The sequence below is a fragment of the uncultured Psychroserpens sp. genome (assembly GCF_947494225.1).
Lineage (GTDB): Bacteria > Bacteroidota > Bacteroidia > Flavobacteriales > Flavobacteriaceae > Psychroserpens.
Window position 1 is genome coordinate 230,685 of sequence record NZ_CANLUG010000006.1, and the last position, 57,671, is coordinate 288,355.

The 57,671-nt window shown below is 34.0% G+C and carries 60 protein-coding genes and 1 other RNA gene (1 of these 61 only partly in view); 31 read left to right on the top strand and 30 right to left on the bottom strand.

Annotation, left to right across the window (positions count from 1 at the left end; genetic code table 11):
• The 6 genes in view from accC to Q0893_RS14560 are tightly spaced (at most 34 nt apart) and all read right to left on the bottom strand, a layout consistent with a single transcriptional unit that may run on beyond the window.
• A protein-coding gene (accC, locus tag Q0893_RS14535; protein WP_299276957.1) for an acetyl-CoA carboxylase biotin carboxylase subunit crosses the window boundary here: on the bottom strand, positions 1–762 show its 5' portion. The gene continues 681 nt to the left of window position 1, outside the view; only the first 762 of its 1,443 coding nucleotides appear in the window; it begins with the start codon at positions 760–762; the stop codon falls past the left edge of the window.
• Between the two features lie 15 nt (positions 763–777).
• Positions 778–1,266 carry an acetyl-CoA carboxylase biotin carboxyl carrier protein subunit gene (locus Q0893_RS14540; RefSeq protein ID WP_299276960.1) on the bottom strand — a complete coding sequence of 163 codons (489 nt, stop codon included), beginning with the start codon at positions 1,264–1,266 and terminating at the stop codon, positions 778–780.
• Between the two features lie 34 nt (positions 1,267–1,300).
• Positions 1,301–2,002, bottom strand: a complete 702-nt coding sequence (locus tag Q0893_RS14545) for a PrsW family intramembrane metalloprotease (RefSeq protein ID WP_367180671.1) — start codon at positions 2,000–2,002, stop codon at positions 1,301–1,303.
• Positions 2,003–2,021: 19 nt separating this feature from the next.
• Positions 2,022–2,576 (bottom strand): NUDIX domain-containing protein, encoded by a 555-nt coding sequence (locus Q0893_RS14550; RefSeq protein WP_298902825.1) that lies wholly within the window; start codon positions 2,574–2,576, stop codon positions 2,022–2,024.
• Positions 2,577–2,587: 11 nt separating this feature from the next.
• Positions 2,588–3,745, bottom strand: coding sequence for an aminotransferase class V-fold PLP-dependent enzyme (locus tag Q0893_RS14555; RefSeq protein WP_299276964.1), 1,158 nt, complete (start codon positions 3,743–3,745; stop codon positions 2,588–2,590).
• Between the two features lie 7 nt (positions 3,746–3,752).
• Complete coding sequence (locus Q0893_RS14560; RefSeq protein WP_298902823.1) at positions 3,753–4,841, bottom strand: M42 family metallopeptidase; 1,089 nt, start codon at positions 4,839–4,841, stop codon at positions 3,753–3,755.
• A 135-nt stretch (positions 4,842–4,976) separates the two neighbouring features.
• Between Q0893_RS14560 and Q0893_RS14565 the strand changes: the two genes are divergently transcribed.
• The 5 genes from Q0893_RS14565 to Q0893_RS14585 all read left to right on the top strand — a co-directional run bounded on the left by Q0893_RS14565 (position 4,977) and on the right by Q0893_RS14585 (position 12,035).
• The gene (locus Q0893_RS14565; RefSeq protein ID WP_299276967.1) at positions 4,977–5,864 is read left to right on the top strand and encodes an ATP-binding cassette domain-containing protein; all 888 of its coding nucleotides are present in this window, start codon (positions 4,977–4,979) and stop codon (positions 5,862–5,864) included.
• Positions 5,865–5,898: 34 nt separating this feature from the next.
• Positions 5,899–9,555: a M1 family aminopeptidase gene (locus tag Q0893_RS14570; RefSeq protein WP_299276970.1), complete on the top strand. Its 3,657-nt coding sequence runs from the start codon at positions 5,899–5,901 to the stop codon at positions 9,553–9,555.
• Positions 9,556–9,711: 156 nt separating this feature from the next.
• Positions 9,712–10,401 carry a DUF4294 domain-containing protein gene (locus tag Q0893_RS14575; RefSeq protein ID WP_299276973.1) on the top strand — a complete coding sequence of 230 codons (690 nt, stop codon included), beginning with the start codon at positions 9,712–9,714 and terminating at the stop codon, positions 10,399–10,401.
• Positions 10,401–11,027 (top strand): hemolysin III family protein, encoded by a 627-nt coding sequence (locus tag Q0893_RS14580; RefSeq protein ID WP_298902817.1) that lies wholly within the window; start codon positions 10,401–10,403, stop codon positions 11,025–11,027. The genes Q0893_RS14575 and Q0893_RS14580 overlap by 1 nt, the downstream gene beginning before the upstream one ends.
• 60 nt (positions 11,028–11,087) lie before the next feature.
• Positions 11,088–12,035 (top strand): hypothetical protein, encoded by a 948-nt coding sequence (locus Q0893_RS14585; RefSeq protein ID WP_299276978.1) that lies wholly within the window; start codon positions 11,088–11,090, stop codon positions 12,033–12,035.
• On the opposite strand, the gene Q0893_RS14590 is transcribed toward Q0893_RS14585, so the two are convergent.
• The 4 genes from Q0893_RS14590 to Q0893_RS14605 all read right to left on the bottom strand — a co-directional run bounded on the left by Q0893_RS14590 (position 12,032) and on the right by Q0893_RS14605 (position 14,355).
• Positions 12,032–12,403, bottom strand: coding sequence for a VOC family protein (locus Q0893_RS14590; protein WP_298902814.1), 372 nt, complete (start codon positions 12,401–12,403; stop codon positions 12,032–12,034). The two genes, Q0893_RS14585 and Q0893_RS14590, sit on opposite strands and share 4 nt — an antisense overlap.
• A 107-nt stretch (positions 12,404–12,510) precedes the next feature.
• A complete protein-coding gene (locus Q0893_RS14595; RefSeq protein ID WP_299276982.1) occupies positions 12,511–12,939 on the bottom strand; it encodes a DUF4268 domain-containing protein in 429 nt (142 codons plus the stop codon).
• A gap of 4 nt (positions 12,940–12,943) precedes the next feature.
• Positions 12,944–13,618 (bottom strand): ZIP family metal transporter, encoded by a 675-nt coding sequence (locus Q0893_RS14600; RefSeq protein ID WP_298902810.1) that lies wholly within the window; start codon positions 13,616–13,618, stop codon positions 12,944–12,946.
• A gap of 5 nt (positions 13,619–13,623) precedes the next feature.
• Positions 13,624–14,355, bottom strand: a complete 732-nt coding sequence (locus Q0893_RS14605) for a bifunctional 2-polyprenyl-6-hydroxyphenol methylase/3-demethylubiquinol 3-O-methyltransferase UbiG (RefSeq protein ID WP_299276986.1) — start codon at positions 14,353–14,355, stop codon at positions 13,624–13,626.
• A gap of 91 nt (positions 14,356–14,446) precedes the next feature.
• Here Q0893_RS14605 and Q0893_RS14610 point away from each other — a divergent pair, with 91 nt between their 5' ends.
• Together Q0893_RS14610 and Q0893_RS14615 are read left to right on the top strand one after the other, a co-directional pair.
• Positions 14,447–15,607 carry a class I SAM-dependent RNA methyltransferase gene (locus Q0893_RS14610; protein WP_299276989.1) on the top strand — a complete coding sequence of 387 codons (1,161 nt, stop codon included), beginning with the start codon at positions 14,447–14,449 and terminating at the stop codon, positions 15,605–15,607.
• Between the two features lie 9 nt (positions 15,608–15,616).
• Positions 15,617–16,042: a hypothetical protein gene (locus Q0893_RS14615; protein WP_299276992.1), complete on the top strand. Its 426-nt coding sequence runs from the start codon at positions 15,617–15,619 to the stop codon at positions 16,040–16,042.
• A gap of 4 nt (positions 16,043–16,046) precedes the next feature.
• On the opposite strand, the gene Q0893_RS14620 is transcribed toward Q0893_RS14615, so the two are convergent.
• From Q0893_RS14620 to rlmD, 3 genes are read right to left on the bottom strand one after another with little or no spacing between them, the layout of a single operon-like run.
• Positions 16,047–16,796 carry a DUF6048 family protein gene (locus Q0893_RS14620; RefSeq protein ID WP_298902802.1) on the bottom strand — a complete coding sequence of 250 codons (750 nt, stop codon included), beginning with the start codon at positions 16,794–16,796 and terminating at the stop codon, positions 16,047–16,049.
• A complete protein-coding gene (locus tag Q0893_RS14625) occupies positions 16,762–17,319 on the bottom strand; it encodes a DUF6452 family protein (RefSeq protein ID WP_298902801.1) in 558 nt (185 codons plus the stop codon). The genes Q0893_RS14620 and Q0893_RS14625 overlap by 35 nt, the downstream gene beginning before the upstream one ends.
• A gap of 18 nt (positions 17,320–17,337) precedes the next feature.
• Positions 17,338–18,792: a 23S rRNA (uracil(1939)-C(5))-methyltransferase RlmD gene (gene rlmD, locus Q0893_RS14630; RefSeq protein WP_299276996.1), complete on the bottom strand. Its 1,455-nt coding sequence runs from the start codon at positions 18,790–18,792 to the stop codon at positions 17,338–17,340.
• A 125-nt stretch (positions 18,793–18,917) separates the two neighbouring features.
• Here rlmD and Q0893_RS14635 point away from each other — a divergent pair, with 125 nt between their 5' ends.
• From Q0893_RS14635 to rocD, 4 genes are all read left to right on the top strand, one after another.
• Positions 18,918–19,424, top strand: coding sequence for a hypothetical protein (locus Q0893_RS14635; RefSeq protein ID WP_298902798.1), 507 nt, complete (start codon positions 18,918–18,920; stop codon positions 19,422–19,424).
• Positions 19,425–19,973 carry an RNA polymerase sigma factor gene (locus Q0893_RS14640; protein WP_298902797.1) on the top strand — a complete coding sequence of 183 codons (549 nt, stop codon included), beginning with the start codon at positions 19,425–19,427 and terminating at the stop codon, positions 19,971–19,973. It abuts the gene before it with no gap.
• 47 nt (positions 19,974–20,020) lie between these two features.
• Positions 20,021–20,401, top strand: coding sequence for a DUF6768 family protein (locus Q0893_RS14645; RefSeq protein WP_298902796.1), 381 nt, complete (start codon positions 20,021–20,023; stop codon positions 20,399–20,401).
• A gap of 163 nt (positions 20,402–20,564) precedes the next feature.
• Positions 20,565–21,809, top strand: coding sequence for an ornithine--oxo-acid transaminase (gene rocD, locus Q0893_RS14650; protein ID WP_299277097.1), 1,245 nt, complete (start codon positions 20,565–20,567; stop codon positions 21,807–21,809).
• A 71-nt stretch (positions 21,810–21,880) separates the two neighbouring features.
• On the opposite strand, the gene Q0893_RS14655 is transcribed toward rocD, so the two are convergent.
• A complete protein-coding gene (locus Q0893_RS14655; protein WP_298902794.1) occupies positions 21,881–22,213 on the bottom strand; it encodes a CCC motif membrane protein in 333 nt (110 codons plus the stop codon).
• Between the two features lie 6 nt (positions 22,214–22,219).
• On the bottom strand, positions 22,220–22,528 hold the full coding sequence (locus Q0893_RS14660) for a DUF2752 domain-containing protein (RefSeq protein ID WP_367180672.1): 309 nt from the start codon (positions 22,526–22,528) through the stop codon (positions 22,220–22,222).
• A 144-nt stretch (positions 22,529–22,672) separates the two neighbouring features.
• Here Q0893_RS14660 and Q0893_RS14665 point away from each other — a divergent pair, with 144 nt between their 5' ends.
• Positions 22,673–22,876: a hypothetical protein gene (locus Q0893_RS14665; RefSeq protein ID WP_298902793.1), complete on the top strand. Its 204-nt coding sequence runs from the start codon at positions 22,673–22,675 to the stop codon at positions 22,874–22,876.
• Positions 22,876–23,424 carry a Smr/MutS family protein gene (locus tag Q0893_RS14670; protein ID WP_299277004.1) on the top strand — a complete coding sequence of 183 codons (549 nt, stop codon included), beginning with the start codon at positions 22,876–22,878 and terminating at the stop codon, positions 23,422–23,424. Before Q0893_RS14665 ends, Q0893_RS14670 begins: the two co-directional genes overlap by 1 nt.
• 14 nt (positions 23,425–23,438) lie before the next feature.
• Here the strand turns inward: Q0893_RS14670 and Q0893_RS14675 are convergent, their stop codons facing one another.
• Entirely contained in the window at positions 23,439–24,368 is a 930-nt protein-coding gene (locus tag Q0893_RS14675) for a hypothetical protein (protein WP_299277007.1), read from the bottom strand.
• A gap of 134 nt (positions 24,369–24,502) precedes the next feature.
• On the opposite strand from Q0893_RS14675, the gene Q0893_RS14680 reads away from it, so the two are divergent.
• The gene (locus tag Q0893_RS14680) at positions 24,503–25,645 is read left to right on the top strand and encodes a cysteine desulfurase family protein (RefSeq protein ID WP_299277010.1); all 1,143 of its coding nucleotides are present in this window, start codon (positions 24,503–24,505) and stop codon (positions 25,643–25,645) included.
• A 7-nt stretch (positions 25,646–25,652) separates the two neighbouring features.
• On the opposite strand, the gene Q0893_RS14685 is transcribed toward Q0893_RS14680, so the two are convergent.
• From Q0893_RS14685 to Q0893_RS14700, 4 genes are all read right to left on the bottom strand, one after another.
• Complete coding sequence (locus Q0893_RS14685; RefSeq protein ID WP_298902787.1) at positions 25,653–27,494, bottom strand: hypothetical protein; 1,842 nt, start codon at positions 27,492–27,494, stop codon at positions 25,653–25,655.
• A gap of 82 nt (positions 27,495–27,576) precedes the next feature.
• Positions 27,577–28,500: a hypothetical protein gene (locus Q0893_RS14690; protein ID WP_299277013.1), complete on the bottom strand. Its 924-nt coding sequence runs from the start codon at positions 28,498–28,500 to the stop codon at positions 27,577–27,579.
• Positions 28,501–30,978, bottom strand: coding sequence for a carboxypeptidase-like regulatory domain-containing protein (locus tag Q0893_RS14695; RefSeq protein ID WP_298902783.1), 2,478 nt, complete (start codon positions 30,976–30,978; stop codon positions 28,501–28,503).
• A gap of 11 nt (positions 30,979–30,989) precedes the next feature.
• On the bottom strand, positions 30,990–32,681 hold the full coding sequence (locus Q0893_RS14700) for a M23 family metallopeptidase (protein ID WP_298902782.1): 1,692 nt from the start codon (positions 32,679–32,681) through the stop codon (positions 30,990–30,992).
• A gap of 284 nt (positions 32,682–32,965) precedes the next feature.
• Between Q0893_RS14700 and Q0893_RS14705 the strand changes: the two genes are divergently transcribed.
• The 4 genes from Q0893_RS14705 (at position 32,966) to rny (ending at position 35,379) form a co-directional block, all read left to right on the top strand.
• Positions 32,966–33,256: a hypothetical protein gene (locus Q0893_RS14705; RefSeq protein WP_298902781.1), complete on the top strand. Its 291-nt coding sequence runs from the start codon at positions 32,966–32,968 to the stop codon at positions 33,254–33,256.
• A gap of 15 nt (positions 33,257–33,271) precedes the next feature.
• Positions 33,272–33,565 carry a cell division protein ZapA gene (locus Q0893_RS14710; RefSeq protein ID WP_298902780.1) on the top strand — a complete coding sequence of 98 codons (294 nt, stop codon included), beginning with the start codon at positions 33,272–33,274 and terminating at the stop codon, positions 33,563–33,565.
• 56 nt (positions 33,566–33,621) lie between these two features.
• A non-coding RNA gene (gene ssrS, locus Q0893_RS14715) (6S RNA) lies at positions 33,622–33,747 on the top strand.
• 54 nt (positions 33,748–33,801) lie between these two features.
• The gene (rny, locus tag Q0893_RS14720; protein ID WP_298902779.1) at positions 33,802–35,379 is read left to right on the top strand and encodes a ribonuclease Y; all 1,578 of its coding nucleotides are present in this window, start codon (positions 33,802–33,804) and stop codon (positions 35,377–35,379) included.
• A 31-nt stretch (positions 35,380–35,410) separates the two neighbouring features.
• Here rny and Q0893_RS14725 read toward each other — a convergent pair whose 3' ends face one another.
• Together Q0893_RS14725 and xerA are read right to left on the bottom strand one after the other, a co-directional pair.
• Positions 35,411–36,586, bottom strand: coding sequence for a PAS domain-containing sensor histidine kinase (locus Q0893_RS14725; protein ID WP_299277020.1), 1,176 nt, complete (start codon positions 36,584–36,586; stop codon positions 35,411–35,413).
• Positions 36,587–36,646: 60 nt separating this feature from the next.
• A complete protein-coding gene (gene xerA, locus Q0893_RS14730) occupies positions 36,647–37,555 on the bottom strand; it encodes a site-specific tyrosine recombinase/integron integrase (protein ID WP_299277023.1) in 909 nt (302 codons plus the stop codon).
• Positions 37,556–37,808: 253 nt separating this feature from the next.
• Here xerA and Q0893_RS14735 point away from each other — a divergent pair, with 253 nt between their 5' ends.
• From Q0893_RS14735 to Q0893_RS14755, 5 genes are all read left to right on the top strand, one after another.
• Complete coding sequence (locus tag Q0893_RS14735) at positions 37,809–38,282, top strand: transporter (RefSeq protein WP_298902775.1); 474 nt, start codon at positions 37,809–37,811, stop codon at positions 38,280–38,282.
• A 184-nt stretch (positions 38,283–38,466) separates the two neighbouring features.
• A complete protein-coding gene (locus tag Q0893_RS14740) occupies positions 38,467–39,054 on the top strand; it encodes an OmpW family outer membrane protein (protein ID WP_298902774.1) in 588 nt (195 codons plus the stop codon).
• 145 nt (positions 39,055–39,199) lie between these two features.
• On the top strand, positions 39,200–39,832 hold the full coding sequence (locus Q0893_RS14745; RefSeq protein ID WP_298902773.1) for a porin family protein: 633 nt from the start codon (positions 39,200–39,202) through the stop codon (positions 39,830–39,832).
• A 76-nt stretch (positions 39,833–39,908) separates the two neighbouring features.
• The gene (aroQ, locus tag Q0893_RS14750; protein ID WP_299277030.1) at positions 39,909–40,328 is read left to right on the top strand and encodes a type II 3-dehydroquinate dehydratase; all 420 of its coding nucleotides are present in this window, start codon (positions 39,909–39,911) and stop codon (positions 40,326–40,328) included.
• Positions 40,329–40,357: 29 nt separating this feature from the next.
• Entirely contained in the window at positions 40,358–40,840 is a 483-nt protein-coding gene (locus Q0893_RS14755; RefSeq protein WP_299277033.1) for a hypothetical protein, read from the top strand.
• Between the two features lie 53 nt (positions 40,841–40,893).
• Here Q0893_RS14755 and lpdA read toward each other — a convergent pair whose 3' ends face one another.
• From lpdA to msrB, 3 genes are all read right to left on the bottom strand, one after another.
• A complete protein-coding gene (gene lpdA, locus Q0893_RS14760) occupies positions 40,894–42,270 on the bottom strand; it encodes a dihydrolipoyl dehydrogenase (protein WP_299277036.1) in 1,377 nt (458 codons plus the stop codon).
• 56 nt (positions 42,271–42,326) lie between these two features.
• Complete coding sequence (locus Q0893_RS14765) at positions 42,327–42,881, bottom strand: DUF1572 family protein (protein ID WP_299277039.1); 555 nt, start codon at positions 42,879–42,881, stop codon at positions 42,327–42,329.
• Between the two features lie 101 nt (positions 42,882–42,982).
• Positions 42,983–43,465 carry a peptide-methionine (R)-S-oxide reductase MsrB gene (msrB, locus tag Q0893_RS14770; RefSeq protein WP_298902765.1) on the bottom strand — a complete coding sequence of 161 codons (483 nt, stop codon included), beginning with the start codon at positions 43,463–43,465 and terminating at the stop codon, positions 42,983–42,985.
• Positions 43,466–43,627: 162 nt separating this feature from the next.
• On the opposite strand from msrB, the gene Q0893_RS14775 reads away from it, so the two are divergent.
• The 3 genes from Q0893_RS14775 (at position 43,628) to Q0893_RS14785 (ending at position 46,731) form a co-directional block, all read left to right on the top strand.
• Positions 43,628–44,458, top strand: a complete 831-nt coding sequence (locus Q0893_RS14775) for a M48 family metallopeptidase (RefSeq protein WP_298902764.1) — start codon at positions 43,628–43,630, stop codon at positions 44,456–44,458.
• A 69-nt stretch (positions 44,459–44,527) separates the two neighbouring features.
• Positions 44,528–45,910: an MFS transporter gene (locus tag Q0893_RS14780; protein WP_298902763.1), complete on the top strand. Its 1,383-nt coding sequence runs from the start codon at positions 44,528–44,530 to the stop codon at positions 45,908–45,910.
• Between the two features lie 92 nt (positions 45,911–46,002).
• A complete protein-coding gene (locus Q0893_RS14785; protein ID WP_299277044.1) occupies positions 46,003–46,731 on the top strand; it encodes a hypothetical protein in 729 nt (242 codons plus the stop codon).
• A gap of 70 nt (positions 46,732–46,801) precedes the next feature.
• On the opposite strand, the gene Q0893_RS14790 is transcribed toward Q0893_RS14785, so the two are convergent.
• Genes Q0893_RS14790 through Q0893_RS14805 form a run of 4 tightly spaced genes read right to left on the bottom strand, consistent with a single transcriptional unit; the run spans position 46,802 to position 49,785 of the window.
• A complete protein-coding gene (locus Q0893_RS14790; RefSeq protein ID WP_298902761.1) occupies positions 46,802–47,518 on the bottom strand; it encodes a head GIN domain-containing protein in 717 nt (238 codons plus the stop codon).
• A gap of 25 nt (positions 47,519–47,543) precedes the next feature.
• Positions 47,544–48,641, bottom strand: coding sequence for a hypothetical protein (locus tag Q0893_RS14795; RefSeq protein WP_299277046.1), 1,098 nt, complete (start codon positions 48,639–48,641; stop codon positions 47,544–47,546).
• A complete protein-coding gene (locus tag Q0893_RS14800; RefSeq protein ID WP_299277048.1) occupies positions 48,619–49,221 on the bottom strand; it encodes a hypothetical protein in 603 nt (200 codons plus the stop codon). Before Q0893_RS14800 ends, Q0893_RS14795 begins: the two co-directional genes overlap by 23 nt.
• A 3-nt stretch (positions 49,222–49,224) precedes the next feature.
• Positions 49,225–49,785 (bottom strand): RNA polymerase sigma factor, encoded by a 561-nt coding sequence (locus tag Q0893_RS14805; RefSeq protein ID WP_299277050.1) that lies wholly within the window; start codon positions 49,783–49,785, stop codon positions 49,225–49,227.
• Positions 49,786–50,014: 229 nt separating this feature from the next.
• On the opposite strand from Q0893_RS14805, the gene lon reads away from it, so the two are divergent.
• The 4 genes from lon to cmk all read left to right on the top strand — a co-directional run bounded on the left by lon (position 50,015) and on the right by cmk (position 55,068).
• Positions 50,015–52,468, top strand: coding sequence for an endopeptidase La (lon, locus tag Q0893_RS14810; protein ID WP_299277052.1), 2,454 nt, complete (start codon positions 50,015–50,017; stop codon positions 52,466–52,468).
• Positions 52,452–53,255: a LysM peptidoglycan-binding domain-containing protein gene (locus Q0893_RS14815; protein ID WP_299277054.1), complete on the top strand. Its 804-nt coding sequence runs from the start codon at positions 52,452–52,454 to the stop codon at positions 53,253–53,255. The genes lon and Q0893_RS14815 overlap by 17 nt, the downstream gene beginning before the upstream one ends.
• Positions 53,256–53,329: 74 nt before the next feature.
• Complete coding sequence (gene porQ / locus Q0893_RS14820) at positions 53,330–54,349, top strand: type IX secretion system protein PorQ (RefSeq protein WP_298902751.1); 1,020 nt, start codon at positions 53,330–53,332, stop codon at positions 54,347–54,349.
• Entirely contained in the window at positions 54,349–55,068 is a 720-nt protein-coding gene (gene cmk / locus Q0893_RS14825; RefSeq protein WP_299277057.1) for a (d)CMP kinase, read from the top strand. Before porQ ends, cmk begins: the two co-directional genes overlap by 1 nt.
• A gap of 20 nt (positions 55,069–55,088) precedes the next feature.
• Here the strand turns inward: cmk and Q0893_RS14830 are convergent, their stop codons facing one another.
• Entirely contained in the window at positions 55,089–55,466 is a 378-nt protein-coding gene (locus tag Q0893_RS14830) for a LysM peptidoglycan-binding domain-containing protein (RefSeq protein ID WP_298902748.1), read from the bottom strand.
• Between the two features lie 285 nt (positions 55,467–55,751).
• On the opposite strand from Q0893_RS14830, the gene rpsA reads away from it, so the two are divergent.
• On the top strand, positions 55,752–57,587 hold the full coding sequence (gene rpsA / locus Q0893_RS14835; protein ID WP_298902747.1) for a 30S ribosomal protein S1: 1,836 nt from the start codon (positions 55,752–55,754) through the stop codon (positions 57,585–57,587).
• The last annotated feature ends 84 nt before the right edge of the window (positions 57,588–57,671 follow it).

Sequence of the window (57,671 nt, forward strand, 5' to 3'; positions counted from 1 at the left end):
CATTTCAGCGCGTAGTTTTGGAGTAAGAACACTCGAAGGCGCTTCTTCAACCACTTTCTGGTGTCGACGTTGAATACTGCATTCTCGTTCAAATAAATGAATGATGTTGCCATGGGTATCTGCCATAACTTGTATTTCGATATGTCGAGGCGAGGTCACATATTTTTCGATAAATACAGAACCATCACCAAAGGCGTTAACTGCCTCGCTAATAGCACGATCCATTTGAGATTCAAACTCGCTTTCTTTTTCTACAATACGCATTCCTTTTCCGCCACCTCCAGCAGAGGCCTTAATTAAAATTGGAAAACCAATGGTTTTTGCTATGTTTTTCGCTTCTGGAATATCTGTAATGGCCTCGTCTGTTCCTGGAACCATTGGAATATCATAGGCTTTAACAGCCTCTTTAGCCGCAAGTTTACTTCCCATGACTCTTATGGCTTTAGATTTCGGGCCAATAAAAGTAATATTGTTCGCTTCGCATAGTTCTGCAAAATCTGCATTTTCACTTAAAAATCCATAACCAGGATGTATACCATCTACGTTTAGGTTTTTAGCAACTTCAATGATTTTATTTCCTAACAAATACGATTGGTTGGAAGGTGCTTCGCCTATTAAAACGGCTTCGTCGGCAAATTTAACATGTGGTGACTGTCTGTCTATTGTAGAGTATACAGCTACAGTTTTGATTCCCATTTTTTTTGCAGTTCGCATGACACGAATGGCAATTTCTCCACGATTTGCTACTAGTATTTTCTTCATGTACTTTACAGGTTATTAGGCTTCAAATTCAATAAGTAATTGGTTTTTGTCAACAGCATCACCTTTTTCTACAGAAACAGACTTTATGATGCCTGCTCTAGGAGAAGATAGAACGTTTTCCATTTTCATGGCTTCTAAAATTAAAAGGGTATCATTTTCTTTAACTTCTTGACCAATTTCAACATTAATTTCAAGAATTAAACCAGGCATTGGAGCCTTAATGTTGTTAACGATTTTAGAACTTCCAATTTCAAACCCCATTTCCTTTATTAAAACATCTAACTCATTGTTAATGTTTATGTTATAGGTGTTATTGTTAATTTTTACTTCAAATGATTTTTTATAAAAATCTTCAGTAATTATTTCAGCTTTATAAGAAGAGTCGTCATGTAAAACATGATAATTATTGTTTGATAATTTAACGCTATTAAGATGGGAACTATCTGTTTCTGAAATATCAAAATCGAATGATTTATTGACATTAACCTTAAAGGATTGGCTCATTATACTTTTTTTAATTCGGCATAAAGATAATAAATTATAGCACTTTCGTTTGATCGTTTTTAGGATTAAAATTAGAATTCTCTTGATGGATTTTCATGGCTTTGTGCGATAAGATTATACCAAGAATAAGTGATATAAAAGCACCAACCCAAATTCCAGGAACAAATTCGATGAACAGGAAAAAATCATATAATCCATGAAATGTAACAGCTAATAATAGTCCTAAGAGATTTAATCTAATTCGATGTTTTGAGAATTTAGCTTTCCCCATGAAATACCCCATGAGAATACCAAAAGTTGCATGAGCAGGAACTGCTGTAAAAGCTCTTAAAAGACCTGTGGCGTAACCGCCTTCAAGAACATAGAGTACATTTTCCGTTGCGGCGAAGCCCATAGACACCATAACGGCATACATAATACCATCAAAGGGTTCATCGAAAGCATCTCTTGGTTGCGCAAAAAACCTAACAATAATGTACTTACTAAACTCTTCAGTAAGTGCAACAACTAAAAAGGCTTTTACAAATTGTTGTGGCACACTGTACTTGTCTTCAAGAGGCAATAAAATATCAAATCCGACATAAATGAGCGTTGTAATAATAATGCTTACGACGGCACCTAATAAAAAACTTGACAATAATAATCCTTTCGGTTCCTTATCATATTTATCTTTAAAATACACATAAAGAATAATGATAAAAATTGGGCCAAGAGCTATAAGCAATAAATTAATCATAAGTTGAAAGTAATGAAAATTATGTTGAGAGCTGCTTTTTTATAGCTTCTAAAACATAGTAATAATACGGTTTATTACTAGAAATGAAATAATTGATTTCATCACTAGACTCTAATTTTTTGATAAATTCGGCAATAGATACAAACTTTAGGCGCTCGACTTCATTTTTATTCGGACTGAAATCATCTAGTGTTAAATTGGTTTTCGCAATGTAGGTATTGTGAAATTCATTGTCGACAATACCATTTGGGTATGATTGAAAACATTCAAAAACACCAATTTTTATAAGGGCTTTTTCCGAAATCGCAATACCAATTTCTTCTTTAATTTCCCTAACCGCAGCTTGCTCTATGGTTTCACCAGAATCTACGTGACCAGCAACAGAAACATCCCAAAGTAATGGGCAAATGAGTTTGGTAGCTGCACGTTGTTGCAGTAAAATCTCACCTTCAGAACTAAAAAGCCATACATGTGCTGTGTGATGGAAATGACCTTCAATATGGATTTCAGATTTTAATGCCGAAACACCAATTAACTTTCCATGTTTGTCGACAATGTCAATACGCTCTTCCAAAATGGTTCTATTTACAATACAGATTTTATACAGTTCACAAGTTTGTCAAAGTCATCTTCGGTATTAAATAAATGACATGATATGCGAATAAATTGTCCTCTAAACGATAAAAATATGTGCTGTTCTTTCAAGGCTTTTTTGAGTTTTTCGCGATCTAAATTTTCTGGAAGTTTAACACCAAATAAGTGATGTGTTCTATAGTCTGGGTGTTCAATTTTACATCCTAAATTAATGAGTTCATTTACTGCGTTGGAAGCTATAGCCTTGCAATACTCTTGAATGACTTTTGGCGACCAATCAATGATTTGTTTTAGAGCTGCAATTTGCATTTTGACATAAATAAAACTTCCACTTTCACCAGCTGTGTATCTATTTGCTAGTGGTTTATATCTTGATTCGTAATTGGTAAGACCTGCAAAATCTTCACTATTCAAGCGGTTTGCCCAATTGTTTTCTATAGGTTCTCCGTTATCAAAGTAATTCCCATAATAAGCATAGGCACAACCATAAGGGCCAAATAACCATTTGTAGCCTGCACAAATCAAGGCGTCAGGTTGAATGTCTTTAACTGAAAAAGGAAAAGCACCTATAGTCTGGCTTCCGTCAATTATGAGTAAAGCATTATGCTGTTTGGTTTTTTCTCTAATCGCCTTAAGATCGAATATAGTACCATTAGACCAATGAATATTTCCAAGAGCAACTAAAGCCGTATTCGCTGTAATGGCATCGAGAATATCTTGATTCCATTGTTTGCCATTATTGTTTTCTAGATTCGGACTTTCAATAGTGGTGATTTTGGCGTCATAAGTAGCTGCTAGTTTCCTCCACGCATAAATGTTACTCGGAAATTGCTCATCAATTACCAAAATTTCATCACCCGAATTGAGTTTAACATTATTAGCAACGGTTGCCATTCCATAAGATACTGACGGAATTGTAGCAACCCTATCTGGTTCATCTGTATCAATAAGTTCTGCGAACAAACTTTTGAGTTCAATGACAGGATCAAAAAAATCTGAAATAGGTATAGTATAAGGTTTACTCTTTTGAAGGACCGCATCTAAACCTGCTCGCTCAATAGCCTTAAAAGAAGGGGAGAGGCTAGCAATATTTAAATAGGTAACCTCTTCCGAAATACTAAATAGATGTTTTTGATGTTGTGTACTCATAGTTTATTTATTCAAAATACGAAAACGTCTCTCCGTCTTTAATTTTTAAGAGTGTTTCGTAGATCATTTTGATTACATTTTCAACGTCCTCGCGATGTACCATTTCTACAGTGGTATGCATATAACGTAAAGGCAATGATATTAAGGCAGAAGCAACACCTCCATTGCTATAAGCAAAGGCGTCTGTATCTGTTCCTGTAGCTCTTGACAATGCAGAGCGTTGGAACGGTATTTTTTTTGCTTCGGCTGTTTCAGTAATTAAGTCACGCAATTTTTGCTGTACTGCTGGAGCATAAGCAACAACGGGTCCTTTACCAATTTCTAAATGACCTTCTTTCTTTTTGTCAATCATTGGTGTTGTAGTATCGTGAGTTACGTCTGTAACTATGGCCACATTTGGCTTAATAGTTTCGGTAATCATTTGAGCACCTCGCAATCCAATTTCCTCTTGAACAGAATTGGTAATATATAAACCAAAAGGTAGGGTCTTTTTATTTTGTTTTAATAAACGTGCCACTTCGGCAATCATAAAACCACCCATTCTATTGTCTAAGGCACGACATACAAATTTGTTTTTGTTTAGGACATGAAATGTATCGGGATAAGTGATAACGCACCCAACATGAATGCCTAATTTTTCAACTTCCTTCTTATTAGAGCAGCCACAATCAATAAAAATGTTTGTAGGTTTTGGCGCTTCTTCTTTTGCTCTACTTCTTGTGTGAATCGCAGGCCAGCCAAACACACCTTTAACGATTCCTTTTTTGGTATGTATGTCAACAATTTTACTTGGTGCGATTTGATGATCACTTCCTCCGTTTCTAATCACATAAATTAGTCCGTTATCAGAGATGTAATTAACATACCAAGAGATTTCATCGGCGTGCCCTTCAATAACCACTTTATACTTGGCTTTAGGGTTAATAACACCAACGGCTGTCCCGTAGGTGTCTGTGATAAATTCATCTACATAAGGTTTTAAGTAATCCATCCAAACTTTTTGTCCGTTCCATTCATAACCAGTAGGAGCGGCATTGTTTAAATATTTTTCGAGGAAATCTAATGATTTTTTATTCAAGATACTTTTTGATGCCATAGGTGTTTTAATATTTGTATTTCCGTAAAAATAAAAGGATTTATTAAGTATTAAAACCTTACTGAATTAATTTTTGTAACAAAATGAACTATTTTTACACATATCACCTTATATATTAAATTTAAACAAAAACAGATGAAGCTAGTCATTAAGGATTTAACAAAAACATATAAAAATGGAGTCAAGGCCATTGACAATCTCAATCTTGAAATAGGAACTGGAATGTTTGGGTTACTTGGCCCAAATGGAGCAGGTAAATCGTCATTAATGAGAACGATTGCTACGTTGCAAAGTCCAGATTCTGGCTCAATCATGTTTGGAGATATTAATGTTTTAGAAGATAAAATGTCACTTCGAAAGATTCTGGGTTATTTGCCGCAATCATTTGGTGTGTATCCTAAAATGTCTGCCGAGGCTTTGTTGGATTATTTTGCATCCTTAAAAGGTGTGACTTCAAAGAAAGACAGAGCTGCACTTGTTGCCGAAGTCTTAGAAATTACAAACCTAACAGATGTTCGTAAAAAAAATGTCGCAGGATATTCTGGTGGAATGAAGCAGCGTTTTGGTATTGCTCAACTTCTGTTGAATAGCCCTAAATTAATTATTGTAGATGAACCTACTGCAGGTTTAGATCCTGCTGAAAGACATCGATTTTTAAATGTTCTCCGAGAAGTAGGAACTAATTGTACTGTGATTTTTTCAACGCATATTGTTGAAGATGTTAAAGAGTTATGTAATGAAATGGCCATTTTAAATGGCGGACGAATATTAAAACACTCAACGCCGTCAAAAGCAAGAGAAGAATTGTCTGGAAAAATTTGGACTAAAATTATCGATCGCGACAATTTAGAAGAGAACGAAGCGAAATACAATGTACTATCTTCAAATTATAATGAGGACAATACATTGAATATTAGAGTGCATGCTGAGACATTACCAGATATAGATTTTAAATCTGTTGAACCACAATTAGATGATGTGTATTTTATAGCGTTAAAGCAGGATGAACCTGTAATGAACTAATTAAATTTCACGCTAAACTTTAAAAACACACACTATGTTTTCTACTATATTTTTTCATGAATTAAGGCATTGGTTAAAAAAACCAGCTTTCTATATATACATGGCAATTTTCTTTGCGTTAGCTTTGTTTATTGCAGCCGCTAATGCAGGGATATTTGATAGTTTGACAGCAACAACAGGTTCGTCTCGAATTGTAAATTCACCTGTTGAAGTTGCTAGTTGGTTTATTTCTTTATCTATTTTTATTTTCTTTTTATTCCCGTCTATCATAGGTGTGTCTATTTATCGCGATTATAAAAGTGAGATGCACACGATTTTGTATTCTTATCCTTTTACAAAAGCGAATTACTTATTTGCTAAATTTTTTAGCGCAGTTCTAATAGTAACGTGTATTGTATTAACCATTGGTATTGGAATGTTCATTGGTTATCGTATGCCAGGAACAAATGCAGATTTAGTAACTGCTTTTGATTTTAAATCTTATTTTAACGTCTACTGGGTATTTATTTTACCAAATATATTATTGTTTGGGGCCATAGTATTTGGTGTGGTTACATTCAGCAGAAATATCGCGGCAGGATTTATAACCGTTATCTTGTTATTGTTTGTTCAAGGTGTAGCCGAGAGTTTTTTATCTGATCCTGAACATAGATATTTAGCAGCTTTAGCCGATCCTTTTGGAGGTGCTGCCATGCAATATTACACACGATATTGGACAGTTGCAGAACAAAATGAATTGCACTTGCCTATTAAAGAAGTGATTTTATACAACCGTCTAATTTGGTTAGGGGTTGCGAGTGTCGTTTTTGGACTTGTATTTAGCTTTTTTAAGTTTAGCCAAAACGCGCTATCGTTTTCTCTATTTAAAAAACAGAAAGGCGAACGCTCTATAAAAAGTAATTTTGGTGGCATTACGAGAATTAATTTGCCTAAGGTAAAATTTGATTACTCCTTTATTCATAACCTAAAAACAACTTGGAAAATATCGAATGTCGAGTTTCGACATATTTACAAGAATATACCTTTTTATGCTATCATATTGTTTGGCTTGATTCTTATTTTGATTGGACTATTTGATGTTGCGAACCCTTTTGGAACTCCTACGTATCCCAGAACTTGGAGAATGTTAAGAGGAAGCGGCGGATTTAAACTTGCCATAAACATTTGTACGTTTCTTTATGCAGGTATTTTGGTAAATCGCAGTAAAACTGCACGAATGAATGGTATTGAAGATGTGACACCTATTCCTAATTGGTCACTGTTTTTATCAAAGTTTATTGCGATTATAAAAATGCAACTTTTGTTGTTGGCAATTGTTATGATTGCAGGAATATTATTCCAATTATATAAAGGATATTATGATATAGAAATTGGATTGTATTTAAAAGAACTGTTAGGGTTAAGACTTATAAACTATGTGATTTGGGCATTATTAGCTCTTTTTATTCATACATTATTTAGAAATCTATATTTAGGTTTATTCGTATTGATTGTAATTTCGGCTGGAATACCATTTTTGAGTTTAGCAGGAATTGAAAATGATTTATTTAAATATAATGAAGGACCAGGATTTAGATATAACGACATGAATGGTTATGGCGATTCTTTAGGCCGTTACTTACTCTATAAGAGCTATTGGGTTTTAGGAGGTTTAGTATTATTTGTGATTGCTGGTTTATTTTGGGTGAGAGGACTTCCGCATTCTTTTGGAGAACGTTTTAGGCTTTCGATTTCAAGATTTAAACTACCAGTAGTGTTAACGTTGTTGGCATTTTTCGCAGGCTTTATTTTGTTAGGCTTTCGAATTTATAAAGAAACCAATATTGAAAATGAAGCATTTTCTTCAAAAGAGGTCGAAAAACTAAGAGTAGATTGGGAGAAGACTTATAAAAAATATGAGAATGCGGCACAACCAAGAATTATTTCGGTAAAAACAAACCTAGATATATTTCCGAAGAAAAGAGATTTTAGTGGTTCTGGAGAATATGTTATGGTTAATAAAACAAACCAGGCCATTGATAGCATTTTCTTAAATCATAATGACTACCCAAGTACTTTCGAGTTTGACCGAGCTAATGCTTTGGTGTCTGAGGATACCTTGTATGATTTTGATATTTATGAGCTTAAACGCCCATTAATGCCTGGTGACACAATGAAGTTGCACTTTACGGTTAAAAACAAACCAAATACTCTAATTACTAGGAATTCACCGATTATAGCGAATGGAACGTTTATCAATAATTTCCAATTATTTCCAAGTTTAGGTTATGATGGAGGTCGAGAACTTACAGATGATAAAACACGTAAGAAATATGATTTACCACCAAACAAATTGAAACCACATCCAAGTGACTCTACAGCTCTTGGTAATACCTATATTTCTAAAGATAGTGATTGGGTTGATTTCGAAGCTACGGTTAGTACTAGTGAGGATCAAATTGCCATTGCACCAGGCTATTTACAAAAGGAATGGGTAGAAGATGGACGTCGTTACTTTCATTATAAAATGGATAGTAAAATTTTAAACTTTTATGCATTTAATTCTGCCGAATATGAAGTGAAACGCGATAAATGGAAGGACGTTGATTTAGAAATTTATTACCATAAAGGTCATGAATACAATTTAGATAGAATGATGCGTGGAATGAAGGCATCATTAGAATATAATAGTGAGAATTTCAGTCCGTATCAACACAGACAATTGCGTATTATAGAGTTTCCAGCAGGTGGCTTTGCACAGTCGTTTCCTAATACGATTCCATTTTCAGGAGATGCTGGTTTTATTGCTGATGTAGATGATAGTGATGAAGGAGGTGTAGATTATACTTATGCAATTACAGTGCATGAAGTCGCGCATCAGTGGTGGGCTCATCAAGTGATTGGAGCCGATGTTTTAGGAGCTACAGTCATGTCTGAAAGTCTGTCGGAATATGTGTCCCTAAAAGTTCTTGAAAAAGAAATCGGGAAAGCACAAATGCGCAAATTTTTAAAGAAAGCACTTGACGATTATTTGACGTTCAGAACTTTTGAAAGTAAACGAGAGAAGCCGTTAATGTATAATGATGGGCAAGGCTATATACGTTATCAAAAAGGGTCATTAGTGCTTTACGCCTTGAGTGATTATATAGGTGAAGATGTACTTAATAATGCGCTTAAAACATATGTAGAAAAGGTGAAATTTCAAGAACCACCTTATACAACTTCTATTGATATGGTAGACCACATTAAAGCCGTTACTCCAGATAGCTTACAATATGTCATAAAAGATATGTTTGAGACCATCACCTTATATGACAATAGCATTGTTGAAGCAACTTCTACGGAAATGGATAATGGTAAGTATAAGGTTGATATTGAATTTAATGTGAGTAAATATCGCAATGACGAAAAAGGAAGACGTTTTTATTCTGAAGCAGATAAAGATTCAATATCATTCACACCAGAAGGAAAAGATACGCCATTGTTATCTGTGCCTTTAAAGGATTATATAGATATTGGGATTTTTGCGGAAGATGATGTTGATGGAAAAAAGAAAGAACGAATGTTGTATTTGGAGAAGCATAAGATTACGTCTATAAACAACAAAATATCAATCATAGTTGATGAAAAACCAGCTGAAGTTGGTGTGGATCCTTACAATAAATTAATTGATAGGCGCTCTGATGATAACCGTAAAAAATTAAAACCTTAAAAACTATTTAAGATAGAGCCCATAAACACTTTCGTTTATGGGTTTTCTGTTTATTTTTATATAATTATAATATTAACACGAAATAAGGGTTTTTAAACTAACAAATAATTAATTTTGAATATCTAAAGTGGAACGGTTTTGGCTGTAAGATTACATATGAGATTATTAGTATACATTGCTTTGTGTTTTCCTTTGTGCCTTTTTGCTCAGATTGAACCCGTGGAGCAGGATTCCACCTTGGTGCAATATATTTATGTTGAAGGAGATTCTATTGTAAAGGAGGCTATAGATCTAAATGAGGTATTAGTATTAAACAAAATTAATTTTTCAGACCGAAAAGAGCGCGTTCAATATTTAATATTAAAGCGAAAAACTTTAAAGGTTTACCCTTATGCGAAGTTAGCTGCAGATCGGTTAACAACTTTGAAACAGCGCTTAGAAACGCTCGATAAAAAACGAGATAAAAAACGGTACGCTAAAAAGATTCAAAAGTATATTGAAGATGAATTCTCGGCAGAATTGAAAAAGTTAACACGTACTGAAGGTCAGATACTAGTTAAATTAATTCATCGGCAGACGGGAAAAACAACGTTCCAACTCATCAAAGAATTACGAAGTGGTTGGCGTGCTTTTTGGTTTAACAGTACTGCCAAGTTGTTTGACATTTCCTTAAAACGTGAATTCAATCCAATGGAAGTGAAAGAGGATTTCTTTATCGAAGATATTTTAGAACGCGCTTTTCAGGATAGACACTTAGAGCGCCAAGAACCAGCAATCGATTTTGATTACTACGATTTATCAGATAAATGGTTGAAAAATAAAGCTACTGCAGAAACTAAAAATTAATGCGCACCCAATCGCCTTTTGAAGAACGTTTAAATGCCTGGAGTCATGGTATTGGTGCAGCTCTCGGTATTGCAGGCTTGGTTTTACTTATTGTTTTTTTAAAGCGAGAAACGCCATATGGCTTGTTTAGTGTTATTGTTTATGGGATATCCATCATCGTTTTATTTCTGGCCTCTACATTTTATCACGCTGTTAAAGGAGATAAAAGAAAGCACTATTTTAGAATTGTAGATCACATTAGCATTTATCTGCTTATCGCTGGAACCTATACACCAGTGCTTCTTATTATGTTACCCGATAGCTTAGGGTGGTTACTTTTTTGGGTGGTTTGGGGTATTGCCGCTTTTGGAGTGATTCTTAAACTATTTTTTACAGGTAAGTTTGAAACATTTTCTACGCTATTATATCTTGTGATGGGCTGGCTTATTGTTTTTGATTTCTCCACATTGGCAGATAGGTTGGATACTAACGGACTGTATTTGCTATTTGCAGGAGGTTTGTTATATACGGTTGGAATTGTTTTTTACGCTATTGAAAAAATCCCATATAATCATGTAATATGGCACTTGTTTGTACTAGGTGGAGCAATTTGTCATTTTTTTATGGTTTACTTCTATGTCATTTAATTGTATATGAAATATCATTACTTACACTTAATTCTTTGCTTCTTGCTGTTGCCTTTTACAATGAATTCACAGGAAAAAGTGTATGAAGCTCTTGGTAATGCAATTTTTGAATCTGCTGTCGCTAACGACACAATTGCATTTAAATCTCTTATTGTCCCAGAGCAGTTTTACGTTAAAATGGTAAAGAAACTCTGTGAAACAGAATGTACAGATGAGCAGCTAAAACAAGCGCTTACTAGAGTGCCAGAAATGTATAAAGGTTTAGTTGAAGGTTCTTTTATGATGACTTTTTTTAGCTTAACTAGTAAAATTCAAATCTTTGAATTGAATTCAAAAAATATCACAAACTATCAGGTCTTAGAAAGTACTGATAAGATAGAGAAAGATATGGGAATTCAAAGAGTTATCGCAACAATCGATCATTCGAAACATAAATATTTTTCCTTCGGAATGGTGGAATATAACGGACAATATTATGTCGTAGATCAATTAATTAGTATTTCTGAAACAAACCCATATGAAAAGCGAGCGTTTATTGAAACAGTTAAACTTTCAGCAAATAAGGAAGGTCACCTTGAATCAAAAGGAACGTATCGTATCGATTCTGAAACTGCTGATGCCGATCTTTTTCAATGCTTTCTGGACAATATGATAATGGTTGGTGTTACTGAAACTGAAATAAGCGAAGATGATTCTAAAGTATCTTTTGTTAAAGGAACTTGGGAATTTCCTTATCGCGTTAATAAAACAGATGACTATATTGGTTTAATCGAATTTAGTTTCGAGTTTTCAATTGAAAATGGCGTATTTCAGTATAGGTATTACAACTATGTACATAACAAAGATGATTCAGAATATCAATCGTTAGGTATACTACCTTTTACATATAATGAAGAGGTTGCTAAAGTTTTCAATAAGATAAATTTTAGTGAGATTCTCTACGATATTGAATTCAATCTCAAGATTGCGCTCATACGTTTTAAAGAAGCTGTAGACGCTTGTCACTAAACATGCTGGTCTATTAAAATGGCGTTTCCATCTGGATCCAACATCACTATACTAGCAGGTCCTGTTGTAGATTCATCGGCTTCACTTTGAAGGTCAATTGATTTAGATTTCAAATGCTTTTGAATACTTCTTACGTCATCAAATTCGTCTAAAGTATTTGCGTTTTCGTCCCAACCTGGATTGAACGTTAATATATTATTGTCAAACATTCCTTGAAATAAACCTACTAAAGCGTTTCCATTTTTCATGATAACATAATTACGTTCAATATCACCTGCAAACACAGTAAATCCTAAGGTTTCATAAAATGTTTTAGAGGCATTAATATCTTTTACAGCTAGACTAATTGAAAAGGCTCCAAGTTTCATATTATTTTGTTTTAAGTTAATCATTTAAAGATATGAATTTTATGCGGCAAGCACTTTGGTTTATTAAGAATATACCAATGAACATTACAATTTGTAATTGTAGGATGTTAACTTTTTATAATATCGCGATAGTCCTCAAAGAAGGCTTCAAATTTCCCCATGGTTTCATTAAAGAAAACCATAACCTCTTGCCAAGAATTTTTATTGTGAATAGAAACTTTTCTATCTAAAGGCAAGTATAGTCTAGAAATTTCTTTACCATTTTCTAGGTAAAATTCTTCTTCAAATATAACGTTAGGGATGAAATCATCTCTTAAAATAGATTGTAATGATTCTAGTTTTTCCCAACAAGAAATTCGATTTTCTAAATCATCTTCTAAGTCTAAAGCAACCAATGCTTTTTTTGTGTCAAAATGAAACTTAAAGGACAGTCCTTTTATTTTGGTGTCATATAAGATCCATTTCCGAGGAAATGATTTCCCAAAACTTGTCCAAAACTCTTGCCTTAGCAGGCGACTTTCTTCTTTTGAAAACATAATACTAGATAAAATAAGCAATACCTACACCAAGAATAATAGCCACTAATTTAGACAAGTTAAATTTATGGCCTTCGCTACTTTCAAATAATATTGTTGTTGAAATATGAAAGAAGATACCAATTACAATGGCGTTTATCATATTCAAATATTCGGCATTTAAACTTGTTGCGTTTGAAATATAAGTACCTAAAGGTGTCATCGCTGTAAAAACAGTCAAAAAGACTATAATTTGAAGTTTGCTATAGCTAGATTGTAGCAAGAACATTGTCAAGAGTATGGCAATAGGAATTTTATGAACGAGAACACCATAAACCATATCGTTGTGTTGGTGGATTGGAAATCCTTCTAGAAAACTATGAATACATAAACTTATAAATAGTAACCATGGAAAGTTGGTTTCATTTTTATGAATATGAACATGACCATGCTCGGCACCTTTAGAGAAAAACTCTAAAATGATTTGAAGTAATATACCAGACATAATGAATAGTCCTGTCTGCTTGGTATCAAGATGATGATAAACCTCTGGTAAAAGATCAAAAAGCGTAAGAGCTAATAAAAAAGCACCACTAAAAGACAATAGCAGCTTCGTATAAGAGTTCCTTTGTTGTTTAAATATAACAACGATTAGGATTCCTAATACAACCGCATAAATTGGAAATAAATAAGTATTCATACCTGTTATTTAAAAACCATTACTAGACGTTCTGACGTTTTGCTATGGAACTTTTTTAGTTTGTAATCACCAAAGACGTCCAGCAAATAAACACCTGCTTTTTCAAAAAGGATCTCGAAATCTTCTAACATAAATGCCTTAACGCGCTCCTGAAATTGAAAATCCTGACCTTCTGCAGTAAAAGAAACATCTTTAATGATATACCCATTTTCCAATCTTCTTTTCTGATGAAAATCAATACCTTCAACCGTTTTCGTGTCTTCTGCAACAAGATGATCAATGACATATTGACTATTCATGAAATCTATAACACCAAACCCAAATTCATTTAAATTTGCTTTAATGGCTTGTATAGTTCTTAGATTGTCTTCTTCATTTTCAAAGTAACCAAAGCTAGTGAACAGATTAAAAACCGCATCAAATTGCTTTTTATAAGGTTTGCACATGTCATGAACTTCAAAATGAAGCGTTTCATTTTCAAATTGTTTGGCATATGCAATACTGTTTTCAGATAAGTCTACACCTGTAACATCGTACCCCAAACTATTTAGGTATACTGAGTGCCTTCCTTTTCCGCAAGCCAAGTCTAAGATGCTTCCCTTTTCAGGGACATTGAGGTATTCTGTGAGATTATCCATAAACACTTGTGCTTCAGTATGGTCTCTGTCCTTATATAAAATATGATAGAATGGCGTGTCAAACCATGAAGCGTACCAATGTTGCGTGTCTTTTGTCATATCTAGGTCCTAATAAATTAGGAATCTCATTTTTAATTCTTCTTATAAGCCACAAAAATACTTTATTTTTGCAATCTATTAGTCGTACAGCATGGAGAATAATTATAAAATGGTAGCAAAAACCTTATATGGTTTTGAAGAATTATTAGAGCGAGAACTCATTCAATTGGGTGCGATGGACGTAAAGAAAGGTGTTAGAAATGTGAGCTTTGTTGGTGATAAGGGCTTTATGTATAAAGCCAACCTAGCGTTACGAACTGCGATAAAAATATTAAAACCTATAAAAACATTTCGTGTTTTAAACGAACAGGACTTGTATGATCAGGTCTATAAAATGTCGTGGAGTAATTATATAAAACCAACGGGAAGTCTTGCTGTTGATGCCACTGTTCATTCTAAGGCATTTACACATTCTAAGTATGTTGCGTTAAAAACAAAAGATGCCATTGTTGACAAATTTAGAAGCACAGACGGCCAGCGACCTAATGTTGATTTGCGTTTCCCTGACTTAAAAATTAATGTTCATATAGATCGTCAAGTATGTACGATTTCTTTAGATACTTCGGGAGAATCTCTGCATAAACGTGGTTATAAAACAGCCACTAATATTGCTCCAATAAATGAAGTGTTAGCGGCAGGACTAGTAATGTTATCTGGTTGGGATGGACAATCTGATTTTATGGATCCTATGTGTGGTAGTGGTACTATTTTGGCGGAAGCGGCTATGATTGCTTGTAATATTCCTCCAAATTTAATGCGAAAAGAATTTGCCTTTGAACGTTGGCAAGATTGGGATGTAGATTTATTCGAAAAAATAGAAGAATCCTTGCTAAGTAAAACTAGAGATTTTCATCATAAAATGATTGGTTATGATAAATCACCTAGTGCTGTAACTAAGGCTAAAGCTAACTTAAAGAATGCACATTTAGATGAGTTTGTTAGCATCCAACATGAAGATTTTTTTAAAACTCAAAAGGCTGGAGAGAATAAGTTGCATATGGTCTTTAATCCACCTTATGGGGAGCGTTTAGATATTAATATGGAAACGTTTTATAAGGAAATCGGAGATACGCTAAAACAAGGATATCCAGGAACTGATGCTTGGTTTATTACATCTAATTTAGATGCTTTAAAGCATGTAGGTTTAAGACCTTCTCGTAAAATTCACTTGTTTAATGCTAAACTAGAATCAAGGTTAGTAAAGTATGTAATGTATGAGGGAAGTAAGAAAGGTAAGTATATGAATAACTAAATTTACATAATGATGAAAAAAGTGCTCTTATTAAGTTTCATGATTTTTGCTATGGCAACTTCATTTGGACAAGAACTAAAATGTAAAGAATTTAGAACTGGAACTTTTGTGATTCCTGCAACAGAGCATGTTCCTAAATCTACATTAAAACGATCTGAAACGTCTCAGTTTGAATCTATCTCTAAAGATGATTATATGGTGTTGGATATAGAGTGGATTGATGATTGTAATTACGTTTTAAAAACCAACGTAGAAAAAACACCATCAAAACGACTTACTGATATTGATAGAGCAATTGATAAAAATGGAGGTTTACGAATTGAAATGCTTCGAACTGTTAAGGATACCATGTTTTTTAGAGCAAAAGCCACTTTTAATGGTAAAGAGTATCCAATAGATGGTTACCAGATTAAAATTAGTGACGATTTCAATTAGAGACTTATTTATCTTCTTTATCTACAATTACCTTTTTATCTTTCTTATAGATCGGAATCATGTAAGATAAGGTGTATCCAAATCCGATACCAAAACGACCACTGTCATAGGTTCTGTTAAAACCAGGTACATAGAGGTTTTCAAAACCGGTGGGCTGATCTTCGCTAACCATAGCTTTTAGCTGAACATTAAGTCCGCCATAAAAATTTGTGAATAGTTCGGCTTTTAGTCCAATAACCAATTCGGCCCAAATAGCTGTTAAACCGTCAACCTCGCTAGGTGTATCAATTGTAGCAGGCGCTTCCCAGTATTGATTGGTATTATAAATAGTAATGCTGTTGGTAGTCTGACTAAAACTACTAAATCCAACTCTAAATCCAGTATAGATCATGTTTTGCATGTCTAACCAGTTTTTGTAGGTGTTATAATCTACACCAGCTTTAAAATAGCTTCCTTTAGCAGTAACATCGAGGAACTCATTTTTAATTGTACGTTCTTCAGTACCAAGTTCCCCTGCTATATAGAGCTTTTTTGTAAGTCTATAATCACCATTTATTTCAAAACCAGAATAATCGTCATCAACGGCAGCGCGAATAAGTTTACCAATATCACCACCAAGTCTTAATCCGTATTTCTGTTTGTATACAAGCGTGTCTGAAGTTGTCGCATTGTCCTGAGCCTGCGATGTTAACGAAAAAAATAACATCACAGCAATGCTATTAATGATATAAAATAACCTGTGCTGCATTTTCATTGTCTATAGTTTCGTTTACAATTTCAATATTAGTAATCCAGATATCATCATCACCATCAACTTCTCTAGTAACACCGCCAGTGGCGCCAAAGTTAAAAATGCTCTTATAACCACAAGCACGAGAAACATAAATAAATTCTGGTGTATAGGTTACAGTAATAATATCAATATTTGAGTCATCATTAGGATCTGTATTATCGGCAAAATCGGCATCTCTTTCCAATTGAAATCTCGTTATGGTTTCAATGCCCTCTTCTGTAAATCGCAATGGAAGAGCAATAGAGTCTGTATTTGTTCTGGAAACAATTGGTGTTTCTGAAAAAGGCAAACCATCATCACCTAGACCTTTTACCTCTAATTGACGAACCTCTTTGGTGTTGTCTTGATTATTGACATCATAAAATCTAATTATGAGAAGAGGTGTTGTTGCTGTTCCTTCTGCGCAAATATCGTCGCGTTCGCAACTCCATGCTATAAAAGCAATCAATAATACAACGCCTAATAATGTTATAATTCTTTTCAATTTTTTGTGTATTAACTATTAATGCTTTTCTAGTAACATTACGGTTTCAATATGGGCTGTATGAGGGAATTGATCCACCAAACTCAATTTTTTTACTGCATATCCAGAAAGCATCAGCTGTTCAACATCTCTGGCTTGTGTTGCCGGATTGCAAGATACATAAACCAAACGTTCTGCATTTAGGTTTATGATTTTTTTAAGCGTTTTTGGTGTTATTCCAGCACGTGCCGGATCCAAAATTATGGTCCTTATTTTGTTAGTGTATTCTGGATGTTCTGTTAAAAACTTACCTACATCTGCAGCATAAAACTTTAAACCATCAATTTTATTGCGTTTTGCATTTTCTTTAGCATCTTCAATAGCAGAAGCCACAATATCCACACCAACAATTGTCGTATTATTAGCTTTAGAAGCAATAATCTGTCCTATCGTTCCTGTGCCACAAAATAAATCTAAAACTACTGAGTTGTCCACGGCTTCTTTTTTCTCCAGTGCATAATCAACAACTTTAGTATATAGTTTCTCGGCAGATTTTGGATTCGTTTGAAAAAAACTCTTCATACTAATCTCAAAATTTAAACCTAAAAGTTCCTCAACTATTTTATCTTTTCCATAGACAAGATTGATGCTACCAGAGGTAGCAATTGTTCTATCACCAATTTCATCATTTATGGTATGCAATAGACCAGCACATCGTTCTCCAAAAATATCAACCAACAACGCAGCAAATTTGTTGAGATTGAAATTGGCTAACTCATGAGAAGTCGTTACCAAATTAAATAAAAGCTCGTTAGTTTTATAAGATTTTCTAACAACTAAATATCTAAAGAAACCTTCTTTTTTTGGACCATGCCATGGCGCTAATCCCGTGGCTTCACAGTAATGTCTAATGTGCTTTAGGTTGTCTTCAACCGCTTTGTCAAATAACCCAGAATCTTTATTGAGATTATCTCCCATCCACCAAGTGCCACGTCGTTTAAAACCTAGTGTAAATTCGTCAACATCAGTTTTTTGAACTCTATCATAGCCAATAGCTGAAAAACCGTATTCCATTTTATTTCGGTAATGAAATACATTTGGAGAGGGTATTAATTCATCAAAAAGAGCTTCAATGTTCTCAACCTTTCCAATACGCTTAAATAAAGACAAAGTGCTTTCTTTTTTGTACTGGTGCTGTAAATCTATTGGAAGCTGAATATATGGAGCGCCAGGGATGTCTTGGTAAGGCACATTCACTTCATCATCTGAAAACTCTAAGACCTCAATCAATTTGCATTCTGCATATTTTTTGCTCGACTTTTTTACCTGTCCTTTTATTAATTGACCAGGCAATGTGTTTGGAACAAATACAACAAATTCACCATGTTCATTTCTAATACGACCAATACCTTTTCCGCCAAAAGCATAGTCTTCTATACGCAATTCAATTATTTGTCCGCGTTTTACAAATTTATTTCGTTCTCTTCGAGGCATGGTGTGTTAGAATTTAATGTTTGCAAAATTAGAAAAAGTTATGGTTTGATATGGTTTAAACTCAAACAATAGTTGTTATTTTTAATAATAAATGAACCTTTTTTCTTTTTCTACGTCTTTAGAGTATGAAAGTCATTAATATCCACAAACGAAAGATTAGAGCATCTCAAGATAATGTCTCTGCGTTATTTAGAACATTAGCAACGTCAAACGATCTTATTTGGCCTATTGATAAATGGCCGGCGATACGATTTAAAAACGGATTAAAAATTGGGAGTAAAGGAGGTCACGGACGTATACGTTATACAATAGTTGAATTTGATGAATGTACACATATCAAATTTGAATTTACTAAACCTGATGGGTTCTATGGTACACACGCTTTGAACATAAAAGCTATTTCAGAAAATGAATGTGAAATTAGTCATGTTATAAATGCAAGAACATCCTTAAAAGCAAGTTTCTATTGGTTATTTATAATTAAATGGTTGCACAATGCATTAATTGAAGATGCCTTTGATAAGGTTGAAAATTACGTTTCCGAAGTACAAAAAGTATCGCAACATAGTTTATGGGTACAGATGCTAAGAGAATTTTATAAAAGCAAATCGTTTCAAACTAAACATGCTTAATTGAAAAAAGATAGGGCAATAGACGTAAAGTTGATAGAGGCTTATTTGGCAGGAGACCAAGATGCTATGGCTAAATTGGTGAAACGTTGGCACGTTATATTTTGCCAAAAAGCGTTCTGGCTAGTTAAAGACGCTCATCTATCTAAAGATATTGCACAAGAGAGTTGGCAAGTTATTATTGAAAAATTGCCTGGACTGCAAAAAACATCGAGTTTTAAAAGTTGGGCGTTTCGTATTGTGTATTCTAAATCACTAGATGCTTTAAGACAGCGGCAGAGGGATTTGAAGAAAGGGGAGGATTATAAAAAGACTCAAGTTTCGCTAGAATGTGATATTGAAGATGACGACACACTTTTAAAGAAGACGCTTTTAAAAGCGATATCTAATTTATCTGATCAGCAACAACATGTTATAAAGTTGTTTTATGTAGAAGGTTATGCATTAAAAGAAATAAGCAATTTACTTGGTATATCTGTAGGAACGGTTAAGTCGCGATTGTTCCATGCGAGAGAAACATTAAAAATCAAATTAAAAGAAATAAAGCGTTAAATATTAATAATACGTTCGCTTATTGCGGATATTAAAACAACACGATTATGAAAACAAATATGGAAGATATAGACCAAATAATAAAAGATACATTAACTGAGGAAGAAACTAAGTTTTATGATTCTTTAGAAGAGCAAAATGTTCTTGGAATGATAACAGGTCTTTTTAAAGGAAAAAATAAATGGATTATCATTCTAATGAATGTTATGACATTAGTCTTTTTTGGCTTGTTTGTGTATTGTGCGATTCAATTTTTTGATACTAGAGAAACGAACGAATTAATAAAATGGGGACTTGGAGGTCTTGTGTTTTTAATAGGTGTTAGTATGTTGAAAGTATTTGCTTGGATGCAAATGGATAAAAATGCCCTGCTAAGAGAAATAAAGCGTTTAGAGTTGCAAGTTTCATCGCTATCAGGAAAATTATAATCAAACATTTTTAGAAGCAACTATTATTTATTAATTTGCAAGCCCTAGGGATGATTTCTCTCCCACGCTGCTTTTTCAAATCTTTTGAAAGAATAAAGGTACAGAAGGAATGGACATTTTAGATATCCATTTGTTTGGATATGAACCTTTAAATTATTTTAAAATGGCTGTTTTAGACCAATTAACTTCGCAACAAGCGATCGATTTAGAAAACAAGTATGGTGCACACAATTACCATCCATTACCAGTAGTACTGAGTAGAGGAGAAGGTGTGTATGTTTGGGATGTAGAGGGGAAAAAGTATTATGATTTTCTTTCTGCTTACTCTGCTGTAAATCAAGGGCATTGTCATCCTAAAATTGTAAATGCTATGACGCAGCAAGCTCAAACATTGAGTTTAACGTCAAGAGCATTTTATAATGACATGCTCGGGAAATATGAAAAGTTTGCATCTGAGTATTTTAATTTTGACAAACTATTACCTATGAATACAGGTGCTGAAGCTGTAGAAACGGCTTTAAAACTTTGTAGAAAATGGGCTTATGAAGTAAAAGGTATTGATGAGAATCAAGCTCAAATTATTGTTTGTGAAAATAACTTCCACGGACGAACAACAACAATTATTTCATTTAGTAATGATCCAGTAGCTAGACAAAATTTTGGACCATATACAGATGGGTTTATTAAAATTGAATATGACAACCTTCAGGCTTTAGAAGATGCTTTGTCTAGTACTAGTAATGTAGCTGGTTTTTTGGTAGAGCCTATTCAAGGTGAAGCTGGTGTTTATGTACCAAGCGATAACTATTTAACGAAGGCAAAAGCATTGTGTGAAAAATACAATGTATTGTTTATTGCAGATGAAGTTCAGACTGGTATAGCAAGAACTGGTAAATTGTTAGCTGTAGATCATGAAAACGTAAAACCAGATGTTTTGATTTTAGGAAAAGCCTTGTCAGGAGGCGCATATCCTGTAAGCGCAGTTTTAGCTAATGATCCTATAATGAATGTTATTAGACCTGGAAATCACGGAAGTACTTTTGGAGGAAATCCTATTGCAGCAGCAGTTGCTGTCGCAGCCTTAGAGGTAGTGCGCGATGAAGATTTAGCTGAAAACGCTTTCCAATTGGGAGAATTGTTTAGAAGTGAGTTAAATGCATATATCGAAACAAGTTCTATTGTTAATCTTGTAAGAGGAAAAGGTTTGTTAAATGCCATTGTAATTAATGACGACGAAGATAGTGATACTGCTTGGAATATCTGTTTAGCACTTCGTGATAACGGATTATTGGCAAAGCCAACACATGGAAATATCATTCGCTTTGCGCCACCATTAGTGATGGATAAAGAGCAATTGTTAGATTGTGTATCTATTATTGTTAAGACCTTGAAGCAATTTGAAGTCTAAACATGTTAGAATTATAAATAAAAAAAACCTCAATATGCATTGAGGTTTTTTTTATTTATAATGTCATTAAACTATCCGTTCTGTCTCTGCCATTCTTCCATCATCTCTTGAGACTGTTGCATTAATTCGTCCCAACCAATGGTGTAAATACGATAGATTGTAAACAGTAGATATAATACATTGATAATTAAAATCACCAACGCTATTATTTTTGCTGTGTTCATTGCACTTACCGAAGACGGATCGTAATCTTCTGGATTTTGAGCTGCTTCTTTTAGTTTGCTCTGAGCAATGAAAAAAGCAACACCGGCAAAGATAAATCCAATACCACCAATACAGCAGCACAGAAAACCAATGATTGCTAATACATAAACAATGACAGGATTGAGTTTTTGTTGTTCCATAATATGTTAAATTTGGTTGATTAGTTTTAAAATAAAATTTCCTATAATTAGTACAAGGTTAATAACCGTCAAGGTAACAATAATTTTATTAGAATGTTTAAATTTTTTAAACATGTTTAAAATCACAAACCCGAAAAACGCTATTAACGTATATATTGCAGGATACATGTAAAACGCTGCAATGAACTCACCATTTAGAATAAGCGCGATAGATCGTTGTAAGCCACAACCCATACAATCAAGACCAAAGATCTTTTTATTTAGGCATGGTAACATATAATCTTCTGGAGACATCATAGCATGTGTTTGCCCCAAAAATAATAAAATTGCCAGATAAGTACCATTGGAGTTAAGGCTAAATATCAGAGCTATTTAAAAAAAGTGAATTTGAGTTGTAAATTGAAAGTCTAAAATCGTAAATTCGATTGCGAATAACTAACTGTCACTAAATAGACTATTATGCCAAGAACCGTAAGCTACTTTTTAATCGTTATAGGAGGAATAATCGCAATTTATGCTCAGGCTCAAGAACAACAAAACCAATACATATTAATTGGCGGAATAGTGGTTTTAATGCTTGGGATTTATAGTGTTTCACGTAATATCCCAAGTAAAAATGACAGAGATGATAGCGATGATAATGATGATCAAAACCATTCCTAATGCACTTAACAATTGGCGATTTTGTTTCAGTCTTAGACGAAGACATTAATGGATATATCACTAATATATCAGGAGATACTATTACCATTGAAACAGATGATGGATTTCCTATGGATTTCCAGTCTTCAGAAGTTATAAAAACGAAATCATTTTCCTCTAATGTGTTTTCAAATGATGATATCAATGCAGTAATTACCGAAAAAGAACAATCACATAAACCAAAGTCTGTTAAAGTAAAACCAAAGGAGCGTAATTTACCTGCGATGAAAGTTGATCTCCATATTCATCAAATTACAACTAAGAATAAGCATATGAGTAATTTTGATATGCTTAATTTACAATTGGATACGGCTAGACATAAATTAGAATTTGCGATAAAAAAGCGTATTCAAAAGGTTGTTTTTATTCATGGTGTTGGAGAAGGGGTTCTTAAAACCGAGCTAGAATATCTGTTAAGTCGTTACGATAATGTAAAATATTATGCCGCAGATTATCAAAAATATGGTTTAGGAGCTACCGAAGTATATATCTATCAGAACGTAAAATAATCCTAATTTAAATATCATTCTTCAGTTAACGTTATGCTATAAGTGTAAGTCCCCATATCAATATCGTCAATATTTGCAATACCTATATTGGCATCCATAATCATAACAGATATAACAAATGTTCTGGTGTATTCATTAACTTCCATGACGCCTGCTGTAAACGATTCGGCTGCATCAGGGTTTAAATAACGCGCTGTATTTGGGTTAGGACCTAATTCATCAAAATCATCTGTTAATGACGAATTACTGTTTTCGTCTTCGTTGATAGTTAAAACACCATCGGCATCGTCATCATTATCCAAATAATTTGGCTTGTCATCTCCATTAGCAAAATCTAAATCTGTATTGACAGCATCAGAAGGGTTGCCGTCTCCGTCAGGATCGGCATTTTCATTAATGGTGAGAATGTTGTCATTATCATCATCTTGATCGATGTAGTCTGGGATACCGTCTTCATCTGTGTCAATGGCGTCTGGATATGAGCCGTCAGCGGCTTGAGCACCACGACCTTCAAACTCAGATAAGATACCATCATTGTCATCATCATCAAATAGCGTAGTAAATTCGGCTGAAGCGCCAGCAGCAGCAGGGTAGTCTTCAATAATATTTGTTCCTGGATCTGGTATAACCTGGCAAATCAAGCCATTTGGATCTCCACTATACGTTCTGTAATTGAAAATGACCGAAGTGTTATTAATGCCTAAAGTTTCTGTAAACCCTGTCATTGGTGGATTAAAAATATCTTCGTTACCACTTATGGGAAAGAGCAAGGATAAGGATTCGTTCGGACTTGTTTTTGTGTCGTATAACAAGTAATCACCTGCGTTTGCATCAATACAAAGTTCGAGTGTTTGATCAAATTCCAAATTGACTTCAAACACATCGCCATCATCACAAGAGAGTGCTAATAATCCAATTAAACATATATAAATGAGTTGTCGCATGGTTATAGATTTTAAACAAAAATAAAAGATTTGATTATTTAATAAGTCCCTTTAACAAATAATTTTGAACGTGATGATAGGTTGTTTTAAAAACGCCTAGAAAGTTGCATCTTTGCATTAGAATTTTAATTGATATGAAGACCGTTTATTTTGATAATGCCGCAACAACTCAAATACGAGAAGACGTAATTAATCGTATGAGTGATGTGATGAAATTAAATTTTGGAAATCCTTCGTCTACACATAGTTACGGAAGGAAATCTAAATCTTTGATTGAATCTTCGAGAAAGCGAGTGGCATCACATTTTAATGTGTCTGCAGCCGAGATTGTATTTACTTCTGGTGGTACGGAAGCCGATAATTTAGTATTGCAAAGTGCGGTTAAAGACTTAGGGGTTACCGAGATTATTACTTCAAAAATAGAGCATCATGCAATTTTGCATACTATTGATCGTCTTAAAGAAGTGTATCAAATAACGATTACTTATGTTAATCTTACTGAAAATGGAGATGTAGACTTAGCTCACCTAGAAGATTTGCTAAAATCTGAAGCGAAACAGTTGGTGTCTTTAATGCATGTTAACAATGAAATAGGGAATAAACTTGATATCAAAACTGTGGCAAATTTATGTAAAGCAAATGATGCCTTATTTCATAGCGATACGGTTCAGTCTGTAGGTCATTACAGGTTAGATCTTCAAGATATTCCTATTGATTATTTAGCGGCTAGCGCTCATAAATTTCATGGACCAAAAGGCGTTGGTTTTGCTTTTCTTCGGAAAAATAGCGGTCTAAGACCTTTGATCTTAGGAGGTGAACAGGAGCGAGGATTACGAGCAGGTACAGAATCTATTCATAATATTGTTGGATTAGATGAGGCCTTGCAGTTGTCTTATGAAAACCTAGATAATGAAAAAGCCTATATACAAAACCTAAAATCTTATTTTATTGAACAGTTGCGTAAAGCGCTCCCCAATGTGACATTTAATGGGCAATCTGGTGATTTAGAAAAAAGCACCTATACTTTAGTTAATGTGTGTTTGCCCATTTCGGCAGATAAGGCAGGATTGCTTCAATTTCAATTAGATTTAAAAGGAGTTGCTTGCTCTAAAGGTAGTGCTTGTCAAAGTGGAAGCTCTCAAAATTCTCATGTGCTTACTGAAATATTAGATGAGGCACATTTAGGCAGGCCTTCTGTAAGGTTTTCTTTTAGTAGCTATAATACTAAAGAGGAGGTTGACTATGTTGTTAATGTCCTAAAAGAATTTGCAGACTAAACCAATATTAGAAACTCATAATGTGTTTTTCAAGATTCTCTTCGGAAGCAAGGTTGAGTTTTTTACGAAGTCTATAACGTGCTTTTTTTACACCTTCTAACGAAATGTTTAATAAAGAAGCAATTGAATTTGAATCATATTTCATTTTTAATAACGCAATGAGTCTAATATCATTTTTGGTAAGGTTGCTATAAAGATGAGTTATGTTTTTATAAAAATCAGGGTTCATTTCAATAAACTGATTCGTAAATTGTTCCCAGTTGTCGTCTATTTGTCTATCTATATGCAACTTGCTAATGAGGTGATTTACCTTAGTAGTATTACTACTATCTTTTTTTATGGCTGTTAAGTCTTGTTTGAGCTCAAGTAACATTTCGTTTTTTTGAGCAATATGTAAGGCTTTAGAAGCAAGTTCTCTTTTTTGATATTCTATTTTTTGGTTAAGGTTATCGTTTTCTAGTTCCTTAACTTTTGTTAGTGTTTCTTGTTTTGATGCTTTTAGTCTAAATTTATTGATCAAGGCATAAGCTAGTACTGCTAATAGAAGCAATGAAATAATTAAGGCAATGTTTCGGTTATTGCTGGCCGTATTCTTGGTGCTTAAAAGATCGTTTTCTTGTTGCTGAATTTTTATCAGATTTTCGCGTTTTTCAGCCTCGTAGAACTTTTCTAAAGCTGCAATTTCTTTTAGTTTTTCAGAGCCTAAAACACTGTCTTTTAGTTTGATGTAATTTAGAAATGCATCACGACTTTGCTGGTACTTATTAACATCATAACTCGTATTTGCTAATGTTAATAAACTTTTTAGCTTCTCATACTTATCGTCAATTAGTTTAGAAACCGAATCAGATTTAAGGGCATAATTGTATGCGATATTAAGGTCACCCTTTTTCTTGTAGTTGTTAACCAGAAAGTTGTACAAATTAACATTTAAACTTCTATCCTCGATGGTCTTATTGATTTCAAGACTGGTTTCTAAATGAGAGATGGCATCATCATATTTTTCTAATTGCCCATATAAGTTGCCATAATGTTGATGCACGTACGCATTAGCAAGCTGATGCTTATCTTCAACAATTTTATGAGCAATAGGTAAGTATTTTAAAACGCTGTCTGTTTCTTTGATGTCTAAATAGGACGAACACATATCAATTAAAGAAACAGCATAATTCATGGGTCTGCCTTCTTTTTTATAAATCATAGCAGCTTTTTTCGTTGCAGCAATAGATTTTAAATCCTCTTGAAAGTGAGTGTATACGATAGCAAGATCTAAGTTCACCATCGCAATACCTGTTGAATCATTAATAGCGGTGTAGTTTTTTTCAGATTCCAATAGGTTTGTTAACGCATTTTTATAATCACTTAAATTAATGTATGCGGCTCCAATGTAAGATTGTGCATGTGCAATTTGCTTTAACTCACCGCATTTTTTGGCGATTTCTAGGCTGTGTTTCGCACGATCTAAAGTTTCAGGTTCATCTTGAAATAAAGAAAACCGTATTAGATTAAACTGGCTTATTACCAATTTGCACTGGTATTGTGTCAATTTCAACCGATCGTATCCATTTTGATGCATTTGTTCGGCAATGCTATCCCAATGGCCCATATTTAACCTGAGGTTAGCAAACTTGTGATATAGCAGAGCCGCAGTAGTATCAGTTTTAATATGTTGTATTGAAAGGTCTAAGGTTTTGAAAAAAGAGGCATCTGTATTGGCACTTCCCATATCTGCTTTAAAGCGCTTGTAAATACTATCTAAATCTGCCTCGCTATAAATGTCGTTTTGAGAATTACATAAGGCATAAGTAAAGAAACAGATGATAGCACAGAAAAATTTGTTGATGCGCATTGTGAACTTATTAAATGGTTGATAGCTAATAGTATCTATAAAAATAAGTCTTTTTGAAATGATAAGAAAGAATAGGAGTTCTTTAACCTTTAATCCGTTCTGCGCATTGCTTTAAAAGTTTGAAGGTATCCTTGGAGAATTCGAATAAACAACTGCAAGAATATGTAGATGACTCCTGAATATCTTCAGTGTCATCTTCTTCATAAATTCGATTATTCAAATCTTGATCTTCACAATAACAATCAGTGGTTAAGTCATCTGTATCATAGAAAACAGACAGGGACTTACTAAAGGCTTCATAGAAAATTCGTTGTTCAGCTACGCGAGAAACAACCGAGTATTCAAAGTCTAATTGAAGCGTATTGTCTTCAAAATGGGTAAGGGTAACGTACTCTTCAAAACAAGCGCCACAGCCTCTAACGCTCCCAAAAAGCAGATACCAAGTTTTATTATGACTATTAAACGTTTTAATGTCATGATAACCATCAGGAAAAAATATGGAATCTGAATTCATATTGTCGTCAGAGTCAAAAGAGGAACTTATATCGATATAAGCATGATCTTCCAAGTAGTACATCCATGAGATTCGACTTCTGTATGAACCACCTGTTTTTTGATCTAAAGAGAAGTTGTAGAGCTTATTATCTTCAGATTTGACAATGGCAAGTTCATCATTTATAACATGTCTTAAATCGTGTTTAGCAGTTTCTTTGTTTCCCATTAATATAAAAAGAAGCGCATTGATTTTACTTTGTGTAATGGAGATCGCAGCGTACATACTTATTGAATCTGTACTGGTTATTTGTTCTTCCTTTTCAAAATAGATTTGCATTTCTATCTCGGACAATTCTAAATCTTTTACAGCAAAGTTTTCTGCTCCATGAGCAGATTGGGTGGCATAGATGTTTAATTCTTTATTGAGTTGGTTCACAGTAAACTTAAAGACTGTTTCTTGGGAAAAGCCCAGCAAAGAACTACATAGTATAAGATATTTTAAAAATGTCATTTAAAATCGCGTAGACAGTCTTACATTAAATACACGCGGTGTTAAGAAATTAGGAATAGCGAACTGACGTTTGCTATACACATCACGAACCCAAGTATTGGTGATGGTGTTTTGAGCATTGAACATATTAAAAATCTCAATACCTACAGTTAGTTCCTTAAATTTTTGTTTCCACTTAGAAGTGTAGGTTTTGTTTTTATCAACGATTACATATGAAATTCCTAAGTCGGCACGTCTATAGTCACGAAGACGAGTTTGGAAATCGTAAGGATCTGCATAGCTTGGAGAACCTCCTGGGACTCCCGTGTTATAAACAAGGTTTAAATACATTTTTAAATCAGGAATGTTTGGGACATAATCCTGAAAAAGTACACCAAACTTCAGTCGTTGATCTGTTGGTCTAGAGATATAACCTCGGTTATCAATGTTTTCTTCGGTTTTTAAGTACCCGAAACTAAACCAACTTTCGGTACCAGGAACGAACTCTCCATTAAGACGGAAATCAACACCATAAGCGTACGCCTTTGCATTGTTTCTTGCTCGATATCGAATTCTTACATTTTCTAATGTATAAGGGTTTACATCGCTCAAGCCTTTATAATAGGCTTCAGACACCAATTTAAATGGACGATCCCACATTTCGAAACTATATTCATTTCCTACGACAATATGAAACGATTTTTGGGCCTTTACATTAGGTTGAACCGTTCCGGATGAATCTCTTAATTCGCGATAGAAAGGCGGTTGATAGTATAGACCTCCAGCAATACGAAATAACATGTCTTTTTCCCAATTAGGTTTAATGGCAAATTGTGCTCTAGGGCTAAACACGGTTTGAGTAGAGGAGGAGACACCATTTTGATTTGGTATATCACTATTTACAGTCCAGTTATGAACTCTAATACCTGCATTATAAAACACTTCGTTACTCCCAAGCATAGATCTTTTACTCCATTGCGCATAGGCTTGAAGCCTGTCAATTTGAACCGCATTGGTAGCTCTTACATTTTGAAAAGCTACTAGAGGGCCTTCAAATGGTTCGTAAGGTTGGTTGTTAGGGATATCAAAAATAGGTGGCCTTACTGAAAAACCTGCACTGTCAATAACTTCCCATTCTACTAATCGGTCTCTAATATCTTCATGTGTATATTTTACAGACCATTCTAGTGTGCTTTCCTCATCTAATTTATAATCACCTTTATGCTCTATATTAACAATAACGGCGTCCAAATCATTTCTTGCATGTGTAAGTTGAGATCCAATACCTTCTGAAAACTCAACTTCCCCTAAATTTTCATCCCCAATACTACTATTTACTTCACCTAATCTGTATTGAGCTAAAATATCGAAGTATTCTTCTTCAGTAGTATGATAAGCCGATGCAATTAATTTTAGAGTAAGATCATCACTTGCAAAATAGTTGGCTTTAAAAGCCCCAAACGTTGTGAGGTATTGATCTTTTTCTTGCCCTTCATAAAAGACTAAAAGCGCTACAGGTTCATCTAGGGTACCAAAATTGGTTTGTCTATTTTTAGGTTGAAAATTATATTTATTTAAAGAGACATTTCCGAGGAAATTCAAATGAAACTTATCGCTAAACTTATAAGTTAAATAAGTTTGAGCATCTGCAAATACTGGATTTACATTAGTTTCAGTTTCTAATGAGTTAATTAAAAGACTGTTGTCTCTATAACGTAAACCTACAATGCCAGAGAATTTGGAGTCTTTGCTTGCAGCTTCGGCCGTAATACTTCCACCAAGCAAACTAGCATCTGCACGTATTCCGAAACGAACTGGATTTCTATAAGTAATATCTAATACTGAAGATAACTTATCGCCATATTTAGCTTGAAATCCACCAGCGGAAAAATCTACGTTTTGTACCATGTCTGTATTTACAAAACTCAAACCCTCTTGTTGTCCGGAACGAATTAGAAATGGACGATACACTTCTATCTCATTCACATAAACCAAGTTCTCATCAAAGTTTCCTCCTCGAACAGAGTATTGGGTACTCAATTCATTAGATATATTAACTCCAGGTAATGTTTTTAATAAATTTTCAACACCTGGATTGGCTCCTTTTACAGTTCTTATTATTTCTGGTGTAATCGTGGTTACACCATCAACAGACTGTCTTGTGTTGCCATTAATCACCACTGCAGCAATTTGCTCTATTTCTACACTCATTACAGGATTGAATTCTATCTCCTGACCATTCTTTAGATTGAAAGTAGCTTCAATTCGTTTGTGCCCTATATGAGTATAGATTATGGTAACATCTGTATTTGCAGGGATTTTTAGGATATAAAATCCGTTATCATTTGTTGTTGTTCCATCACTACCAGCTTTGATGTTAACACCTGATATTGGTAATTTTCCTTCATCTAAAATGATGCCTCTAATGGTAGCAGTTTGAGATATTCCTAAGAATGAAAAGCCTAATAAGGCAATGAGTAGTGTAATATTTAGCTTCAAAAGGTTATTTTTTATTTTCTAAAAAAGGTTGCTTCAAATGTAGTACTATTTCCAACATTATCCGTAACAATTATTTTAAGGTTATTTTCGGTCTCTGTATTAATGTTATCGCCAAAGTCATAAGTTAACGTATCTTTTTTGTAATCATACTCCATTAAAATCCATTTTCCATTGATGGTGGCTCTATAGTTACTAATACCAGAAAGATCGTCGTCAATTTTTACTTTAAGGTAATTAAGTTTACTCAACCATTTGCCATCTTGAAAATTTTTAGGTTTAATGGTGGGACCAATAGTATCTCTTGCTAAAGCAAAGGTTCCTAATGATTTTGTTCTGGCTGATAATTTATCACCAAGACGTTTTGTACTTATATAACTTGGATTTTTGTAATAACCGTATAATTTGGCAATAAATAATTTGTCTTTATCTTCATCGCTATAGTTGCTAATGTCATAAGTAATGGTATAGCTTTTCATTAGCGGCACAATGTCTTTGTGTAAATTTAAGGTATCACTATCGATTCCAAAATCAATATAGAAATCTTCATAAAACGTTTTATTAGGAAAATAGACAGCGACATTTCCGTCTTCTAATTCATTGATTTGATCTGCTTGAATGTAATGATTAGGTTTTAATTCTGGCGCTTCTAAAACCTCCTTAGCTGGTCGCCCTTTAATAGGAATCGACAACCAAGATTCATTACCCTTAAAATCTCTAACACGCACTTTATAAACCGTATTTGTACTGTCTTCCACTGTTACATACCCATTATTATCAACATCTTTTAACATGCTAAGGCTGTTGCCAGATTGGACGAATAGTTTTTGTATTCTAGATTTTTTTTCTTTGTAGACTTCGAAATCAATAAAACGGTTGATGTGTTTTGACTCGGCAAAACTAAATCGTTTGAAATCCATTTCGAAATTTTTATTACCATTATAAAAGGTTTGGATGTTGCTTATGCCATTTTTATTATTTGCTAAATCCTGTTTATCGTAACTCACAATACCAAATCCTATGTCGCCTAAGGCTTCGACTGGTTCTGTGCTGTAATCGCCATTTTTATGAGGAATTAACCGTAGTTCTTTTCGCTTTTTATGATCATCTACATGAGCGTTTTCGTTTTTAGTATAAGCGTGCACAGCCAAAATGAAAGGCGTTCTCGTATCTTTAATATCTATACCAAATAGAAGCGGATTAATTGGGCGTTCTTCATTATCCCGAATTTCAAAATGCAAGTGCGGACCTCCAGAACCTCCGGTGTTTCCAGAAAAAGCAACAACCTCATCTGGAGAAATAGGCAATTCATCTACTGATGGAAACATCTCAACTTCATAACTTTCTTTTTCGTATTGACACGCCTTTATATATTTCTGAATTTTAGGAGAAAACTTATCTAAGTGGGCGTAAACACTCACATAGCCATTTGGATGTGTAATATACAGGGCTTTACCGTAACCATAATGAGACACCTTGATGCGACTCACATAGCCTTGAGCGGCAGCGTATACTTTTAAACCTGTACGTTGTTGTGTTTTAATATCTAGTCCAGAATGAAAATGATTTGAACGGAGTTCTGCAAAGGTACCAGAAAGAACAAGGGTTATGTCTAATGGGTTTCTAAAATAATCTTGTGGATATGGGTTTTGGGCCTGTCCGAAAGAAAATGTAATAACAAAAGAAAGTAATATTAGGTATTTCATAAGTGCTTTTTTACGCTGGTGATTATATAACGTAAAAATATTGATTAAAATTGAATATAGAAAATATTCTATATACGCCATTTTTCTATTTGCCAGTGAATATCAGAAAAAAAGTGAAAATAATAAACAAAAACTTGTAAAAAAGGTGTGATGCTCAATTCTAAATTGTTAACCATTAGGCATTATCACTAAAGAAGTTCTATAAATTTCAAAATTAATAGAAAAACAATTGCGATTTTTCACATAGTATGTTAACTTTGTTACATCAGTATTGAAATTTGTAAATGAGTAAAATTGAAGATATTGTAGATTCTTTAGAGAACAAAATCAGTAAAGTTTTGCATAAACTTGAAGTTTTAAAGCAAACTAATGCTAAGATTTCCGAAGAATTAGCAATACAACAACAAAAGAATATCCAACAACAAGAAGAATTAAGTTCTTGGGTAGAAAAATACGAATCACTCAAAATGGCAAATTCATTACTGGGCAGTGACGAGAATAACAGAGAAACAAAGCTCAAAATAAACACATTAATTAGAGATATTGATCATTGTATTGCGCAATTATCTGAGTAATGTAAACGACGTAAAATGGCAGAACAGCTTAAAATAAAGCTATCTATAGCAAATAGAGTATACCCTCTAACGATTGCGCCAAGCCAGGAAGAAGGATTGCGTAAAGCGGCAAAAAAGATTGAAGCCATGATTAGTCAGTTTGAGCAAAACTATTCTGTGAGAGATAAACAAGATGTTTTAGCCATGTGTGCTTTGCAGTTTGCATCTCAAGTAGAACAGAAAACAATAGATAAAGCCAATGTAAGTGAAGAAGTTGAAGAAAAGCTCAATGCTTTAAATCAATTACTTCACGAACATATAAGTGCGTAACGTTCTTTAAAATAAACAATAGGTTACTGCCTACATTAGTTATTTATTTTTGATAAACTCAACGTTAATTCTTTAAAAAGGGTGAGTTGAAGTTGTAAAACCGTGCTGCTAATATTATGTATTTAATATTTGGGCAGATTTTTGATCAGCTTGTTAGCCCTAAACTTGTTTTTAAGGAGTTTATACAGAATCCAAAACTGATGTAGGCTTTTTTTATATATAAACACTAACTAAACATGGATACGAATACAATTTTAATGATTGTTGGAGGCGTAGTACTGGGCATAGTACTAGGATATATTATAGCAAAAACATTAGAGAAAAATAATGCTTCGAAACTTATAAAAAATGCGAAATCTGAGGCGAATTCAATTTTAAAAAGCGCCAAGAATGATGGAGAAACTATCAAAAAAGATAAAATTCTTCAGGCGAAAGAAAAATTTATTGAGCTTAAGGCAGAACATGAGAAAGTAATTTTGTCTCGCGACAAAAAAATGGCTGAAGCCGAAAAAAGAACTAGAGACAAGGAGTCGCAGATATCGAGTGAATTAGCTAAAAACAAGAAGGCAAATCAATCTTTAGATGATAAAATAAAAGACTACAATTTTAGACTAGAGTTCCTTGAAAAAAAGAAAGACGAGGTAGAAAAAGCGCATAAAAGCCAAATCAAACAACTTGAAGTTATTTCTGGTTTATCTGCCGAAGATGCAAAATCTCAATTGGTGGAATCTCTCAAAGGTGAGGCTAAAACCGATGCGATGAGCTATATTCAGGATACTCTTGAGGAAGCCAAGTTAACGGCACAACAAGAGGCTAAGAAAGTCATAATTAATACAATTCAGCGTATAGGTACGGAAGAAGCGATAGACAATTGCGTTTCTGTATTTAATATCGAATCTGATGATGTTAAAGGACGTATCATTGGTCGAGAAGGTCGTAATATTCGTGCTATCGAAGCCGCAACTGGTGTAGAAATTATTGTTGATGATACGCCAGAAGCTATTATTTTGTCATGCTTTGATTCTGTAAGAAGGGAAGTAGCCCGTCTATCACTCCACAAATTAGTGACTGATGGAAGAATACATCCTGCACGAATTGAAGAAATTGTTAGAAAAACACAAAAACAAATTGAACAAGAAATAGCCGAAGTTGGTAAACGTACTGTAATTGATTTAGGAATTCATGGATTACATCCAGAATTGATTAAAATGGTTGGGCGTATGAAGTATCGTTCGTCTTATGGCCAAAACTTATTACAGCATTCACGTGAAGTAGCAAAACTTTGTGGTGTTATGGCTGCCGAATTAGGACTAAATCCAAAGCTAGCAAAACGAGCTGGTTTATTACATGATATAGGAAAGGTACCGTCGTCTGAGGCAGACATGGAAACTCCACATGCTATTTTAGGAATGCAATGGGCAGAAAAGCACGGAGAAAAACCTGAAGTATGTAATGCTATTGGAGCCCACCATGATGAAATAGAGATGACCACATTATTATCGCCTATTGTTCAAGTTTGTGATGCTATATCTGGAGCAAGGCCTGGAGCAAGACGTCAAGTATTGGACTCTTATATTCAACGTCTTAAAGATCTTGAAGAAGTGGCATTTGGATTTAGCGGTGTTAATAAGGCTTATGCTATTCAGGCAGGACGTGAATTACGCGTTATGGTAGAAAGCGAAAAAGTTTCAGATGAACAGGCAGCGAATTTATCTTTTGAGATTTCTCAGAAGATTCAAACAGATATGACCTATCCTGGTCAGGTTAAAGTGACCGTAATTAGAGAGACTAGAGCTGTAAATATTGCAAAATAAATGCATACAGTTATATTATAAATAAAGCACTCTATGTAGAGTGCTTTATTTTTTTAAACTGTAGAATGAACGTTGTGCCTACGTTGAGTTCACTTTCTACTTCGATGGTTCCGCCAAGAGCCTCGACCTGAGTTTTTGTAATGTACAATCCGACACCACGAGAATCATCTCTGTTTGTGCCATGAAATGTTTGATACATCTCGAAGATTTGGTTTTTAAACTTGTCTATATCAATTCCGATACCATTGTCGGATACCAAAATTTTTAAAGCATCCTTGGTATGCATCGTTTGCAAAATCACTTTTGATTTACGATTTGGATGTTTGTATTTTATCCCATTGGAGATGAGATTATAAATGACACTTTCTAAATAAGATCTATTTGCGACTAAATAATCATCCTTTCTTATAGAATTAAAAAGTGCTACTTCATTATTTGCACTTTCAATTTCTAAACTATCAATTACTTTTTCGGCACAATTGAAAATGTTTACGCGTTCATTGAGTTCATTTGTATTTGATTTTGATTTGATACTTATGATATCGTCTAAATCAACAATAGTAGATGTTAAGGCTTCTGAAATTGTATTTAAATGCGTAATAAGTTCTTGTTTTTCAATTTCAGATTCTGCTTCATCGTAAAACTCCAGTATATTTTTGAAGTTACCAATATGAGTTTTTAAGTTATGTGAAACAATATGTGTGAAATTGTGAAGGCGTTTGTTCTGGCTTGTAATTAGCTGAAGGTTTTTTTCGGATTGCTCATCCCTCTTTTTTCTGTATGTGATATCTGTGTGAGTCCCAATGATTCGGATAGGTTTCCCATTCTTGTCCCTGTCTACAACTTTACCCTTATCTAAAATCCATTTATACTTACCATCCTTGCATAAAATACGATGCTCATTTCTATAAGTATCCAACTTACCGTTAATATGCAGATTGAAATCTTTAAAATAAGTTTCTTTGTCTTCAGGATGAACTCTACGATTCCATTCCATTGCAGAATTGGTCAATTCATGGTCGTCATAACCCAATATTTGCTTAGATTCTTTAGAATAAAAAACTTTATCTGTTCTTGAGTCCCAATCCCATACGCCAACATGAGAATTTTCTAAGGCTATTTGCCATTTTAATTCTTCTGTCGAAATTTTAGGAGACGTCTTTTTATTAGATTTAGAACCTATTATTTTTTTCCATAGCATTTTCATAGGTGCAATTTTAAATTAAGACACCATAGTTTTAAAAATGTCACTATTATCTTACACAAATTACTGCCTTGGGTGATATGACATTAAAACGTCTTTTAGGTGTGAGCGATCAACATGCATATAAATCTCTGTTGTGGTTATACTTTCATGACCAAGCATAAGTTGTATGGCTCTTAAATCGGCACCATTTTCTAGAAGGTGAGTGGCAAATGAGTGCCTAAACGTGTGAGGCGAAATGGTCTTGTTTAAATTGATGGCTTTTGCAAGGTTTTTAATGATTGTGAAAATCATAGCTCTAGTGAGTTGCTTGCCTCTATTATTAAGAAATAAGGTGTCTTTGTAGTCCTTGTCGATATTAATATGCGCTCTAATGTCTTTCCAAATCGCAATATAGTTTTGTGTGTTAGAGCCTATTGGGACAAAGCGTTGCTTATTGCCTTTTCCAGTAACTTTTATGAAACCTTCATCAAAAAATAAATCCGATATTTTTAAATTAATGAGCTCACTAACTCTTAACCCACAACTGTATAATGTTTCTAGGATGGCCCTATTGCGTTCTCCAATTCTTACATTATTAAACTCTCTTTTTAAATCAATGGCATTAATAAGCGCATCTATCTCATCAATAGAAAGCGTATCCGGTAGTTTTCTACCAATTTTTGGAGATTCAATATGATCTAAAGGATTAGTCGTTCTGTAATCTTCAAATACGAGGTAACCAAAAAAACTTCTTAGTCCTGAGATTAATCGAGATTGAGATCTAGAATTTAGTTGTCTTGAAACTTCATAAATAAATGATTGAATAGTTTCGTAATCAATCTTTACAGGAGAAATTGTTATGTTGTTGACATCTAGATAGTTGATTAGTTTTTGGACATCTAATTCATAATTGGCAATAGAATTAGCAGATAAACCTCTTTCTATTTTTAAATAGTATTTATAATCGCTAAGCGCGGCCTGCCATTTCATGAGATTAATTTGATGTTTTCAATAGAATTATAATGCTAAAAATACTGCAAAATATTAATTTAAGAGTGCAATAATTACGGTTTAATTTATCGGATAAAAAATAAATTGTTAATAACTGTATTCTTTAAACACCTGACAATTAGCATATTGTGTTGAAATGTTTATAAAATTGTTGATAACATCAATATTTTTGTTTAATACCGAAAAGAAAAGTAATTAATTTGATTCTATCAATTTTAAAACATAAAATATTATGAAAAAATTAATGTTATTAACTGTTGTTGCAGTTTTTGGATTAACGAGCGGATTTGCTCAAAGTTACAGTGCAGGTGTTACCGTAGGTCTTCCTATAGGTGATGCGGGTGATTTGTATACGTTTAACGTAGGAATAGATTTGGACGCACTCTGGGACATATCTGAAGAGTTTGAGGCAGGTGTTGCTACTGGCTATAACCATTCTGTTTTGGATTCGGATCTTAACGGAGACGATTTCCAATACATTCCTTTAGCTGGTGCTGCAAGGTATAGCGCTTCAGATGATTTTGTATTAGGAGCAGATCTTGGATATGCAATTGCAGTAGGCGATGGAGATGGAGGTTTTTATTATCGTCCGATGGTTGGGTATAACGTATCTGAAAATACACAGATAACGGCCTCTTATAGAGGTATTAGTGTTGATGGAGGTAGCTTTTCAACCGTTAATTTGGGTGTGAATTTCGGTTTGTAACCTAAGTATAGTTTAGTAAAAAGGAAGTCTTAGGGCTTCCTTTTTTTATCAATAATCCGTTGAAATACATGATATTATCGATGAAATGCGTTAATTTATGTGTTTTTTCTTGTAGGAATTAAAATTATCTTCTATGTTTGCCGACCAAATAAAATTAAAACCAAATTATTTAAACTTAACAATTATGAAAAAATTATTACTAATGACTGCAGTTGCAGTTTTCGGATTTTCAAACGTAAACGCTCAAGATGAAAACACTACTGGTGGTTTTGAAAAAGGAGATGTTTATGTTTCTGGTACAGTTGGGTACAACAGTACAAAAGAAGGAGATTTTAAAACAAACAGATTTGATTTTATGCCAACTGTAGGTTATTTTGTTAGCGAAAACATAGCTTTAGAGGCTAACTTAATTATTGGTTCATCGGAAGATGCTGATGATGATAAAACATCAACTTTTGGTGCAGGGTTAGGAGCAACTTATTTCTTTACACCAGCTAGCCAATTTTCGTTTACTGTAGGAGCAGGAGTTGCTTATACAAATGCCAAGTTTGAGCCAAATGGAGGTACAGAGACTAAAGTGAATGCATTTGCTATCGCTGTAGCCCCTGGTCTTAACTATTTCGTATCAGATTGTTTTGCTTTAAGAGCATCTATTGGAGCCTTATCATATGCAAGCGCTAAACCAGATGTAGATGGAGCAGAATCTGCTAATGCTTTTGGTTTAAACTTAGATTTATCTGATATTAATTTTGGAGTAACTTATAAATTCTAATTAACTAACATCATATCATAAAAACCGAGGTTCAATACCCTCGGTTTTTTTTATATCATAATTCTAAAAATTTTACGATGTTTTACACAATTCTTTGTAAGTAAAATCTTAGATTAGTAGCCTAACAATAAACTTTAAATCTAATATGAAAAAATTAATTGTATGCACTGCCCTCTTAATATCAGGCGTGTTTAATATGTACGCTCAATCTGATAAAGGTGATTTTGAACTTGGTGTAGGCTTGGGGTTAAACCTTTCTAATGTTGTCGTTGGATCTAGTGCCGAAAATAGCACGAATTCTAAAATAGGCGTTAACTTTGGTGTTTCAGGAGAGTATTATTTTTCTAATCGCTGGGGAATCAAGGCAGAACTTCTGTATGACTCAAAAGGTTGGGGTGATGGTTTTTTTGAAAATGAGAATACCAATGAGTCGTATACCACAGATTATAATGTTAATTACCTTACTGTGCCTGTAATGGCTAATTGGCATTTTGGTTCTACCAGAAGATGGTATTTAAATTTTGGTCCATATATTGGGTTTGTTCTAAACGCTGAAGAAGACAGAGGTGGGACAGATGTCAAGGACGCTTTTAATTCAACAGATTTTGGAATTGCTCTTGGAATTGGCCATAAATTTGATATTGCCGAAAACACAAAACTGTTTGTAGAGTATGATGCCCAATCGGGTCTATCTGATATTTTTGCCAATAACCTTGGCTCTTCAGTACGAAATGGTAGAAGCAGTTTTAATGTTGGTCTTATTTTTACTAATCTCTAGTAAACTCTTAAATACAGCTAAAGCCGAAGTGATATGCTTCGGTTTTTTTGTGCCCAAATTTTAATATCTTTACTCTATGAAAAAACTCATCATCATTAATGGGCCTAATCTAAATTTGTTAGGAAAACGCGAAACCAACATCTATGGTAATTTATCATTTAGTGACTTTTTTGAGCGTATCAGTAATAAGTATCCAAATGTGACCTTGGAACATTATCAATCTAATGTTGAAGGTGAACTTATAGATAAAATTCAGGAGGTAGGTTATCATTATGATGGAATTATTTTAAACGCTGCTGCCTATACACATACTTCAATTGGTATTGGTGATGCTGTAAAAGCAATAAGCACTCCAGTAATTGAAGTACATATTTCTAATACGTTTTCTAGGGAAGAATTTAGACACAAATCTTATATCTCTCCTAATGCAAGAGGTGTTGTTTTAGGTTTTGGGTTGCAAAGTTATGAACTTGCAATTCAAAGTTTTTTAGATTGAAATTAACTTAGAAGATTTTAAATAATCCTATGAAAAAGATTGTATTTATTGTTCTTAGTGCTTTAATTTCTAACTTTTATGCCTCATCACAGTCTAATGTTGAATTTGGTGTGAAGGGTGGATTAAACCTTACTTTTTTTAAGGTGAAAGAGGCTGAGTTTGGAAATACAATAGACACGGAAACTGGATTTTATGGCGGTATTTTTGCCGATTTTGATATAGATAATACGGTGTCGTTACAGCCTGAATTGTTGTATATAAATTTGAGCGATTTTAAGTTTTTAAACGCACCAATTTATGCTAAGTTTAAGCTGTCTCAGCGATTATACTTTATGGCAGGTCCAAGTTTAAACTATTTTTTCGATTTTTTTACAAACAAATTCAAGGTACGAGGAGACATCGCAACTGCATTTAATATTACCGAGTCCTTTGATCTTCATATGAAGTTTGTCGTTGGTTTTACAGAGGTTTCACCAAATGGACTCTTCCTTGGGGCTGGATATAAATTCTAAAAAAAAAATGCGATTCATTTTAGAATCGCATTTTTTTTTAATCATATAGTATTTTACAAGTGAATCACTTCATCATAGGCATCTGCTACAGCTTCCATAACGGCCTCACTCATAGTTGGGTGTGGGTGAATAGCTTTTAGTACTTCATGACCAGTAGTTTCAAGTTTACGACCTAAAACAGCTTCGGCAATCATATCGGTTACACCAGCTCCAATCATATGGCAGCCTAACCATTCGCCATATTTAGCATCAAAAATAACCTTTACAAACCCATCTTTATTTCCTCCAGCGCTAGCTTTACCTGAAGCCGAGAATGGAAACTTACCAACTTTTATATCGATACCTTGTTCTTTGGCTTGTTTTTCGGTTAATCCTACACTTGCAATTTCTGGAGAACAATATGTACAGCCTGGCACATTTCCGTAGTCAATAGCCTCAACGTGCTGTCCAGCAATTTTTTCGACGCATAAAATACCTTCGGCTGAGGCAACATGAGCCAAAGCCTGACCAGGTGTAACATCTCCAATGGCATAATACCCAGGAATGTTAGTTTGATAATAATCATTAACTAAAATTTTATCACGATCAACAGCAATCCCTACATCTTCTAAACCAATATTTTCGATATTAGATTTTATACCAACCGCAGATAGGACTAAATCGGCTTCTAATATTTCTTCGCCTTTTTTAGTTTTAACAGTGGCTTTAACCCCTGTTCCAGACGTATCAACTTTAGTGACTTCTGAAGAGGTCATAATCTTGATACCACTTTTCTTAAATGAACGTTCTAATTGCTTAGAAACATCTTCATCTTCAACAGGAACTATATTTGGTAAATATTCAACAATAGTAACTTCTGTACCAATAGAATTGTAGAAATATGCAAATTCTACACCAATGGCACCAGAACCTACAACAATCATTTTCTTAGGCTGTTTTTCTAAAGTCATGGCCTCTCTATAACCAATTACTTTTTTACCATCTTGTGGTAAACTAGGCAATTCACGAGAGCGTGCACCAGTAGCAATGATAATATGATCTGCGCTATAGTCTTTGCCATCAACCTCAACTTTCTTTCCGGTTTTTAGTGTGCCATAGCCCTTAATAACATCAATTTTGTTTTTCTTCATTAAAAACTGAACACCCTTACTCATTCCTTCTGCAACACCACGACTACGTTTAACAACGGCATCAAAATCATGACCAGCATCTTTTACTGTAAGTCCGTAATCTTCGGCATGTTTTAAATATTCAAAAACTTGTGCAGATTTAAGTAAAGCTTTGGTTGGTATACAACCCCAATTTAGGCAAACACCTCCTAAACTTTCTTTTTCTACAATAGCTGTTTTAAAGCCTAGCTGCGAGGCTCTAATTGCTGTTACGTAGCCTCCAGGACCACTACCAAGTACTATAATATCGTATTTACTCATGAGTCTATTTTTGTCTAAATTTTAAGGTTACGAAGTTACAAAACCTAATCGTAATATTAAAGGTCATCTGTAAAATGTCTACGACCTTTTTCTTTACTGAATTTTTCTTGGTTGTAAGTACTAGATTTTCCTTTTGGAATTGACAATGACATCCAGTCTTTTCCTTTGAGGAGTTTGCCCAAAAAGACAAGCTGTCCTATATGATATGAGTAATGAGCCAATTGTCTGTTTATGGCTTCTGTGACCGTATGCCCTTGGTTTCTTATATAAATGATTTGCTCTAAGTTCGAATGAGACAATGGTCTTATGGCATCAAATAAACATGCCCATCCTTTATTCCAATACTGTTTTAATTCTTCTTTGGTTTGAAACGTATCTTCAAATTCGCTATCACGATGCCTCCATGCTTTTTCGCCATCTTCGATAAGAAAATTAGTCCATCGACTCAGCATATTACCAACGATATGTTTTACTATTATAGCGATAGAATTTGAATCTTCTACAAACTCGTGTTGTAGTTCTTTAAAAGAAAGCTGATCCATTGTTTTATCACCTAAGGACTTATAGTACTCAAATTGTTTAAGCGTACTACTTAAATAAGAATATTCCATAATAATTGATTTTGTTCCATAAAAATAGCGATACAAAATCTTTAGAACTATATATTGCTATAGTTAGATTTTATATCGCTATAAGTATGTGAATTATTAATCTATTTCTCCGGAACGAACGTTAGAGCATCTCCATTAATGCAATGACGTTTTCCTGTGGTTTTTCTTGGGCCATCATTAAATACGTGTCCTAAATGTCCACCACAAGTGGCACAATGTTCTTCATGTCTTGCGTATCCTAAATTGTAATCTACAGAATATTCTACATTGCCCTCAATTTCTCGGTCAAAACTAGGCCATCCTGTACCAGAATCAAACTTGTGTTCACTTTTAAATAAAGCCGTGTTACATCCTGCGCAATGAAAGGTGCCTTTTCTATATTCTTTATTAAGCGGACTAGAGAAAGAACGTTCTGTACCAGCCTTTCTTAATACATAATATTGCTCGCTAGTTAGTTCTTTTTTCCACTCGGCGTCTGTTTTTGTCACTGGATATACTTTTGTCTCTTTGATATCCTTTTTTTGTGCAGAAGAGTTGCAACTAAAAAATAATGAAATCGTAAGTAATGCTAAAATCTTTTTCATGTTGTTAAATAAAGGTTTTTATTTTTTTTTATGTCGAAATAAAAAGTTTGAACTTACTATTATCAATAAAAATTGAATTTGATGTGACAAAATTCCATAGGTTTGTGTCATAATAAATAGAATCATTTTGTAAATTTAGCTTACACTTAAAATCTCTAAATTATGAACATTAAAAACAATATAGTTGTTATTGGTATTTTAGCATTATTTCTATCATGTACAACAAACCCATTTACAGGAAAAAAGACTTTGGCCTTAGTCCCAAATTCTCAGTTGTTTCCTACGGCTTTTGCGCAGTATGACCAGTTTTTAACTGAAAACAACGTCATTACTGGTACTGCCGATTCAGAAATGATTAAACGCGTTGGTCAGCGTATAGCTGTTGCCGCAGAACGTTGGTTAAATGCAAATGGACATCAAGGCTATTTAGAAGATTATAAATGGGAATACAATCTTGTAAATGATAAAACAGTAAATGCATGGTGTATGCCAGGTGGCAAAATTGTATTCTATACAGGAATCTTACCTATAGCACAAAACGAAACAGGCATTGCGGCAATTATGGGCCATGAAGTAGCGCATGCCTTGGCTAACCATGGACAACAGCGTATGAGTGCAGGAATGCTTCAGCAGTTAGGAGCTGTTGCTGGAAATGTGGCTATTAAAGATGAGCAAACACGAAATATTTTTAATCAGGCGTATGGTGTTGGAAGTAACGTAGGGGTAATGTTACCTTTTAGTAGAAGTCATGAAACGCAATCTGATGAGATAGGATTATACCTTATGGCGATCGCTGGATATAATCCCGATGAAGCCGCCGAATTATGGAAACGTATGAAAGCTAACAGTGGAGGACAAGCTCCGCCAGAATTCTTAAGCACACACCCTTCAAACGACACTAGGATTAGTAATTTACAGCAATGGGCACCAAAGGCCAGAGCTGAAGCCAAGAAGTTTGGAGTAGACTCATTTAGACCTTTAGGTAATTTTTAATTGTAAAGATTAAAAATTATAGTAATTTAGAAGCTGTCCAATAAAGGGCAGCTTTTTTAATTTTATAGTATGGCTAAACTAGAAAAGGGCAGTAAAAAACTGCTTAATGCTTGGGCTTTTTACGATTGGGCAAATTCTGTATACACTCTTACCATTGCATCATCTATATTTCCAATATTTTATTCGGCGTTATTTCTAGGTCAGGTAGAGAAAACAGTTCCCGCTTTTGGAATGGTTTTTAAGAGTACCGCATTAATTACCTACGTTACGGCTTTTACATTTCTAGTTGTAGCATTTACATCTCCAATCTTATCTGGTATTGCCGATTATGTAGGGAATAAGAAAAATTTCATGAAGTTTTTCTGCTATGTTGGTGGATTGGGCTGTATTGGATTGTATTTTTTTAGTATCAATAATATTCATTTAAGCCTTCTATTTTATTTTATGGGCTTAATTGGTTATTGGGGAAGTTTGGTTTTTTATAATTCGTATTTACCAGATATAGCTTTTCCTGAACAGCAAGATGCCATAAGTGCTAAAGGCTTTTCAATGGGATATATTGGGAGTGTTATTTTACTACTTTTAAATTTGGCTATGGTTATGAAACCAGACTGGTTTGGATTTGATATTAGTATCTCTGAAAGTTTAAAGGAAACTGGAACAGAGGCTCAAATTGCCGAGGCTTTAAAAGATGCAAAAGGTAGTGCGTCTATGGAAGCCATGCGTATTTCATTTGTAACGGTTGGATTGTGGTGGATTCTTTTTAGCCAATACACATTTTATATATTACCAAAAGGTGTTTCGAACGGACATAAAGTTACTAAGGCAGTTGTGTTTAATGGTCTTAAAGAACTAAAACTAGTTTGGAATCAATTAAAACAAAACTTGCGTTTAAAGCGTTATCTCGTTGCTTTTTTCGTATTTAGTATGGCAGTACAGACCATTATGCTAGTTGCCGTATACTTTGGAGAAGAAGAAATTGCATGGGGCAGTTCTGATGCCAAAACTCAAGGATTAATTGTGAGTATTTTGGTGATTCAGCTTGTAGCCATATTGGGAGCCGTTTTAACCTCTATAGCATCGTCGAAATTCGGAAATATTAAAACACTCATTGTTATCAATTTTATTTGGATGTCCTTATGTGTTTATGCCTATTTTATGGAAACTCCAGTTCAATTTTATATAGCGGCGTCTTTAGTTGGTCTCGTTATGGGAGGAATTCAAGCATTGGCACGATCGACATATTCTAAATTTTTACCCGAAACGGATGATACCACATCCTATTTCAGTTTTTATGATGTTGCCGAAAAGATTGGTATTGTAATTGGAATGGTGATTTTTGCAACAATCGACCAAATAACTGGTAGTATGCGTAACGCTATATTGTTTTTATTTATCTTCTTTTTTGTGGGTATTGTATTGTTATATCGTGTTCCAAAGGAAAACAAATAGTTAATATATAAGTTCCTTACTTTGAGGAACTTTTTTTTATTAGGGCTCTTAAAATAAATTAGTATGTTTGTACAAACCCAATTTATTGTATTATGAAAAAATTACTTACTCTATTAATCTGCACTGTTGTATTTACATTTGTGTCTTGTGAAGATGAACCTCTTGAAGGTGATTTTGTAACTGGTGGCTTAACCTGTGAAACAGCTATTGCTAATACGGCTCAAGCTGCTTTAAATTTTTTAGGTGTAAATGATGATAATTATACACAATTATGTATCGCTTATCGTAATGCGTTAGAAGCGCAATTACAGGCATGTGGTGATGAAGACGGATCACTTCAAACAGCTATTGATGCGCTTGGCGATTGTACAAATGATGCAGAAGCTACTGAAGTTGAAGGCACTTGGTTGCTTACAGCATGGTTAGGAGAAGAACCAATAGACCTTAATAATGATGGAACGAGTAGTGCTAATTTTTTAGATGAAATGGACTGCTATAATAACGAGACTATAGTTTTTAATAATGATGGTACAGGAGTAGCGATGAGTACATCTTTTGCTGAGATTACTTTTGAAATTGTTGTTGGAACTACAGATGAGTATTCATATACAATTGATTGTATTGATGAAGTTGAAAATACTAATATGACTTGGATACAATCTGGAAATACAATATCGATTACTGATGCCTTTGGAACAACAGATTGGACATTAAGTGGCAACGAATTGTCAATTACAATTCCAGAAGGTTTTGGAACTTCAAATGAAGATGGAACTATAATTATTACACAAGATTTAACTTTAGTATATACGAAGCAATAATATAAACCTCATACATAAAAAAAAGCCACTAAACTTAAACGTTAGTGGCTTTTTTTATAAGTTGTACTAACTAGTTTTCGATACTACCAGATCCAGATACCTTTGTATCTTCCTTTGTAGGATTTCCTCTATATTCTATATCACCAGACCCAGTAACTCTTGCTTTAAAGTTTCCGTTACAAACTACTTCAGCATCACCAGACCCAGTCACAGCAACGTCTGTATTAGTAGCATTGAGATTAAAACCATGAAAATCTCCAGAACCTGTAACTCCAGCCTTTAAATCGGTTGTAGAACCTTTAAGCGTAAGATCACCAGACCCAGTAACTTTACCAGCTACATACTTTGTTTGCACATCTAATACAACATCTCCTGAACCTGAAAGCGACACCTCTAGATTATCTGATGTTATCTTATCTTCATTCCATAAATCTCCTGAACCAGATAATGATACTTTATCAAGATCTTTAAATGGGATGGTAATTTTAATCGTTTTGTTTCTACTTGGGTCTAAATTTTTACCCTTTTGAGTTTTAATAACCAGTTTTCCGTTTTTCACTTCTGTAACTATATATTCTAAGAGATTTGATTCTCCTTCTAATGTGATTTTTCCTTCAGTTCCAGCAACGAGGATATAATCAAAACTTCCAGCACATTTTACAACATCGTAATCTGAAGTTGATCGTGTTACTGTTGTTACGTTTCCGTTGCCTTTTATTTTTTTCCATTGTGCTTGAGAGACCGTAAAGCTCAATAAAGCTGCTATTATTAATATTGAATGTTTCATTGTTCTAAATTTTATTGTGTTGTGTTTAATTTCTTTTAAATGTGACGCTACCATATTCAGATTTAATTCTTATCATATTTCCGCTATTGGCATTCCCATGGTAACCTTGGTAATACTTGTCTGATGATTCGATACGTTTCTTAGTAAATTCGAAATCACTAGCATCGCGTAATGAAGCATATTCTAAATCAATATCAAAACTAAAATTATAACCAGGAGCGTAGCCTATAGTGATGCCATTATAATCGGATTCGATATCTATGTTTCCAGCATTTGCGGCCATTTTTTCAATTTTGATAGAACCATAATCTGCCTTAATACCTACGTTTTTATAAATAGTCCCCAATCTTAAGGTTAGATAATCACCATTACCAACAACGTTGTTTGCGTTACCAATTTTTAATGAACCATAATCGCAGTTATAATTAATATCTTCGGCCAGCTCAATTTCAGACTTGGTATAATCGGCATTGATATCTAGATTTTTAGTTTTTCCCACTGTATAACCACTATAGTCTGCATTGATTTTTCCGCTATTAATGTATTCAAAGTAACAGTTGTTAGAATAATCAAACGATATAGAGTTATTGCTAGCCATAAGCCCTTTAGTCGTTATTTTTCCGTAGTCGCAACTAATATATGCACGTCCTTCTAGTTTGTCTAAATCAATACTTCCATAGTCATTATTAAGGTCAACGTTATTAGTTATTGGCATTTTAATAATGTAATTAATTTCCATATTTACATTGTTGTTTTTGCCCCAATTCCAAATAGACTTAGATTTGTTCTTGCTAAATTTTGTCTTTGCAGAAACCATAGAACTTGTTGCATTAAATTCTACATCAATATCGTCTAGTTTTTTCTGAACCTTCTCAAGATTATTACCATTGGTTTTGATTTTAACTTCAATTGAAATTGTAGAACCTTCATAGGTTGTAATGTTTATGTTTCCGTAACTATTATTAACTTTTAAAGTGGCATCCGAGCTTACAGAAAATTCTTTTTTAATCGTTTTTTCTTTGGTATGTTTTCCATTCCATTTATCATGGACATTATTTGCACATGAGATCGCCGGAATTAAAATAAAAGCGAATATTAACTTATATAGTAGTTGTGTTTTCATTTTGGTTGTTTTTAAATTTTTTAACTTCTTCTATGTGTTCTAAAACAGTTTCTAAAACGTTTATTCTATTTTGAAAATTGGAGATCATTGCATAGATAACACGTTGATCGTTTCCACTTTCGGTTAAATCTATTTTAAGTGATTCATATTCTTCCTCAAGAGTATTTATTTCTCTCATTGCGGTATAAATCATTTGTTCAGTTTCTGGAGAACGTTCTGCTTCTAATAAGGTTAATTCTTGCTCAATTGCTGCCGTAAAAAAGGATTGTGTTTGAGATAATTCTGGAGATACACTCGCCAAATCCATTAACTCCGAATCTTGTTGTTGCATCACTGTAAAAATGCTAAAGCATATCAGTATTGATGCTGCAACTGCCAAAAGAGGTTTCCAATAACTGATTGTTTTCTTAGGCTCACTTATTGCAACTGGATTGTTGAGTTGTTTAAGTTTACCTAAAAACCTGATTTCATGACCAGTGTTAGGCTGCTCCACATCAAAACTGTCCTCCAATGTTTCAAATAAGCTATTAATAGTATCTTTTTTCATAAGTTTATCCTTATCATTATTTATAGATTTCATACGTTAAAATTGAACCAGAGGCTGTAATTTTTGACGCAGACTTTCTTTTGCACGTGAAATCATCGTTCTGCAATTGGCAGATGAAATATTCATTATTTCACAGATTTCATCATAATCGTAACCTTCAATTAAATAGAGCGTTAAGCTCATTCTATAATTATCTTTTAGCGTCTTCATGGTCTCCAGAACCTGATTCGCTTTCAGATTATTAAATTCATAATCTTCGGTTACACCTGAGCAGTCTTCAACTTTATATAACACATCGTCTAAAGGCACATCTTGATATTTGCTACTTTTTTTGTAGTGATATATACTGTTATTGATAACAATTCGTTTTAACCAAGAACCAAATGTTTTAATCTCTTTAAGATTATCCAACTTTGTGAAAGCGGTTAAAAAGGAATCTTGCATGATGTCTTCGGCTTCAAAACTGTCTTTTACAATTCTGTGTGCCGTATTATACATCGCTTTGTAATATCTATTGTAGACCTCCATTTGCGCGTTCTGGTTGCCCGATTTGCAAAGCTGCAATAACTGCTCTATATTTTGATTGGTTAGTGTCAAAAAACAAATGCTTTTATATAGAGATGAAAACGCACTTTGTTTGTTACACTTTTGGTGAAAAAAGTTTTTAATATGTAAACACGTAATGGCATAACTATTGAAATTATATAAAGGTATATAATTGCTAACAACTCATAAGAACTTGATTTTCAGTGATTTCAGCAATTAACTTAATAAATATAAATCTATAGTTCTGTTGTTTTAATGACAGAATGACCAAAAAAATAATATGGCAAAGTCTAAATTTTTAAAGCTTGACAGTTTGTCATTTCAGGATTTTGATGAAAATTCAGAATTAATTCCTTTAATGACACCAGAAGATGAAGCAGAAATAAATAACGAGCTTCTCCCAGATTCATTACCAATTTTACCGCTACGTAATACCGTTTTGTTTCCTGGAGTTGTAATCCCAATTACTGCTGGAAGAGATAAATCAATTAAACTCATTAATGACGCCAATAGTGGAAGTAAAGTCATAGGTGTTGTTTCACAAAAAGATGAAATTGTAGAAGATCCTAATGCTAATGATATTTTCAAAAAAGGGACAGTTGCCCGTATTTTGAAAGTTCTTAAAATGCCAGATGGAAATACAACAATTATTATTCAAGGGAAGAAGCGTTTTGAAATTCAAGATGTCGTTTCTGAAGATCCATATCTTACAGCTACAGTTAAAGATGTTCCTGAAGCTAAACCTGCCACAGAAAATCAAGAGTTTACGGCAATTATAGATTCTATTAAGGATTTGTCTTTACAGATCATTAAGGATAGTCCTAACATTCCTACGGAAGCCTCTTTTGCGATTAAGAACATCGAAAGCAATTCGTTTTTAGTAAACTTTGTGTCTTCTAATATGAACCTTTCTGTAAAGGAGAAACAAGAGTTATTAGAGATTAATGATTTAAAGGAACGTGCCTTAGCAACTTTAAAGTACATGAATACAGAGCTCCAAAAATTGGAACTTAAAAATGATATTCAGTCTAAGGTTCAAAGTGATATGAACCAACAACAGCGTGAATATTTCCTACACCAACAAATGAAAACCATTCAAGAAGAACTTGGAGGAGGTGTATCGTCTGGTGAGGAGATAGAGGAGATGCGTCAACGTGCTAAGACTAAGAAATGGGACGATAAAGTAGCCGAACACTTTAATAAAGAGCTGGCGAAAATGCAACGTATGAATCCGCAAGTTGCCGAATACTCTATTCAACGCAATTATCTAGACTTATTTCTTGACCTACCATGGAATGAATTTAGCAAAGATAAATTCGATTTAAAACGTGCCATGAAAATCTTAGATCGTGATCATTATGGTTTAGACGATGTTAAAAAGAGAATCATTGAATATCTAGCAGTTTTAAAATTGCGAAATGATATGAAGTCTCCAATACTTTGTTTATATGGACCTCCAGGCGTTGGGAAAACCTCTCTTGGGAAATCGATAGCCGAGGCTTTAGGACGAGAGTATGTAAGAATGTCTTTGGGAGGTTTACGAGATGAAGCCGAAATACGAGGTCATCGAAAAACATATATTGGTGCAATGCCTGGCAGAATAATTCAAAGTTTGAAAAAGGCAGGAACCTCAAACCCTGTTTTTGTTTTGGATGAAATTGATAAACTTTCAAATACACACCAAGGAGACCCATCGTCGGCTTTACTTGAAGTATTAGATCCAGAACAAAATAGTGAGTTCTATGATAACTTCCTTGAAATGGGATTTGATTTGTCTAAGGTAATGTTTATTGCAACGTCTAATAGTTTAAATACCATTCAGCCAGCTTTAAGAGATCGTATGGAAATTATTAATGTTACTGGATATACTATAGAAGAGAAAGTAGAGATAGGGAAACGCCATTTGTTGCCTAAGCAATTAACAGAGCATGGATTGTCTGAAAAACACCTGAAAGTTGCAAAACCACAACTTGAAAAAGTGGTAGAAGGTTATACTAGAGAGTCTGGTGTTAGAGGATTAGAAAAACAAATAGCTAAACTTGTACGTCACGCGGCTAAGAATATTGCAATGGAAGAAGATTATAACATAAAAGTAACAAACGAAGATGTTATAGACGTGTTGGGAGCTCCGCGATTAGAACGTGATAAATATGAAAATAATAATGTTGCTGGAGTAGTGACAGGATTAGCTTGGACAAGCGTAGGAGGAGACATCTTATTTATTGAGTCCATACTATCTAAAGGAAAAGGGAACCTGACTATTACAGGTAACCTAGGAAAAGTGATGAAAGAATCGGCTACTATCGCTATGGAATATATAAAAGCCAATGCTGATGAATTTGGAATTGATTCTGAGGTTTTCGAAAACTATAATGTTCATATTCACGTCCCTGAAGGGGCGACTCCAAAAGATGGTCCTAGCGCAGGTGTGACTATGTTAACTTCTTTAGTATCTTTGTTTACACAGCGCAAAGTCAAAAATAGTTTGGCGATGACCGGTGAAATTACTTTAAGAGGTAAAGTGTTACCAGTTGGCGGTATCAAAGAAAAGATACTTGCCGCTAAGCGTGCCAGAATTAAAGAGATTTTGTTATGTGAAGATAACAAGCGTGATATTGATGAAATTAAGCCAGAATATTTAAAAGGGCTTACGTTTCATTATGTCAAAGACATGAGTGATGTCTTAAAGCTTGCACTAACAAATCAAAAAGTTAAAAATGCTAAAACGCTTTAAATTAATAGTAACTGTTATTGTGCTTACAGCTTCAACTTTTGGAGCTGTTGCACAAACAGAAACTTATAAAGATGTTCTTCTCAACGGAAAGCCAGCTAAACTTAACACTAAAACAGGTGAAATTGTTTTGGTTGGTTCGAAGTCGGTACAATCAAAAGAATCAAAAAAAGATAGTACAGCCCAAAAAACTGAAATTCAATCTAATTTAATTACCAAGAATACTAAGACAGGAGTAAAAGATAGTACATTGGTAATTGTAACAAAAAGACCAGACACGCTAGCTGAGTATTTTAAAAATCAAAAGGTCGTTGTATACAATGATAGTCTACAAACAGAAAGAACTGTTTTTACCGCAACACGTTCAGATAGCATAACGACCACTAAAACTACTAATAAAACCCCTGAGCTTAGTACTTCAGAGAAGGCGCAAAAAGCAACCACCTTAGTATATGATACGTCTTCAAGCAGTACAGAAGATGATACCGATTCAGATTATCATATGGTGAAACGAGGAGAGACCTTATACGCTTTGTCTAAACAATATAATGTAAGTTTAGGAGAACTTAAGCGTGCTAATAATTTGGAAACAACACTTATAAAAATTGGTCAGAATTTAAGAGTGCGCAACTTGGACGAACTTTATAATACTAACATTTGGATTGTTTCAAAAGGAGACACTTTATATAGTATTGCAAAAAAGACTAATACGACTGTTGCAGCTATTAAAACCTTAAATGACTTACGTAGTAATTTGATTAAGGTTGGACAAAAACTACAGTTAAAATAGAATTCATTCGTTTTAAAAAAATAAAATAGACATATAGGCGTTTTAAGATAGATTTAGTTACTTTGCACACTTATATGCTAAAGAAAATTGCCACTATTTTTTGCCTGTTGATAACAACTACTTTTTTTGCCCAAGTAGGTGGCGAATCTACGTATCAATTTCTCAACTTAATCGCATCACCTCGACAAGCTGCTCTAGGAGGAAAGGTAATTACTAATTATGATTATGACGTTACTGGAGGATTATTTAATCCAGCAACTATAAATGCCGAAATGGATAATCAGTTGGCAATCAACTATTCTAGCTATTTAGGAGGTATTAGTTATGGGTCTGCGGCATATGCCTACACTTGGGATAGACATGTTCAAACTTTGCATGTTGGAATGACCTATATTAATTATGGAAGTTTTGATGGTTATGATCTTAATGGTGTCTCAACAGGAACATTTACGGGTAATGAAGCGGCATTATCGGCTGGATATGCTTATCAGATTCCATTTACCGATTTTTATTTGGGCGCTAATTTAAAACTCATTACGTCCAAATTAGAGCAATACAATTCTATTGGTGTGGCTACAGATTTAGGCGCCATGTATATCAATGAGCGTTTAGAGTTTCAAATGGCGCTAGTTGTTAGAAATCTTGGAACTCAAATTGTAACATATGCTGGTCAGAATGAAAAATTACCACTAGAAATTAATTTAGGTTTATCACAAACCTTAGAAAACATGCCGTTACGCTGGCATTTAACTTTTGAAAACTTGCAAGCTTGGCCAATTCGGTTTTCTAATCCTTCGAGAGCTACTACAGATTTGGACGGTAATCAAACACAAGAAAAGGTTGGTTTTTTAGGAGAATTATTACGACATACCATAATTGGTGCAGAGCTATTTCCTGATAGAGGTTTCAATATTAGAATGGCTTATAACTTTAGGAGAGCAGAAGAATTACGTATCTTAGAACAACGAAATTTTTCAGGATTATCATTTGGCGTAGGTATTAAACTTAATAAAACGCGATTTAGTTATACACATGCGAGGTATTCTGGTGCTAGTAATGCCAATTTTTTCGGGGTACAAATAGATTTAAGATAATGACTAAAATTACTATTGCCATAGATGGGTTTTCATCCACAGGAAAAAGTACTGTTGCGAAACGCTTAGCTAAAGCGTTGGGTTATGTATATGTAGATTCGGGAGCGATGTATCGTGCGGTAACATTATTTGCCATGCAAAATGGATTTATTGAAACAGATTGTTTTGATAGTGATGGCCTGATATCTCAATTAGAAAACATAGAGATTAGCTTTAAATTTAATGAGACCTTAGGTTTTGCCGAAGTTTACCTTAATGGAGAAAATGTAGAATCTAACATTAGAACACTAGAAGTATCTCAGTTTGTAAGTTTGGTTTCTACTGTTTCTGAAGTAAGAGAGCAATTAGTTAAGCAACAACAAGGTTTTGGAAAAGATAAAGGGGTAGTTATGGATGGCCGCGATATAGGAACCGTTGTATTTCCAGATGCTGAGTTGAAAGTATTTATGACAGCTTCAGCAGAAAAGCGTGCGCAACGACGTTATGAAGAACTTATAGAAAGAGGTGATGATGTTTGTTATGACGATGTGCTTCAAAATGTCCAAACAAGAGATCGCATAGACTCTACAAGAGATGATTCGCCATTAGTGATGGCAGAAGATGCTATGAAGGTAGACAATTCTAATATGTCCCTTGAAGAGCAATTCCAAGTGGTTTTAGAACTTTCAGAAGAAAAAATAAAATTAAACCAAAAAAAAAGCGACACTAGGCCGCTTTAATTTTCGATATACCAAAAAGTCTATAAATTTGGAATAATTAATTCTTGATCTGGATAAATTAAATCAGGGTTCTTCAAGATATCACTGTTAGCAGCAAAGATGTCTTTGTACTTCATCGCATCACCATAATAGTGTGCTGCAATTTTACCCAAAGTTTCACCGCTTTGTACAGTATGTCTTGCATATACAGATTCATCTGCTACTGCAATGTCTGCCATAATATCACTAGGGTTGTCACCACCAGCGGCTTTGATTGCATCCCATAAAAGGTTTTTTTCGTATTGAGTTTTTGCTGTTCCAGTTACTTTTAATACGCCATTTTCTTCTTTCACATCACCATTTTCGATGTTTAATGATTCTCCTAGGTCTAATACACTTTGGTATTTTGATCTTACCATAATATTTATTTTTAATTTTAGTGTTAATACTATCGTAAATATACCAATTTATGTGCCAAAAATTAAAGCTCAATTGTAAGATTTTTTAACATTTTTACATTCTGAAATTCAAATGGTTAGACAATGTCATATTTATTTTGTTTTATAGTAAATAAAGCGTATTTTTGCACTCCTTTTAGCGAATCTTGGGAAGATAAAGGGAACAAGTAATTATAAATAATAACGCTTCTGTGTGTTATCGCTTAATTCTTTCTAAACATACAGAATACAAATTTTATTCAGCACATGTCTGAAAAAGAAACAAAACAAGCTGAAGTAGCAACTACTGAAGCTCCTAAAACTGAAGCTCCTCAAGTATCAGAGGCTCAGGCAAATCCAGAAAAATTCTTAGAAGATTTCAATTGGCACAATTACGAAGAAGGAATTGATCCTGTTGATGACAAACAATTAGAAGAATTTGAAAAATTAGTATCAGAAAATTTTGTAGATACTTTAGATGATGAAGTTGTAGAAGGTGAAGTCATCCACATTACTGATCGTGATGCTATTATCGACATTAACGCTAAATCTGAAGGTGTAATTTCTCTTAATGAGTTTCGTTACAATCCAGATTTAAAAGTTGGTGACAAAGTAGAAGTATTAATTGATGTTCGTGAAGATGCAACTGGTCAATTGGTATTATCTCACAGAAAAGCTCGTGTAATTAAAGCATGGGATCGTGTAAACAATGCACACGAAACTGGTGAAATCGTTAATGGTTTTGTAAAATGCAGAACTAAAGGTGGTATGATCGTTGACGTATTTGGTATTGAAGCATTCTTGCCAGGTTCTCAAATTGATGTAAAACCAATTAGAGATTACGACCAGTACGTAAATAAAACAATGGAATTTAAAGTTGTGAAAATCAACCACGAATTCAAAAACATTGTTGTCTCTCATAAAGCTCTTATTGAAGCCGATATTGAGGAACAAAAGAAAGAAATCATTGGTCAATTAGAAAAAGGTCAAGTATTAGAAGGTATCGTGAAGAACATTACGTCTTACGGTGTGTTTATTGATCTTGGTGGCGTTGACGGATTAGTTCATATCACAGATTTATCTTGGTCTAGAATTAATCATCCAAATGAAATCGTAGAATTAGACCAAAAATTAAACGTGGTAATCTTAGACTTTGATGAAGATAAGTCTAGAATCCAATTAGGTCTTAAGCAATTAAGCAAACACCCTTGGGAAGCTTTAGGAGAAACTGTAAAAGTTGGAGATAAAGTAAAAGGTAAAGTTGTTGTTATTGCAGATTATGGTGCATTTGTTGAAGTAGAAGAAGGTGTAGAAGGATTAGTTCACGTTAGTGAAATGTCTTGGTCAACACATTTACGTTCTGCTCAAGATTTCGTATCTGTAGGTGATGAAATCGAAGCTGTAATCTTAACGCTTGATAGAGAAGATCGTAAAATGTCTCTTGGTATCAAACAATTAACTCCAGATCCATGGACAGATATTACGTCTAAATATCCAGTTGGTTCTAAGCACTCTGGAATTGTACGTAACTTTACAAACTTTGGTGTTTTTGTTGAATTAGAAGAAGGTATCGACGGATTAATTTATATCTCAGATTTATCTTGGACTAAGAAAATCAAACATCCTAGTGAGTTTACAAATGTAGGTGATAAGTTAGATGTTGTTGTATTAGAATTAGATGTTGAAGGACGTAAATTATCTTTAGGTCACAAACAAACAACAGATAACCCTTGGGATAAGTATGAAACTGAGTTCGCTTTAGGAACTACGCATACTGCCGAGATTGCTGAAATCGTAGACAAAGGTGCTACTATCAATTTTAATGACGACATCGTTGCATTTGTACCATCTCGTCACTTAGAAAAAGAAGACGGAAGCAAATTAAAGAAAGGAGAATCTGCAGACTTCAAAATCATTGAGTTCAACAAAGAATTCAAAAGAGTTGTAGCCTCTCATACTGCTATCTTTAAAGAAGAAGAAATGGCAAACGTAAAAGCAGCTGTTAAGAAGCAAGAAGCTCAAGCAGCAGAAGCAAAACCAACTTTAGGTGATGCTAATGATGCTTTACAAGCGCTTAAAGATAAAATGGACGGGAAGAAATAATTCCTTAAGTTTTTAAATATTAAAGCCTCTCATTTTTTGAGAGGCTTTTTTTATTGACTTACAAAACGATTGCAAACCCTAATT

What these genes read in the sequence shown, in the direction of transcription:
- Q0893_RS14540 (WP_299276960.1), bottom strand. Translation starts at nt 1,266, where the DNA reads ATGAGCCAATCCTTTAAGGTTAATGTCAATAAATCATTCGATTTTGAT.
- Q0893_RS14545 (WP_367180671.1), bottom strand. Translation starts at nt 2,002, where the DNA reads ATGATTAATTTATTGCTTATAGCTCTTGGCCCAATTTTTATCATTATT.
- Q0893_RS14555 (WP_299276964.1), bottom strand. Translation starts at nt 3,745, where the DNA reads ATGAGTACACAACATCAAAAACATCTATTTAGTATTTCGGAAGAGGTT.
- Q0893_RS14560 (WP_298902823.1), bottom strand. Translation starts at nt 4,841, where the DNA reads ATGGCATCAAAAAGTATCTTGAATAAAAAATCATTAGATTTCCTCGAA.
- Q0893_RS14565 (WP_299276967.1), top strand. Translation starts at nt 4,977, where the DNA reads ATGAAGCTAGTCATTAAGGATTTAACAAAAACATATAAAAATGGAGTC.
- Q0893_RS14570 (WP_299276970.1), top strand. Translation starts at nt 5,899, where the DNA reads ATGTTTTCTACTATATTTTTTCATGAATTAAGGCATTGGTTAAAAAAA.
- Q0893_RS14575 (WP_299276973.1), top strand. Translation starts at nt 9,712, where the DNA reads ATGAGATTATTAGTATACATTGCTTTGTGTTTTCCTTTGTGCCTTTTT.
- Q0893_RS14580 (WP_298902817.1), top strand. Translation starts at nt 10,401, where the DNA reads ATGCGCACCCAATCGCCTTTTGAAGAACGTTTAAATGCCTGGAGTCAT.
- Q0893_RS14585 (WP_299276978.1), top strand. Translation starts at nt 11,088, where the DNA reads ATGAATTCACAGGAAAAAGTGTATGAAGCTCTTGGTAATGCAATTTTT.
- Q0893_RS14590 (WP_298902814.1), bottom strand. Translation starts at nt 12,403, where the DNA reads ATGAAACTTGGAGCCTTTTCAATTAGTCTAGCTGTAAAAGATATTAAT.
- Q0893_RS14595 (WP_299276982.1), bottom strand. Translation starts at nt 12,939, where the DNA reads ATGTTTTCAAAAGAAGAAAGTCGCCTGCTAAGGCAAGAGTTTTGGACA.
- Q0893_RS14600 (WP_298902810.1), bottom strand. Translation starts at nt 13,618, where the DNA reads ATGAATACTTATTTATTTCCAATTTATGCGGTTGTATTAGGAATCCTA.
- Q0893_RS14605 (WP_299276986.1), bottom strand. Translation starts at nt 14,355, where the DNA reads ATGACAAAAGACACGCAACATTGGTACGCTTCATGGTTTGACACGCCA.
- Q0893_RS14610 (WP_299276989.1), top strand. Translation starts at nt 14,447, where the DNA reads ATGGAGAATAATTATAAAATGGTAGCAAAAACCTTATATGGTTTTGAA.
- Q0893_RS14615 (WP_299276992.1), top strand. Translation starts at nt 15,617, where the DNA reads ATGATGAAAAAAGTGCTCTTATTAAGTTTCATGATTTTTGCTATGGCA.
- Q0893_RS14620 (WP_298902802.1), bottom strand. Translation starts at nt 16,796, where the DNA reads ATGAAAATGCAGCACAGGTTATTTTATATCATTAATAGCATTGCTGTG.
- rlmD (WP_299276996.1), bottom strand. Translation starts at nt 18,792, where the DNA reads ATGCCTCGAAGAGAACGAAATAAATTTGTAAAACGCGGACAAATAATT.
- Q0893_RS14635 (WP_298902798.1), top strand. Translation starts at nt 18,918, where the DNA reads ATGAAAGTCATTAATATCCACAAACGAAAGATTAGAGCATCTCAAGAT.
- Q0893_RS14645 (WP_298902796.1), top strand. Translation starts at nt 20,021, where the DNA reads ATGAAAACAAATATGGAAGATATAGACCAAATAATAAAAGATACATTA.
- rocD (WP_299277097.1), top strand. Translation starts at nt 20,565, where the DNA reads ATGGCTGTTTTAGACCAATTAACTTCGCAACAAGCGATCGATTTAGAA.
- Q0893_RS14655 (WP_298902794.1), bottom strand. Translation starts at nt 22,213, where the DNA reads ATGGAACAACAAAAACTCAATCCTGTCATTGTTTATGTATTAGCAATC.
- Q0893_RS14665 (WP_298902793.1), top strand. Translation starts at nt 22,673, where the DNA reads ATGCCAAGAACCGTAAGCTACTTTTTAATCGTTATAGGAGGAATAATC.
- Q0893_RS14670 (WP_299277004.1), top strand. Translation starts at nt 22,876, where the DNA reads ATGCACTTAACAATTGGCGATTTTGTTTCAGTCTTAGACGAAGACATT.
- Q0893_RS14675 (WP_299277007.1), bottom strand. Translation starts at nt 24,368, where the DNA reads ATGCGACAACTCATTTATATATGTTTAATTGGATTATTAGCACTCTCT.
- Q0893_RS14680 (WP_299277010.1), top strand. Translation starts at nt 24,503, where the DNA reads ATGAAGACCGTTTATTTTGATAATGCCGCAACAACTCAAATACGAGAA.
- Q0893_RS14685 (WP_298902787.1), bottom strand. Translation starts at nt 27,494, where the DNA reads ATGCGCATCAACAAATTTTTCTGTGCTATCATCTGTTTCTTTACTTAT.
- Q0893_RS14690 (WP_299277013.1), bottom strand. Translation starts at nt 28,500, where the DNA reads ATGACATTTTTAAAATATCTTATACTATGTAGTTCTTTGCTGGGCTTT.
- Q0893_RS14700 (WP_298902782.1), bottom strand. Translation starts at nt 32,681, where the DNA reads ATGAAATACCTAATATTACTTTCTTTTGTTATTACATTTTCTTTCGGA.
- Q0893_RS14705 (WP_298902781.1), top strand. Translation starts at nt 32,966, where the DNA reads ATGAGTAAAATTGAAGATATTGTAGATTCTTTAGAGAACAAAATCAGT.
- Q0893_RS14710 (WP_298902780.1), top strand. Translation starts at nt 33,272, where the DNA reads ATGGCAGAACAGCTTAAAATAAAGCTATCTATAGCAAATAGAGTATAC.
- rny (WP_298902779.1), top strand. Translation starts at nt 33,802, where the DNA reads ATGGATACGAATACAATTTTAATGATTGTTGGAGGCGTAGTACTGGGC.
- Q0893_RS14725 (WP_299277020.1), bottom strand. Translation starts at nt 36,586, where the DNA reads ATGAAAATGCTATGGAAAAAAATAATAGGTTCTAAATCTAATAAAAAG.
- xerA (WP_299277023.1), bottom strand. Translation starts at nt 37,555, where the DNA reads ATGAAATGGCAGGCCGCGCTTAGCGATTATAAATACTATTTAAAAATA.
- Q0893_RS14735 (WP_298902775.1), top strand. Translation starts at nt 37,809, where the DNA reads ATGAAAAAATTAATGTTATTAACTGTTGTTGCAGTTTTTGGATTAACG.
- Q0893_RS14740 (WP_298902774.1), top strand. Translation starts at nt 38,467, where the DNA reads ATGAAAAAATTATTACTAATGACTGCAGTTGCAGTTTTCGGATTTTCA.
- Q0893_RS14745 (WP_298902773.1), top strand. Translation starts at nt 39,200, where the DNA reads ATGAAAAAATTAATTGTATGCACTGCCCTCTTAATATCAGGCGTGTTT.
- aroQ (WP_299277030.1), top strand. Translation starts at nt 39,909, where the DNA reads ATGAAAAAACTCATCATCATTAATGGGCCTAATCTAAATTTGTTAGGA.
- Q0893_RS14755 (WP_299277033.1), top strand. Translation starts at nt 40,358, where the DNA reads ATGAAAAAGATTGTATTTATTGTTCTTAGTGCTTTAATTTCTAACTTT.
- lpdA (WP_299277036.1), bottom strand. Translation starts at nt 42,270, where the DNA reads ATGAGTAAATACGATATTATAGTACTTGGTAGTGGTCCTGGAGGCTAC.
- Q0893_RS14765 (WP_299277039.1), bottom strand. Translation starts at nt 42,881, where the DNA reads ATGGAATATTCTTATTTAAGTAGTACGCTTAAACAATTTGAGTACTAT.
- msrB (WP_298902765.1), bottom strand. Translation starts at nt 43,465, where the DNA reads ATGAAAAAGATTTTAGCATTACTTACGATTTCATTATTTTTTAGTTGC.
- Q0893_RS14775 (WP_298902764.1), top strand. Translation starts at nt 43,628, where the DNA reads ATGAACATTAAAAACAATATAGTTGTTATTGGTATTTTAGCATTATTT.
- Q0893_RS14780 (WP_298902763.1), top strand. Translation starts at nt 44,528, where the DNA reads ATGGCTAAACTAGAAAAGGGCAGTAAAAAACTGCTTAATGCTTGGGCT.
- Q0893_RS14785 (WP_299277044.1), top strand. Translation starts at nt 46,003, where the DNA reads ATGAAAAAATTACTTACTCTATTAATCTGCACTGTTGTATTTACATTT.
- Q0893_RS14790 (WP_298902761.1), bottom strand. Translation starts at nt 47,518, where the DNA reads ATGAAACATTCAATATTAATAATAGCAGCTTTATTGAGCTTTACGGTC.
- Q0893_RS14795 (WP_299277046.1), bottom strand. Translation starts at nt 48,641, where the DNA reads ATGAAAACACAACTACTATATAAGTTAATATTCGCTTTTATTTTAATT.
- Q0893_RS14800 (WP_299277048.1), bottom strand. Translation starts at nt 49,221, where the DNA reads ATGAAATCTATAAATAATGATAAGGATAAACTTATGAAAAAAGATACT.
- lon (WP_299277052.1), top strand. Translation starts at nt 50,015, where the DNA reads ATGGCAAAGTCTAAATTTTTAAAGCTTGACAGTTTGTCATTTCAGGAT.
- Q0893_RS14815 (WP_299277054.1), top strand. Translation starts at nt 52,452, where the DNA reads ATGCTAAAACGCTTTAAATTAATAGTAACTGTTATTGTGCTTACAGCT.
- porQ (WP_298902751.1), top strand. Translation starts at nt 53,330, where the DNA reads ATGCTAAAGAAAATTGCCACTATTTTTTGCCTGTTGATAACAACTACT.
- cmk (WP_299277057.1), top strand. Translation starts at nt 54,349, where the DNA reads ATGACTAAAATTACTATTGCCATAGATGGGTTTTCATCCACAGGAAAA.
- Q0893_RS14830 (WP_298902748.1), bottom strand. Translation starts at nt 55,466, where the DNA reads ATGGTAAGATCAAAATACCAAAGTGTATTAGACCTAGGAGAATCATTA.
- rpsA (WP_298902747.1), top strand. Translation starts at nt 55,752, where the DNA reads ATGTCTGAAAAAGAAACAAAACAAGCTGAAGTAGCAACTACTGAAGCT.